Below are 57,671 nucleotides of genomic sequence, written 5' to 3' on the forward strand. Positions count from 1 at the left end.
CTAATCCACCCCGAAAGGCTTCATCGTTCGACTTGCATGTGTTAAGCACGCCGCCAGCGTTCGTCCTGAGCCAGGATCAAACTCTCCGTGAATGTCTGCTCGTAATCGAGCCACACGCACGGGAGCCGGAACCACCGGTCGGAATAAGACCCGTGGTTCACAGCGTCCTCGCTGTGTTTTTTCTTCAAAGGAACCTCAACCCGCCGGAGATCCGGCAGGTCGGGGTATCAACATATCTGGCGTTGACTTTTGGCACGCTGTTGAGTTCTCAAGGAACGGACGCTTCCTTTGTACTCACCCTCGCGGGCTTTCCTCCGGGCGCTTCCCTTCGGTGTTTCTTTGTTTTGTTTCCGTCTTGCGTTTCCGACTCTATCAGACTCTTTCGTGTCCGATTCCCCGTCGGAGCGGGGTTCGCTTTCCAGTTCTTCGCTCTCGCGTTTCCCTTTCCGGCGGTTCCGACTCTACCAGATCCTTTCGGGCCTGATTCCCAGTCAGAGTGGGCTGTCGTCCGGGCTGTTGGGCCCTTCCGACGTCCCAAACACTAGCGGATTCCGCAGGCGACTCATAATCGAGTCTTCGAAATGAATTCCGGCATGCCGAAATTCTTCCCGGCTGGGAGATCTTGCTTGGTTTGAGTGCCGCCGACGCGGCTGGAGTGGCTGCCACAGATCCGTGTCGGCTCCGTGACAACTCGAAGAACCTTACGGATCGCCCAGGGGCCTGTCAAACGCGGTCCTGGTCACTCGCTCCGGTGCGCTCAGGCCGCTCTGGAGCGCTCCGGAGCGCTCCAGAGACCGTCCCGGGTCACTCCAGGCCCGTCAGGCGTCCGCCGGCATCCGGCTGCGCGTGCTCCACGCGGCGCAGCAGGCGGATGAGCATCTCGCCGAGCACTCCGCGCTCGTCGCCGGAGAGGTCCTGGAGCAGTTCCTCCTCGAAGTCCGAGGCCATCCGCATCGCCGCCAGCCACTTCGTACGGCCCTCGTCCGTCAGCTCGACGATGACCCGCACCCGGTTGTTCTCGTCGCGGTCGCGCGTCACCAGGCCCTCGCCCGCCATGCGGTCGATGCGGTGGGTCATCGCGGCCGGGGTGAGGCCCAGGCGCTTGGCGAGTTCGCCGGGGCCCAGGCGGTAGGGGGCGCCGGCGAGTACGAGGGTCTTGAGGACCTCCCACTCCGCGTTGCTGATGCCCAGGTCGGAGACCTGTCTGCCGTACGCGACGTTCATCCTGCGGTTCAGTCGGCCGAGCGCGGAGACGACCTTTTCGACCTGGGGGTCGAGATCGCGGAACTCGCGCTGATAGGCGGCGATCTGCTCGTCGAGGCTCGGCTCCTGGAGATCCGGTGCGCCGGGCTTCTCGGGGGTGGTCTCTGGCATCGGGGCAGTATGCCACGCACCTCTCCTGGCGTTGAAGTCCTTCGATGTGTACAGTTCACCTTCTAAGTTTAGCTTTGAAGTGTTGAGGGGTGAGTGTGACCAGGGCGATGGGCGCAGCGATGCGCCGGATCCAGGCGGGGAACGCGCTGAGCGCGTTCGGGCTGGGATTCACGGTTCCGTATCTCTATGTGTATGTGGCTCAGGTACGGGACCTGGGCGCGAGTACGGCGGGGGCCGTACTGGCGGTCTTCGCCATGGCCGCGCTGGTCGTGCTGCCTTTCACCGGCCGGGTGATCGACCGGAAGGGCCCGGTGCCGGTGGTGGTCGGGGGCGCGGTGCTGGCGGCCGTGGGGGCGCTCGCCATGGGGTTGTCGGGCAGCGTGCCGGCCGCCGTCGTCTCCGCCGGGCTGCTGGGCGCCGGGACCGCCGTCATGCAGCCTGCGCTCGCCACGATGATCGTCTGGTGCTCGACACCGGCGACGCGGACCAGGGCGTTCGCGACCCAGTTCTTCCTCGCGAACCTCGGGCTGGGGGTCGGTGGTCTGATCGGCGGGCAGCTCGTCGACGAGAGCCGGCCGGGCAGTTTCCTGCTGCTGTTCTCCGTCGAGGCGGCGATGTTCCTGGTGCTGGCCGCCGTGGCCGGTACGGTCCGGATGCCGCGCCCCGTCGCCGATGTGGCGCCCGCTGACGTGCTCGCGGAGGAAGGCCCCCGCCCCGGGCTGCGGGCGATGCTCCGGCACCGGGCCATGGTGCAGCTGTGTGTGCTGGGCTTCGTGGTGTTCTTCGCCTGCTACGGGCAGTTCGAGTCGGGCCTGGCCGCGTACGGCACCGAGGCGGCCGGGATCGATCCGTCGACGCTGGGCATCGCGCTGGCCGCCAACACGGCGGTGATCGTGATCGCGCAGTTCGTGGTGTTGCGGCTGGTCGAGCCGCTGCGGCGCAGTCGGGTGATCGCCGCTGTGGGGCTGATCTGGGCCTTCGCCTGGATCATCGCCGGATACGCCGGGCTCGGGGACGGCAGCCGGACGATGGCGACGGCCGCGTTCATCTCCACGTACGCCCTGTTCGGGCTCGGTGAGGCGATGCTGTCGCCGACCGTGGCCCCGCTGGTGGCGGATCTCGCGCCGCCGTCGATGATCGGGCAGTACAACTCGGGGTTCGCGCTGGTCAAGCAGCTCGCGCTGGCGGTCGGCCCGGCTGTGGGCGGGCCGATGGGGGCCGCGCTGCACGGCCCGTACATCCTGACGTTCGTGTTGTTCTCGCTGGGCATCACCGTGCTGGCGCTGCGGCTGGGGCGGCGGCTCACGCCCGTACAGGACCGGCCGGCGCTCATCTCCGCTTCGCGGGTGGTGGCGCGGCACGCGCCGGAGGCCGGGACGGAGAGCGCGGGCGAGCTGGCTTCCGCTCGCTGAGCCCCGGCGCCGCGCCGTCAGTGCGGCAGGGCGAACTCGCACCAGACGGCCTTGCCGCCTCCCGGTGTACGGCGGGTTCCCCAGGACGAGGCGATCGTCGCGACGATCGAGATGCCCCGGCCCGCCTCGTCGGCCGGCTCGGCGCGGCGGCGGCGCGGCAGATGGTCGTCGCCGTCCGTCACCTCGATGATCAGCCGGCGGTCCGTGCGGCGCAGCCGCAGGCGCATGGGCGGGGTGCCGTGCTGGAGGGAGTTCGCCACCAGCTCGCTGGTGGCGAGGACGCCCAGATCGCGCAGTTCCACGGGGAAGCGCCAGGAGGCCAGGACCCCTGTCGCGAAGGCGCGGGCGCGCGGGGCCGCCTCGATGCCGCCGAGCAGGTCGAGCGCCGCGTTGTGGAACAGCTCCGCTTCCGCTCCCGTACGGGCGGGGTGCTGGAGGACGAGCACCGCGACGTCGTCGTCGTGGTCGTCGGTGATGCCCAGGGAGCGGATCAGCCGGTCGCACATGACCTGGGGTGATCCCTGCGCGCCGGACAGGGCGCGGGCGAGGGAGGCGACGCCCTCGTCGATGTCCTCTCCTCGACGCTCGACAAGGCCGTCTGTATAGAGGACGGCGGTGGAGCCGGGCGGGAGGGGGATCGTGCCCGAGGTGTGGAGCCAGCCGCCGGTGCCCAGGGGCGGGCCCGTCGGGTCCTCGGCGCGTCGGACCGAGCCGTCGTGCGCGCGCACCAGGATCGGGAGATGGCCGGCCGAGGCGTATTCGAGCAGGCCCTCGTTGGGGTCGTGGACGGCGTAGACGCAGGTCGCGATCTGGCTGGCGTCGATCTCGGCGGCGAGTCCGTCGAGGAGCTGGAGGACTTCGTGCGGCGGCAGATCGAGCCGGGCGTAGGCGCGGACGGCCGTGCGCAGCTGGCCCATGACGGCGGCGGCCCGGACGCCCCGGCCCATGACGTCGCCGATGACCAGGGCCGTACGGCCGGCGCCGAGCGTGATCACGTCGTACCAGTCGCCCCCGACGGCGGCGTCCTCGCCGCCGGGTCGGTAGGTGGCGGCGACGCGCAGGTCGTCGGGCTGCTCCAGCTCCTGCGGGAGCAGGGAGCGCTGGAGGGTGACGACGGTGCTGCGGTGGCGGCGCTCGCTGGCGCGCAGCCGCTCGGCGGCTTCCGCGTGGTCGGTGACATCGGCCGCGTAGATGAGGATGCCGTCCGTGCCCCGGCAGTCGACCGGGGTGCAGGTGACCGTGTAGGAGCGGTCCGCGCGCGGGCCGGGCCCGGCGGCGGCGGGCGGCGCGGGGTCGCGGACCGGCTGCTCGGCGGAAACGGGAGCGGGAGTGGGAGCGGACGCTGGAGCGGGAGCGGCCGGTGGCGGCGACGCGGGTGCCTGGGCCTGTGTCTGGGCCTGCGGCTGCGCTTGGGCCTTGCGCGACTTGACGGTGCGGGGCTTGCCGCTGCGGAGCACCTGGTCGAGCAGCGGGAGCAGGCCCAGCTCCGCCAGCTCGGGGCAGCTCTCGGCCGCGGCGGCTCCGGGCGGGCGCGGGCCGAAGGCGGTCGCGTAGGCGTCGTTCACGTACGCGACGCGGTGTTCGGGTCCGTACACCAGGGCGACCAGGGCGGGCAGCTCACCGAGGAGGTCGCGCACGGACAGGTCGTCCAGCCGGGGAATGTCCGTCGCGGACGTGGACCGCCGCTCGCGCTCACCACCCGTACCCCGGGGCCGGTCCCTGTCCTCGTGCTCACCGCGCTCGTACTCGCCACGGGCCGCCGGCACGGAACCCCGGTCCGTCCGCGCGGCGGCGGCGCGCCACGTACCGGGGAGGCGGGCGCTCCAACGCGTGAAGTTCACGGATTCTCATGCCTCATGGTGTCGGGATGGTGTCGTGTCGCCGTACGTCGCCGCCGCCGGTTGAGCGCGCCGCGCCTGGATGAATCACTCTGTGCAGATGTGAACCCACCTATGGTCACACGTCCAGTGTGACCGACCGTACTGACAGTCGCCTCTCGCCCTGTTCGGATCGCTGCCTCCGGTTGTCGCTCGGACGGCTGACCTCACCTGTCCCGCCGGGGCTCGCGGCCTGCGGCCAGTTCGAATTCGGCACGCGGGTGCTCCAGTGAGCCGAGGGAGACGATCTCTCTTTTGAAGAGGCCGGAAAGCGTCCACTCCGCGAGTACGCGGGCCTTCCGGTTGAAGGTGGGGACGCGGCTGAGGTGGTAGACGCGGTGCATGAGCCAGGCCGGATAGCCCTTGATCTTACGGCCGTGGACATGCGCGACCCCTTTGTGGAGGCCGAGGGAGGCCACCGAACCGGCGTACGCGTGACGGTAGTCCCGCAGAGGTTCGCCGCGCAGGGAAGCGACGATGTTCCCGGCGAGAACTTTGGCCTGCCGTACGGCGTGCTGGGCGTTGGGCGCGCATTCCTTGGCGGTCCCGTCGGACGTCAGGTCCGGTACGGCGGCGGCGTCGCCGGCCGCCCAGGCGTGTTCGGTGTCCTCGACGGAGAGGGCGGCCGTGCAGCGGAGCCGGCCGCGGCCGTCCAGCGGCAGATCGCCGGCGGCGAGGACGGGATGCGGCCGGACGCCCGCCGTCCACACGACCGTACGGGCGGGGAAGCGGGCGCCGTCGCTCAGCACGGCCACCCGGTCCTCGCAGGACTCCAGGCGGGTGTCGAGCCGTACGTCGATATTGCGGGCCCGCAGCTCGCGCACGGCGTACTTGCCCATCTCCTCGCCGACTTCGGGGAGTATCCGGCCGGTGGCCTCGACGAGGATCCACTTCATGTCCTCGGCCTTGATGTTGTGGTAATAACGCGAGGCGTAGCGGGCCATGTCCTCCAGCTCCGCGAGGGCTTCGACGCCCGCGTAGCCGCCGCCGACGAAGACGAAGGTCAGCGCGGCGTCGCGGATCGCGGGGTCGCGGGTGGAGGAGGCGATGTCCATCTGCTCGATGACGTGGTTGCGCAGGCCGATGGCCTCTTCGACGGTCTTGAAGCCGACGGCGTGCTCCGCCAGCCCGGGGATCGGGAGGGTGCGGGCGACGGAGCCGGGCGCGAGGACGAGTTCGTCGTAGCCGAGGTCGACGGTGCCGGTGCCCTCCGCCTCGGTGCCGAGGGTTTTGAGCGTGACGGTGCGGTCGGCGTGGCGGATGGCGGTGGCCTCGCCGATGACGATGCGGCAGCCGGGCAGCACGCGTCGGAGCGGCACCACGACATGGCGGGGCGAGATGTTCCCGGCGGCCGCTTCCGGGAGGAAAGGCTGATAGGTCATATAGGGGTCGGGCGTCACCACGGTGATCTCGGCTTCGCCGCTCTTGAGTTTCCGCTGGAGGCGCAGCGCGGTGTACATCCCGACGTAGCCGCCGCCGATCACCACAACGCGCGCCGCGGGCGGGGGTGCGGGGGTCTTCCCCCGAGAGATCTCAGCCTTCACCTTCCCATAACGCATCGGGCCCGGGTGTTTGTCCACAGGCGTGACACATTGTGTGACCGGAGGCCGTCGGGGACGACGTCCCGTCAGCGGACCGGGCCTCGCGGCAGGAACGCAGGTCAGCGGTGGCGTGGGGGGTGCCGGGAGACGGGCGAATCAGGCATCTTCCGGTCCTTGCTCCGATCGGGGGGCGCTCTGTGCGGAACCACCCTCTTCTGAATTGCCCCGGGCTCAACTATGTTCGTATCTCGACGGGGTGACGGGCATGTGACTGGACCGCACGCCCCGGCTGTCAGGGCGGGGAGTCTCCGGGGGGAGACATCATTACCGGGGGAACGCTTATGCATATTCAAGGTGCTCGTTGGCAAGCCGCTGTCGTCGAGAGCGGCGAGGGACGAGTGGGTGACGAGGGACGGTCAAGTACGGGTACGGGTACGGGCACTGGTGCGTCGGTCGCCGGGGGCGCGGGCGGGGCGGGCCCGGTGAGCCCGGCGGTTCCGGCCGGCTCGGCGGGCCCGGCGGCGCGTTCGGCGCCGCTGCGGGTGGACGCGCAGCGCAATCTGGAGCATGTACTGCGGGCGGCCCGTGAGGTGTTCGGGGAGCTGGGGTACGGGGCGCCGATGGAGGATGTGGCGCGTCGCGCGCGGGTCGGGGTCGGCACGGTCTACCGGCGCTTCCCCAGCAAGGACGTGCTGGTGCGGCGCATAGCGGCGGAGGAGACGTCCCGGCTGACCGACCAGGCACGGACGGCGCTCGGCCAGGAGGACGAGCCCTGGTCCGCGCTCTCCCGCTTCCTGCGCACCTCGGTGGCGTCCGGCGCGGGGCGGCTGCTGCCTCCGCAGGTCCTGCGGGTGAGCGTGGACGGGGACGAGTTGACGCTGCCGCGCACCGCTTCGGACGAGACACGGGTGCCGCACCAACGGCAGTCGGGTCACCCCGATTTACGAGTGGTCGGACCGCGCATCTCGGCTTCGGCGGAGGGGCTGGACGCGCCGGGAGCGGTCGAGTTGCTCGATGTCGTGGGCCAGTTGGTGGACCGGGCGCGGGGAGCGGGTGAGCTGCGCGGCGATGTGACCGTGGCGGACGTCCTGTTGGTGATAGCCACGGCCGCCCCCTCGCTGCCGGACGCGGCACAGCAGGCGGCGGCCTCGGCGCGGTTGCTCGACATCCTTCTGGAGGGGCTGCGGTCGCGGCCCGCGTGAGGGGAGCGGGAGCGCGGCCGGTGCGCGTACCCGCCGGGCCGCGCACCGCCGGGCCGCGCACCGCCGGTCCTCGTGTCGCCGGTCTTCGTGCGCGGCTGGTCCGCGTGCCGTCGGTCCTCGTACCGCCGGTCTTCGTCGGCCGGTCTTCATCGGGGGGTCTTCGTCGGCCGGTCCGGCTCTGCTCCTCGAACAGCCCTACCGAATAGGGCCGTTGATCCTTCCCCGAATGGGTGAAGGTTAATGACCTGATCAGGGAATCCGCCCCGGACGAGTGGTTGACGGTCTCGAACCCTCCGGGCCGCATGGCGCGCTGTGGCACTCTGGCCCGGTGTTTGGGTCGGAGCGGTGCGTACGGGAGCTTCCGCGATGAGCGGTGACGGGCGGAACGAGCCACTCGGTGGCGGCGGTCGCGGCGGCAGCGGTCGCGGCGGCAGCGGTCGCGGTCATGGCGTCGAGCCCGGTGGGACGTGTGCCGAGTCCGGCGGGGTGCCCCCGTCCGAGCAGGTGCCGAGCCAGGGTGGCCCCAAGGGGGGCTCCGGGCCGGGTGGCCGCGATGCCCGCGCCGGTCAGGGCGAGGCGGAGGGCGGTGTGCCGCCGCAGCGGGGGCGGACCGATGTGCCCCCGCCCGCCGACCCGCCGACGCTCGAACTGACCGCCGTCCGGGCCACGGGCGGCACGGCGGGCCCCGAGACGCCCCCGGCGGACGCCGAGCTGGTCCAGCGGATGCGGGACGGCGACGACAGCGCGTACGCGGAGCTGTTCCGCAGGCACGCGGGGCCGGTGCGGCGTTACGCCCGCACCTGCTGCCGTGACGCGGACACCGCCGACGATCTGACCGCCGAGGTGTTCGCCCGTACGTTGCAGGCCGTACGCGGCGGAGCCGGGCCCCGGCAGGCGGTGCGGGCCTACCTGCTGACGACCGTACGACGGGTGGCGGCGACCTGGACGAAGTCCGCCCGCCGCGAGCAACTGGTCGAGGACTTCGCGGTGTTCGCGGCGCAGGCCACGGACTCCTCGGAGATGCCGGAGGCGGAGACCCTGGAGCTGGGGGCGGACGTCCTGGCGATGCACGAGGCCGAGCGGTCGATGGCCGTGCAGGCGTTCCGCAGCCTGCCGGAGCGCTGGCAGGCGGTGCTCTGGCACACCACGGTGGAGGAGGAGTCGCCGAGCCAGATCGCGCCGCTGTTCGGGCTCTCCGCCAACGCCACGGCGGTGCTGGCCAGTCGGGCGCGCGAAGGGCTCAAGCAGGCATATCTCCAGGCTCATGTGAGCGCCTCGCTCACCTCGGCCGGCGACTGCTCCCGGTACGCCGACCGGCTCGGGGCGTACGCGCGGGGCGGGCTGCGCATGCGCGCCGAGCGCGGGCTGCGCAAGCATCTGGAGGAGTGCGCGCGGTGCCGTCTCGCCGCCGGAGAGCTGGCGCACGTCAACTCCGGGATTCCGGCGCTGCTGCCGGTCGCGGTGATCGGTTGGTTCGCGGCGGGCTACTCGCTCAAGGCGGCGGGGATCGTGGCGGGCGGCGCGGTGGGCGCCGCGGGCGCCGGAGCGGCGGCCGCCGCGACCGGCGGGTCCTCGGCTCCCGGCGCAGCCTCGGCCACCGGTGAAGCCGCCGGGAAGGCCGCTGGGAAGGCCGCTGGGAAGGCCGCTGGGAAGGCCGGCGGCAAAGCGGCTGCTAAAGCCGCCGGTAAAGCCAGGTCCGAGGCGCTGGGGGCCCCGGCGAAGGCCGGGATCGCGGCGCTCGTCGCCGCGGCGGTGGCGGGCGGTCTGCTGTGGGCGCTGTCCGGCGGCGACCACAAGCCCGCGCCGAAGCCGGAGGCGAAGCCGCCGGTGGTGCAGCCCGTCGTACCCCAGGAGCCGCCGCCCTTCCCCGAGCCGTCCCCGCCGGAGCCGACCCCGCCGTCGCCCACACCGGCCCCGGCCTCGAAGCCGCCCGTACCCGCGGCGCCCCCGGCGAAGCCCACACCCACACCCACGCCCACCCCCGAGCCGAAACCCACGCCCACGCCGACGCCCCGGCCCAGCGCCCCCGCGCCCCCGTCCGCGCCTTCCAAGCCGGCTCCCCCGCCCGCCGAGTCCACCCCGAAGCCCCCGTCGCCGACGCCCGCTCCGGCCGTCTACCAGGTGAACCAGCTGTCGTACAGCCTCACCGGGGACGGCTCGAAGCCCGAGGTCCGGCTCGGGGAGAGCAGCTGGCTCTGGCAGCGCTCCGCCGTCTCCATCGGCGGCACCCGCTACGGCCACGGCGTGACCACGCAGGGCACGGCCTCGGTCACCATCGACCTGAACCGGAGCTGTTCCGCCTACGCCGCGCTCGTCGGTGTCGACGACCTGACACTGGGCCGTGGCTCCCTGCGCTTCTCCGTGTACGGCGACACGGAACGCCTCTGGCGCTCCCCGGTCCTCAGCGGCGGTGACGCGGCCGTCCCGGTCGAGGTCGGCATCTCGGGCCGGCGCACCCTCCGGCTGGTCGTCGAGCCGAGCACCGCGTTCGACGTGGTCGCGCTCGCGGACTGGGCGCACTCCCGGATCAGTTGTCGCTGAGACGGATTCCGCTGAAGGGGTCTTGCTGAGACGGACCCCGCTGAGACAGTCGCTCCGGCACCGGCCGCGCGCGAACGATTCCGCACGGCTGCGTCCGGCCCCCCGACCCGGCGCCCCGCGTCCCACCAGTCCCACACATTCCACCCGCCCCACGCGACCCACACGCCCCACGCGTCCCCGCCGGGCGGGCGGGACACGGGCCGCGCGCGAACGATTCCGCACGGCTGCGTCCGGCCCCCCGACCCGGCGCCCCGCGTCCCACCGGTCCCACATATCCCACCCGCCCCACGCGACCCACACGCCCCACGCGTCCCCTGCGTCCCCGCCGGGCAGACGGGACACGGGCGGGCAGCGTACGGGCCGGGCAGGACACAGGACGGACGGGACACGGGCCGGGCAGGCGTCGAGGATCGGGCCTACGACCGCAGCGTCGGGCGCGCGGTCACGCCGCCCGCCACCGCGCGCTGGCGCGGCGCCGCCGTCCCTGTCCAGCAGGTGCCGCGGCGGGAGAGCAGGCGGCGGAGCCAGAGTTCGGTGGAGACGAGGTCGGCGAGTCCGTCGAGCGGGACCGGTTCGCCCTCGGCCGCCGCCCGGAGCGCCTTGCGGACGACGCGCGCCTCGACGAGTCCGGCGTCGGCGAGGAGCGGCGCGTCGAAGAGGGTGATCAGCTCGCCCACGGCGGCGCGCAGGCCGGTACGGGTCGCCGCGGCGGAACCGGCGCGCGAGGTGGCGCCCCAGCCGGGGGGCAGGTCGTGGATGCCGGTGTCGGCGAGGACCGTACGGAGGACCTCCGCGCGGGCGCCGGGCTGGACGCGGAGGGCCTCGGGGAGTTCGCGGCAGGCGCGTACCACCTGGTTGTCGAGGAAGGGCGCGTGCAGCCGCTGGCTGCGGATCTCGGCGGCCTGTTCGAAGACGCGGTGATCGGCCGCGAGCCGGGTGAGGGCGGCGCGGGCGCGGGATTCGCCGGGGCGCTGGACGGAGGTGGGGCGGGTCGCCGCGGTCAACAGGCGAACCGATACTTCCGCCAGTGCCTCCCCGGTGAGCCAGCGCGCCGCCGGCCCGGGTCTGGACCAGGTGAGGGCGGCCAGCGACGCGTTCAGGGGGCTGTCGGAGACCGGGGAACGGCGGGATCTGTTGGCCTCGGGGAGGCGGGCGGCGGCCTCTTCGAGACCGGTGCGGTACGGGGTACGGGCGAGTCTTCGCGCCGCGCGGTACACGGTGAGCGGGAGCAACAGCGAGGCGGGCGAGGGGCCTTCGGCCTTGGCGAGCGCGCTGACCGGTTGCAGCAGATGGCGTCTGCGCCGGTCCAGCAGCAGGTCGGCCATGCGCGCCGGATGCGCGTCGAGCACCTCGCGGGCGCCCGCCCCGGTGAAGTGGTCGGCGCTGCCCGCCGCGAGCCGGCGGCGGTGCCGCTCGGCGGTGACCAGGGAGGGGCCGGGCTCGTCGGTGAGCGGCCCCTCCAGCTCCGCGTACGGCAGGGCCTCCTCGCCCGCCGCGACGACGACGTGGTGCAGCCGGGGGTTGGCGGCGATAGCCCTGGCCCGTTCGAGTTCGGCCTCGTCACGGCCCGCGCTGGACAGGTCGTTGAAGGTGACGGCGAGCAGCCGCTCCCCCGCGCCGGTGCCGTGTCCCAGGACCGTGCCCGGCGCGCCCGGCAGCCCGGCGGCGAGCAGCGCGAGCGTGCCGGACGCGCTGCCGCCCGACAGGTCGGCGCCGATGCCGGGCACCGGGCCGCCGCGGGCGGCGCGCCGTTCGGCGGGGCCCATGCCGGGGACGGGGCCCGGGTCGGGCGGCAGGGTCTCGGGCGCGTGACGCGGAGCCAGCAGCCTGGCCCGTACGGCTTCGACGAGCGCGTCCCGTACGCCCTCGACGGCGCGGTCGGCGTCCTTCTCCGGTCCGGCGACCGCGAGCGAGGCGACCGGCTCGTACCCGGTGATCTCGCGCGAGCCCTCGCGCAGCACCAGCGCGTGCCCCGGCGGGATGCGCTTGACGCCGTCGTACGGGGTGGAGTCGCGCAGCGCCTCCGGGGTCTCCGGGCAGGCGAGGAGGGCGGCCAGATGCCCGATGTCGAGCTGGGCCTCGATGAGGTCGGCGAGGGGCAGGGCGGCCGTGGCGTACGCCGTGCCGTTCGCCCAGGGGGTGTAGAAGACGGGCCGCGCCCCCGCCAGGTCCCCGGCGACGGTGATCCGGCGCCCGATCTGCGCGACGGCGGTGTAGCTGCCCGGCCAGGCGGTGAGATGGCGCAGCGCACCGCCGCGCGCGGCGAACAGACCGACGCGCAGCTCCTCGTCCGTGGCCCCGCAGCAGCCGAGCACGGCCAGCCGGGTGAAGGGGTCGACGGTGACGACCCTGACCTCGTCGGGCCGCCAGTCGCCCACGGCCCACAGCGGATCGGGGTCGCCCCACAGGAGTTGGGAGCCGACGGGATGCACGCTGCCGCTGTCGGAGTCACCGACCGGGCCGACGGCCCCTGCCGTGCCGAAGCGCGCGGCGATACTGCTCCATCCCACCAACCAGCGCATCGCCGCCTCCACAGCCTGTGGACAAGTCCCTTCCCGGGCCGCAGGATCGAGACCGGGAGACGGGTCGGACCAGCTCCGGTCGCACCCGTTCGGGAACATGCTGCCACGACAACGGCGCGCGGGAGGGCCCGCGGAGGGCCTACGGGAGCGGGTCCGGGTGGGGGCAAGCGCCCCTGGCATTGGCCATGTGGCGGAGAAACAGTCCTCGGCCCATAGGCAGCATTCAGCCAATCTCCGTGCCCAGTACGGCGCTTGAGCGCCGTCATATGTTCAGTCCGGGAGGCGAATCCCGCCTCCCGGACTGATCCACCGCCCGCGGGGATTGGGGCGGCGGGATCCCCCAGCCCACTCGTTCCAGTACGCAGTGGGCCGACCCACGCAGGTCTCATGGAAGCCCGGACGCTCCTTCCCGGCCAAGAGCGCACGGCCGGGCGCACGGCCACACGCCGGGAGCACGGGGCACCGTCCGGACGCCTGTGCCGCGATCCGCGTACGGACAACAATCCCGCCATCCGGAAGTCCGCCCCTTAACGGCCCGGATGTGGCGAACTACGCTGGGTTTACGAATGCCGCGCGCCTATGCCGCGACGCGGCGGCCGTCTGTGTCGAGGGGTGGCGCATGTCCAGAGAGCAACGAGGGCCGAACGAAAAACTCGGAACCGTTCTCGCCCTCGCGGGAATCAGCAACGCCGGCCTCGCCCGGCGGGTCAACGACCTCGGGGCCCAGCGAGGTCTGACCCTTCGCTACGACAAGACCTCCGTGGCGAGATGGGTGTCGAAGGGGATGGTTCCGCAGGGTGCGGCGCCCCATCTCATCGCCGCCGCCATAGGAGCCAAACTGGGACGCCCCGTCCCGCTCCACGAGATAGGTCTCGCGGACGCGGATCCGGCCCCCGAGGTCGGACTGGCCTTCCCGCGCGACGTGCGGGAAGCGGTGCGCACCGCCACGGAGTTGTACCGGCTGGACCTCGCGGGACGGCGGGCGGGCAGCGGCGGCATCTGGCAGTCGCTGGCCGGATCTTTCTCAGTGAGCGCTTACGCGACGCCGGCCTCCCGGTGGCTGATAACGCCCGCCGACTCCTCCGTCGCACGTGACGCGGCGGAGGCGGAGGCGGCGCGGGGGGCGCACGGCGCGGGAAACGGCGGACCGGCCCAGCACAACGGGCAGGCCGCGCAGAACGGGCACGGTGGTGCGGAGGCGAGGGCCGCGGACGCCAAGAACGCCGAGGCCAAAGGGGCCGAGGCCGCGGGCGAGATCCTACGGGTCGGCCACAGCGATGTCGCCAAGCTGCGGGAGGCCGCGTCGGACGCCCGGCGCTGGGACTCCAAGTACGGCGGCGGGGACTGGCGTTCGTCGATGGTCCCCGAGTGTCTGCGGGTCGACGCGGCACCGCTGCTGCTCGGCGCGTACAGCGACGAGGTGGGCCGGGGCCTCTTCGGGGCCACCGCCGAGCTGACCCGGCTGGCCGGCTGGATGGCCTTCGACACCGGGCAGCAGGAGGCGGCGCAGCGCTACTACATCCAGGCGCTGCGGCTCGCGCGCGCGGCGGCCGACGTCCCGCTGGGCGGCTATGTCCTGGCCTCCATGTCGCTCCAGGCGACCTACCGCGGCTTCGCCGACGAGGGCGTCGATCTCGCCCAGGCGGCCCTGGAGCGCAACCGGGGCCTGGCCACCGCCCGCACCATGAGCTTCTTCCGGCTGGTGGAGGCGCGGGCGCACGCCAAGGCGGGCGACGCGGCGGCGGCCGGGGCGTCGCTCAAGGCGGCGGAGGGCTGGCTGGAGCGCTCCCGCGAGGGCGACTCCGACCCGTCCTGGCTGGGGTTCTACTCGTACGACCGGTTCGCCGCCGACGCCGCCGAGTGCTACCGGGACCTGAAGGCACCACGTCAGGTACGCCGGTTCACGGAGACGGCGCTGTCCCGGCCGACGGAGGAGTTCGTGCGCTCGCACGGCCTGCGGCTCGTCGTCAGCGCGGTCGCCGAGCTGGAGTCGGGCAACCTCGACGCGGCATGTGCGGCCGGCACACGCGCCGTGGAGGTGGCGGGCCGGATCTCCTCCGCGCGCACCAATGAGTACGTACGGGATCTGCTGCACCGGCTGGAGCCGTACGGCGACGAGCCCCGGGTCGTCGAGTTGCGGGAGCGGGCCAGACCGCTCCTGATGGCGCCGGCCTGACCGCCCGGCGGAACGGGCGTACCGGCAGGTACGACATATGCCTCCGGTCGTACCCGCCGGTATGCCCCACCTGCCGCGGGCCGGGGCGGGAGCGGGGCCGGCGGCCGAGGTGCGGAGGGGGCTCCGCCCTGTGCACGCTCGTGGTTTAAGCAGGTCGTCCGCGGGCCAGTGCACATAGCGGGGTGGGAGGTGACGCGGGGTGGGAGGTGACGCGTGACGGGCGGAGACGCGGAGGTGGGGGGCGCCGAGGTCGCGCGACCGGGCTTCCGGCGCGCGGGGTTCGACTGCGATGTCCTGGTGATCGGCGGCGGCATCGTCGGATTGTCGACGGCGTACGCGCTCACCCGCGCCGCACCCGGCACCCGCGTGGTCGTCCTGGAGAAGGAGCGGGGCCCGGCCCGCCACCAGACCGGCCACAACAGCGGAGTGATCCACAGCGGCGTCTACTACCGCCCCGGCTCGCTCAAGGCGCGGTACGCGGTGCGCGGCTCCGCCGAGCTGATCGCCTTCTGCGAGCGCCACGGCATCGCGCACGAGATCACCGGCAAGCTGATCGTCGCGACCCGGCGGGACGAGCTGCCCCGGCTGCACGCCCTGGCCCAGCGCGGCCGGGAGAACGGCATTCCGGTGCGCGAGCTGGGCCCGGCGCAGATCGTGGAGTACGAGCCGCAGGTGCGGGGCCTCGCGGCGATCCGGGTCGGTACGACCGGGGTGTGCGACTTCACGGCCGTCGCCGAGCGGCTCGCCGCCTCGGCGCTGGAGTCCGGCGCGTCCGTGCGGTACGGCGCGCGGGTCACGGCCGTCGACCGCCGCGCCTGGGGCGTCGCGGTCCGCACGGACGCCGGGGAGACCGTCAGGGCGCGCGCCCTGGTGAACTGCGCGGGGCTCCAGTCCGACACCGTCGCCCGGCTGGCGGGCGACGACCCCGGCGCCCGGATCATCCCCTTCCGGGGCGAGTACTACGAGCTGGCCCGGCCGGAGCTGGTACGGGGGCTGGTCTACCCGGTGCCCGACCCGGCGTTCCCGTTCCTCGGCGTGCATCTGACCCGGTCCGTCGACGGCACCGTCCATGTCGGACCCAACGCCGTCCCCGCCCTCGCCCGCGAGGGTTACACGTGGTCCGCCGTACGCCCCGCTGAGCTGGCCGCCACCCTCGGCTGGCCCGGCACCTGGCGTACGGCGCGCGAACACTGGCGGTACGGCGCGGGCGAGCTGCGCCGCTCGCTGTCGAAGCGCGCCTTCGCGACGGCCGTGCGCCGGCTGCTCCCGGCGGTCACGGACGCGGACCTGCGGCCGGCGGCGGCCGGGGTACGCGCCCAGGCCGTGCTGCGCGACGGCACCCTGGCGGACGACTTCGTGATCCGGCGCGCGCCCCGTACGGTCCATGTGCTGAACGCGCCGTCCCCGGCGGCGACGGCGTCGCTGCCGATCGGGCGCGAGGTGGCGGCGCTGGCGCTGGCGGCGCTGGCGGAGGGATGAGCGGGGGGGCGGCCCCCCTGGCGGGCGGGGCGCCGGGGGCACTCGGCGGGCTCCGTAGAATTGGGGCACCGCGGCCGGGCACGCGCGGAGCACCGGACCACCGAGTCACCGGAGCACCGGAGCACCGGGCCGCCTCTGGTGAACCAGCCGGCGCACCGGCCGGCGCACCGGCGTATCGGGGCAGCCGACCGGCCGAACAGACCTGACGCGCCGAACACACCGAACAGACCCAGCAGACCGAGCAGACCCAGCAGACCGAGACGGATGAACGACATGGCCGAGGCGCCCGAGATCAGCGACGTGACCGGCGCGGCCGGCGCCCACCCCATGAGCCGGCTGTTCCCCGACGGCACGGGCCCGGCCGCCGACCCCGCCGGCTCCCACTTCGAGCGGCGTATCCGCAGCTTCCAGCCGCGCCGGAGCCGGGTGACCACCGGCCAGGCCGAGGCGCTGCGCCGGCTGTGGGGCGCGTGGGGCACGGATATCGACGGGCAGCGCGTCCTCGACCTGGACGAGATGTTCGGCGGCCTGCCGGTCGTCCTGGAGATCGGCTTCGGCATGGGCGAGGCGACGGCGCGGATGGCCGCCGCCGACCCCGGCACCGGCATCCTCGCCGTCGACGTGCACACCCCGGGTCAGGGCAATCTGCTCCGGCTGGCGGAGGAGAACGGGCTCTCCAACGTCCGGGTCGCCAACGGCGACGCGATCATCCTGCTCAGGGAGATGCTGCCGGCCGCCTCGCTCGCCGGACTGCGCGTCTACTTCCCCGATCCGTGGCCCAAGAAGCGGCACCACAAGCGGCGGCTGATCCAGCCGGAGTTCCTCACGCTGGCGGCCGGCCCGCTCAAGCCCGGCGCCGTGGTGCACTGCGCGACCGACTGGGAGCCGTACGCCGAACAGATGCTGGCGGAGCTGACGGCCCACCCCGGCTACGAGAACACCGAGCCGGGCGGCGGATACGCGCCACGGCCCGCGTTCCGGCCGCTGACCCGGTTCGAGGGCCAGGGGCTGGACAAGGGGCATGTGGTGCACGACCTGCTGTTCCGCCGCGCGGGCGGCTGACGCCGGGCCGGCGCCCGGTGGGCGTACGCGGGGCCCCGCACGCGGCCCGCGTCTCACCCCCCACTCCGTCGACCGCTGTCAGTGCCCCTCGTTAGGGTCATCGGGTGTCAGAACCGTCCTCGCAGCGCCTCGGCCACCGTCCGGCGATCCCTGTCTACGAGCAGCAGGAGCGTCTCGGCGAGCTGTGGAGCGCCGTGCCCGAGCCCGCCCGCAGGCGCTACCGGCCGCGCGGCGCGTTCTGGCGGCGTCGGGCGGTGCGGACGGGGGGCGTGATCGTGGCGCTCGCCCTGTGCGCCCTCGTGATCCTCGCGCTGGTCCGCGACGAGACCGGGACGCAGGGCTTCCTGGTCGGCCTCGGTCTGGCCGTCCTGCCCGTACCCCTGCTCGTGGCCGCCTTCCGCTGGCTGGACCGGGTGGAGCCGGAGCCGTGGCGGAATCTGCTGTTCGCCTTCTCCTGGGGCGCGTTCGCCGCCGCTCTCGTCGCGATCATCGCGAACTCCTTCGCGACGGAGTGGATAGCCACCGCCACCGCGGACCCGGCGGGCGCGGAGTCACTGGGCGCCACGGTGATCGCCCCGGTCGTCGAGGAGAGCGTCAAGGCGGCGGCGATCCTGCTGATCTTCCTCTTCCGCGGACGGTCCTTCACGGGTCTGGTCGACGGCGTCGTGATCGCGGGCCTCAGCGCCACCGGCTTCGCGTTCACCGAGAACATCCTCTACCTCGGCAGCGCCTTCGGCGAGGACCAGCACACCGGCGACTCGGGTCTCGCGTCCGTCACCGCCGCGACCTTCTTCGTACGGATCGTCATGTCGCCGTTCGCGCATCCGCTGTTCACCGTGTTCACGGGCCTCGGCTTCGGACTGGCGGCGGCGGCCGACCGGCGCCGCAAGGTCCGCCGGGTCGCGTTCCCGCTGCTCGGTCTGGTGCTCGCGATGGGGATGCACGCGCTGTGGAACGGCTCGGTGGACCTCTTCGGCCCGCTCGGCTTCTACGCGGTCTACGCGGCGTTCATGGTGCCGGCCTTCGCCCTGCTGACGTGGCTGGCGATCTGGAGCCGCCAGCGCGAGCTGCGCACGATAGCCGGGGAGTTGCCCGCGTACGCCAGGGCCGGCTGGATCAACCCGGCGGCGCCCCACGCGCTCTCCTCGATGCGGGCGCGGCGGATGGCGCGGGACTTCGCGGGGCGTACGTTCGGGCCGAGGGCGGCCGACTCGGTCGGGGAGTACGAGGCGTTCGCGACGTCTCTGGCTTTTCTGCGCCACCGCGCCCGGCGGGGCGCGGTGGGACCGGACTTCGCCGAACGGGAACGGGAGCTGCTGCACCATCTGTGGCAGCGCGGAGAGATAGCCGGGCCCGCGCTGACCCATGCGGCGCGGGCCACCGGCCGGGTGTGGGCACCGCCGCCGTACATCGACTACGACGGCTACAACCCGTACCGCCAGTACTGATACCCGGCGCGGAAGGGTACCCGCGTACGTACCCCGCCGCGCCGCGGACGGCCATGCTCCGGCGGGGTCGGGCGGGCTACTCGGACGCGGCCGTCAGCTCGGCCAGCTCATCCTCCGTCAGCTTCAGCTCCGCCGCCGCGAGCAGCGCGGGCAGCTGGTCCGTCGAGCGGGCGGAGGCGATCGGCGCGACGACGGTCGGCCGGGACGCGAGCCAGGCCAGGGCGACGGTCGCGAGTTCCGCGCCGTGCGCCTGCGCGACGCGGTCGAGCGCGCCGAGGACCTTCACGCCCCGGTCGCTCTCCAGATACTTCGCCGCGCCGCCGGCCCGCGCGCTGTCGACGGTCGTGCCCGGCCGGTACTTCCCGGTGAGGAAGCCTGCGGCGAGCCCGTAGTACGGGACCGCCGAGAGCCCGTGTGCGGCCACGGTGTCCTGGAGTTCGCCCTCGTAGGTGTCGCGGGAGACCAGGTTGTAGTGCGGCTGGAGCGCCACATAGCGCGCCAGCCCGGCGCGCTCGGAGAAGGCGAGTGAGGCGTTGAGCCGCTCGGCGCTGATGTTGGAGGCGCCGATCGCGCGGACCTTGCCCTCCCGCACCAGCTGGTCGAGAGCGGTGATGATCTCCTCGACGGGCACGGACTCGTCGTCGTAGTGCGTGTAGTAGAGATCGATGTAGTCCGTGCCCAGGCGGGTCAGCGACGCCTCGGCGGCGGCCTTGATGTTGGCCGCCGACAGCCCCTTGTACCGGGGGTGCGCGCCGACCTTGGTGGCGAGGACCACGTCGGAGCGGTTACCGCGCGCGGCGAACCACTTCGCGAGGACGGACTCCGACTCACCGCCCTGGTGCCCCGGAATCCAGGACGTGTACGTGTCGGCGGTGTCGATGAAGTTGCCGCCGACTGCCGTGTACCCGTCGAGTACGGCGAACGACTCCTTCTCGTCGGCGGTCCAGCCGAAGACATTGCCGCCGAGGTTGAGCGGGTAGACCTGGAGGTCGGACTTTCCGAGCGTACGCAGTTCAGTCATGCGTTGTTCCAACGCGGAACGCGGCCGTCCCATTCCCCGGCCCGACGTCCTGAAGACCGGCATCGGCCCGGGGCGGGAGGGGGCCGGGTCCGGGGAGCGGACCCGGAACCGGCCGGGGTTGTCAGGGGTTGATGCCCTTGCCGTGCAGCCAGGCCATCGGGTCGACACCGGCGCCGCCGGCCGTGTGGACCTCCAGGTGCAGATGGGGCCCGGTCACATTGCCCGTGGCGCCGACCCGGCCGATGACGTCGCCGGTGGAGACCTTCTGGCCCGCCGTGACGGTCATCGAGGACTGGTGGGCGTACCAGATCTCCGTACCGTCATCCAGCTCCAGGACGGTGCGGTAGCCGTACGAACCCGACCAGCCCGCCGACTTGACGGTGCCGCTGTGCACGGCCTTGACGGGCGTGCCCGTGGGGGCGGCGAAGTCCAGGCCGGTGTGCTGGCCGGAGGACCAGAGCGAGCCGGCCTGACCGAAGGTGGAGGTGATCGTGTACGACGAGGTGGGAAGGGCGTAGCTGGCGGCCAGCTTGGCGAGGCGCTCCGCCTCCGCCTTGGCCTCGGCTTCCGCCTTGGCCTTCGCCTTCGCCTCCGCGGCTTCCTTCTCGGCCGCGGTCTGCTGCTTCTTGGCCTGCGAGGCGGCCTCGACCGCTGCGGCGGTCTCGGTGGCCGCCTTCTGGGTGGCGTCGGCCTCGGCCTGCTGCTGCTCGGCCTGCTGGAGGATACGGGCGCGGAGCGCCTCGCCGGCGGTGGTGCCCTGCTCGCTGTCCGCGGCCGTCAGACCGGCGGAGGTGAGGGGCGCCTGCGCCAGAACCTCCGACGCGGTGTCCCGCTCGGCGGTGGAGGAGGACCCCATGCCCGGAAGGGATGTGGCGTCCGGGAGATTGTCCGCGATGACATCGGGCAGGGATATGGAGACGGCGGGCTTGTCCTGGGCCGTGGCGATGCCTCCGGCGCCGACGGCGGCGATGACACCCACGCCGAGGACCGTGGAGCTGCGGGCGAGTCCGCGCTGCTTGGCGACGCGGTGCCGGCCGCGTACGGGGCGGACGGTCTCCTCGGTGGGGTTCCACTCACCCCAGGACCTCTCCGCCTCGCCGCTCTCGCCCAGGCCATGGCCGTAGGGGAGATTGTCAGCCGGTGCGACGGTTGCTACGGGCCCTTCGAGGGCAGGCTTGTTGGACGCCACTGGGGCGCACTCCTTTCCTTCCTTCTCGCCTACCGGGTTAGCTGACGGGTTCGGAGCAGGAAGGTCTCCTACGAGGGTTCACGCTGCCCGCGCAAGGCAGCGAAAGCTCCCGATTCACCCCAATTGATGGTTCCCCGGTTCCCTCGCGGGATTCGGCGCGTGCGGCACGGTGCCATCTCTGGCGACGGCTGGGACAACCGCGCTGCGTTATCGAACGTTAATAGAGACCAGGGCGTTATTCCAAGCTGTTCCCGATGATCGTTAACAACTTCGCAACGGACACACCGGGACACAAGAGCGCTCAAACGGGCGAGTTGACCGGCCGTCCGGCACTTTCACGTTTCTGATGGTGTGTCATCTGTTATGCGGAGGGGCATCCGGCGATCACACAGCGTGGTGATCGCGCGACGGGGCCCGTCCGCTCACGGAACGGCCACGCCGGTGCCGCTCGCCCGCTCACGGAAGGACCACGCGGGGGCGGCGCGCTCACGGAACGATCGGCATCGTCCTGCGCCGCTCCGGCTGCGTCGGCGAGGGTCTGCTGACCGCGAGCAGCGCCATGTCGTCCTGGCTCCCGCCGCCGGTGTGCAGCCGTACGTCGTCGATCAGCGCCTGGAGCAGTTCGTCGGGCCCCGGGAAGATCCGCCCGTCCAGCCGGTCGCGCGGGGCGTAGAAGACGCCCTCGCGGTCGCGCGCCTCGGTGAGCCCGTCCGTGTAGAAGAGCAGCGTCGCACCGTCGGGGTACGGCTTCTGCTCGGCGCGGTCCGGCCACGAGCCCAGCTCGCTCATCCCGAGGGGCAGCGCGGGATCGCTCGGGACCAGAATCCGTACGCCCCCGTCCCCGAGCATGATCAGCGGTTCGGGGTGCCCCCGGTTGAGCAGCCGCACCACGGCCTCACCGTGCGGGATCTCGGCGAGCACGGCCGTGGTGAACCCCTCGAAGACATCGACCCCGGCCCGCCGTGTCCCCTCGCGCAGCAGCGCGCGCTCCAGCCGCCGCGCCACCCCCTCCAGCGACGCCTCCTGCTCGGCGGCCTCGCGGAAGGCGCCGATGAGCACGGCGACCGCCTCGACCGCCTCCAGCCCCTTCCCCCGTACGTCTCCGACCACCAGCCGCACCCCGTAGGGCGTGTCCTGTACGGCGAACAGGTCACCGCCGATGAAGGCGCCCTCCTGCGCCGCCTCGTACCGCGCGGCTATCCGCAGCCCGCCGATCCGCTCGGCGGGTCTGGGCAGTACGGCGCGCTGGGCGGTCTCGGCGATGATGCGGGCGGAGGCGAGCCGCTCACCGCTGCGTCTGACGACGCCGGTGATGTACAGGGCGAGCAGGGAGACGACCAGCACGGTCAGCAGCTGGCTCAGCGACTCCAGGGTCATCAGCGAATTCGCCCGGATGTGGAGCACGATCTCGGCGACCAGGGAGATGACGGAGACCAGGAACGTGCCGAGCAGCGGATAGAACGGCGCGGCGACCAGCGGCGCGGCGGCGAAGAGGGGCGCGGCGGTCACCCGGGTCGGGGTGGAGATGTCGAGGACGATGCCGCCGATGATCACGAGGGCCGGGAGGAACGTCACGATCCGGCGCCCGGCCCGACCGCGCGCACCGGGCCGCCGCCACGAGTCGCGACCGCGGCGGGTGTGCTTCGCGTGCTCCTCGCCGAGGTCGCCCGGCCCCCAGAAGCCCGCGCCGTCGGCCGCCCAGAACGCACCGCCGCCACCGGCCCGCCGGCCGTGGCCGCCGATGCTCGCGTAGAGCTTGCTCAGCTTCCCCACCAGTCGTCTCCTGCCCGGTCCGCTCGCGGCTGCGGACGGTACCGCGTCCACCCAGGCTGGCCGTCACCGCCGGGGGCGGCGACTCACCGTCGGCCGAGTGGGCTACGGTCCGGGCCCGGTGCCGGGTGCCGGTCGCCCGGCCCGCGTCCCGGCGAGGTCCCGGTGACGTCCCGTACAGCACAGCCGTACTTTTCACGGTACTTGTCAGGGCTTGTCATGGCTTGTCGTGCCCTCCCGCGCCCGAACCGCCGCCGGGGGAAGCCGCCGGAATCGCGTCGCACGCACGACGAAGGCCCGGATTCACCAGGAATCCGGGCCTTCGTTTTCTTCCAGTAGCGGGGACAGGATTTGAACCTGCGACCTCTGGGTTATGAGCCCAGCGAGCTACCGAGCTGCTCCACCCCGCGCCGTTGAAGACAACTCTACGGCATCCGGAGGACGGTCATGACCACCCCCTGCCGGAGCGGGTCAGGCGGCCTCCAGCACATCGGCCCGCACCGCGGCGGCCCACTCGACCAGCAGTCGCTGATAACGCTCCTGGTCAGCGGGGAGGAGCACGCCACCGGACCGCGTCCACAAGGCGCGGATCTCCTCATTGACCACAGCGGCGGACCTGATGGGCCGGGCCACGCGGGCACCACGTAAGGCGCCCCGGGCACCGGAAGAAGAAATGGATGAGGAAGCGAACATAGGAACAAGGCTACGGCCAGCCACTGACAATCGGCAGAGCGTATCCCCGTACATCCGTCCGAGTGACCCGACTCACCTTCCTCCGCCCGTCCTCCGCGCAGTCGCCAGGCCCCCTCCGCGCCTGACCCGGCTCATCCCTCGGCGCCGTACTCGTGTGCGGGTCCGCCCTGCCACTCCACCCAGGCGGGGTCGTCCAGCAACTCCCAGGCATCGGGCAGCCCGGCCTGCCGGAGGAACTCGATCAGGTGGTCGTCGGAGTGGGCCAGCCCCATGATCCGCCCCCGCACGGTCACCCGCCGGCCCCCCGTCCCGGACGCTCGGTGTACGACGATCGGCACTTCGTTCATATGCTCACACCACTCATACGGCCAAGGGTGCGACGTTCTCGCGCCGACCGCAGCATCTGGCCGCCGCACTTTCCGGAGCGGGGGCCCGGCAGCGCCGGTCAGCAGCCGGCCGGGGCGCCGCGTCCGCCGGTGAGCCGGTCCCCTCTCGGCTACGGGTCCGGGGGTGTCATTCCGCCTCGGCCCGGCCGCTTCCCGCGCTCGTCAGAATCGCGGTGGCGACCACCTCGAAGAGGTGGTCGGCGCGCGGCGCGAGCGAGGGTTGGTCGCCCAGCCAGGCGAGCGCCGCCACCAGCGCGAACAGATCGGCGCCATCGATGTCGGTCCGCGCCGCGCCCGCGGCCTGGGCACGGGCGAGGAGCCGTGCGCCGGCCGCGCGCAGGGTGACGCACGAAGCGTGCAGCGCGGATTCGGTGTCGTCGATGGCGGCTGCCATGAGGACGGTCACACCCCGGTACTCGGTTGTCCACGCGACGCAGTCGCGCAGCCACGAGACGAGAGCGTCTTCGGGCGGCCTCGACGTCGCGAACTCGTCGGCCTTCGCCGTCAGTGCGTCGAAGCTCGTGCGAAGCAGGGCATCGAGCAGCGCCTCGCGCGTCGGGAAGTGACGCAGCAGCGTCGCGAGCCCGACATTGGCCCTGCGCGCGATGTCACGCAGGGACACCTCGACGCCTTGCTCGCCGATGGCGGTGCCCGCTACTGCGAGCAGGTGGTCGCGGTTCTTCCTGGCGTCGGCCCGCATCTGCCCCTCTTGACTATCCGGATCAGTGGTCCATATATTCGGATCAGTGGTCCATTTATATGGATCGCTGATCCGGATAAGCGTATCCCGCAGCACGGGCAGGAGAAAACGATGCCGACACCCACGATGAGAGCGGTCCGGCTCCATGAGCACGGCGGCCCCGAGGTTCTGCGGTACGAAGAGGTGCCGGTTCCCGAGCCGGGGCCGGGCGAGGTGCTCGTACGCGTCCACGCGGTCGGCGTCAATCCCCCCGACTGGTACCTGCGCGACGGCATGTCCAACCTGCCTCCGGAGACGAGGCCGGCGTTCGACCTGCCGGTGATCCCGGGGACGGACCTGTCGGGCGTCGTCGAGGCCGTCGCCTCGGATGTGGCCGGCTTCGCCGTCGGCGACGAAGTCTTCGGCCTCCTCCGCTTCCCCAGCTTCGACGGCAGCACCTACGCCGAGTACGTGGCCGCTCCCGCGTCGGACCTCGCGCTCAAGCCGGCCGGCATCGATCACGTGCACGCCGCCGGGGCGCCCATGGCCGGGCTCACCGCGTGGCAGTTCCTGATCGACCTCGGGCACGATCACCCCTCGCCCTTCCAGGCGGCGCGGCATCGCCCGGTACCGCTGGACGCCGACGTGACGGTGCTCGTCAACGGCGCGGCGGGCGGGGTGGGGCACTTCGCGCTACAGCTGGCGAAGTGGAAGGGCGCACGGGTCATCGCGGTGGCGTCGGGCGCGCACGAAGCGTTCCTGCGCGAGCTGGGCGCCGACCGGTTCATCGACTACACCAAGAGCCGCCCCGAGGAACTCGTACACGACGCCGACGTCGTTCTCGACACCGTCGGCGGCCCCGGCAGCAAGCGTTTCCTGCGCACGCTCAAGCGCGGCGGCTCCCACTTCCCCGTCTTCTTCGGCGAATTCGACGAGGAAGAGACCGCCGGGCTGGGTGTCACGGTCACGGGCACGCAGGTCCGCTCGAACGGCGCGCAGCTGGCCGAACTGGGACGCCTGCTCGACGCGGGCACGGTCCGCACCGCGATCGACAGCACGTTCACGCTCGCGGACGCCCGAGCAGCGCACGAACGCGCCGCCCGGGGGCACATCCAGGGCAAGATCGTCCTCGCGGTCGCTTAGGAACGAGTCGTTTCACCGACGCGTCCGGCGCTCGCCCCCGGGGGACCTGTGGCCTTCGAGGCAGGACCCCGGAACCACGCCGGGAACGCCGACGGCCCCCGGTCGGATGCTCTCCGACCGTAGCCCCCGCGCGAGCGGGGGTGGTCCCCGCTCCGCGAACCGGCAGGCCCCCGGCTGACGGTAGTCCCCGCGCGAGCGGGGGGCCCGGGCCGCGAGTTTTCGCCCGCCACGTCCGCGTGCCCACCTGCTCCGCCGTGCCCCTCCGTCCCAGCATGCAGGCTCGGGCGGAGGGCACTCTTTCGTTCTTCCCCAGGGCCGCACGTGGGTGGGAACCTGGCGACGACCGCGAGAGTTTACGCAGATGATGCCGACGGGTCTTTGTGCGGCTCGTAGCCTGGCATCCCGAACACACGTACTGGGGGCAACAGCCATGGCAGCACGTCACATCGGGAAGAACATTCGTGAGGTGCGCAAGGTCCGGCAGCTGACCGTGCGCCAACTCGCCGGGAAAATCGCGGTCAGCGTGAGCACGCTGGAGAAGTACGAATCCGGCGACCGGAACCCCCCGCCCGGCGTCATCGCCCAGTTGGCGCGCCACCTCCACGTCGGGCCCGACCGGCTGACCGGGCAGCCCTACCTGGGCGGCGCCGAGACCGACGACCAGGTCCAGGCGGTCATCCCCGAGCTGCGTCGCGTACTCCTCACCTACGACAACCCGGACGATTTGATCACCGCTCCACGCCCACTCGCGGTGCTGGCCGCCGAGATGGATCACGTGGCGCGGATGCGGCAGGACGGCCAGTACGTACCGATGGGCCCGCTTCTGCCCGGCCTGCTCTCAGAGCTGACTCACGTGGCCCTCGCCGCCCGTGGTGACGAGCAGCGCCGTGCGTTCTGGTGGCTCGCACGCGGGTACCGGGCAACGAACTCACTCGCGCACAAGCTCGGGTACCACGACCTCAGCCTGACGGCGGTGGAGCGCGTGCACTGGGCGGCCGACCGCTCCGGCGACGCGCTCATGCAGGTCACGGCTGCGTACCTCAAGGCCGGCGCGATGGTCCGCATGGCCGCGTTCGGATCGGCCCGGCGGCTCCTCGAGGGCTTGGAGCAGGAAGTGGAGCGTCTGGCTCCCGAGGCTGCTCTGTCGGAAGCGCAGACAGCGATACAGGGCGCGATCTTGCTGAAGCTGGCGATCCTGGAAGCACGGGACGGAGCGCCAGAGCGGTCTGCGCAGCGACTGGCGGAGGCAGCTGCCGCTGCCGGCATGGTGCAGCGGGACACAACGCACTACGAGATGTCGTTCGGGCCCACGAACGTGCGGATCCACGAGGTGGCGGCTCTGATCGACTCGGGGGATACGGAGCAGGCCCTGGCCCGACTGCGGGAGTGGGGAGCCGAGCAGGACCGTACCGAGTGGGAGCTGCCCGATGGCATCGCCGCGGAGCGGGCGTCGCACCACCACATCGACGTCGCGGCGGCACGCCTGGCAGAAGGAAACCGCAGCGGAGCGTTCGCCGATCTGGTACGGGCGCGGGCCACCAGCCCGGCACACACCCGGTTCCATCCGACGGTGCGGCATACGGCCGCAACGCTTGTCCGTCTGGACCGTCACCAAAGCAACGCAGTCGCCGCGTTCGCTCGATGGACGGGCGTGTGACCCTCCGTCAAGTTTCGTGACAGAAAATCATCCGCACACTTTGTGAGGAACCCCCACACTTGTACGCGGGAGGATCCCGTCACTCATCCGTCGAGTGAGGGGATCCGCGCGTGTCCGACATTTCGATCAGGGCAGCCGAGGATGGGCTAGCATCTGCTGACATGAATTCCGACCGGACGCGGCGGTGGTTCAGCAGCGCACGAATCGCACTGCTACCGCTCGGGAAGCGGTGGTCAGCCGCCGAGGCGCCGGAGCGCGAGGGCCTCACAGCCGCTGCCGAGGTGCCCGGCCCGGTCATCCACGATCCTGCCGGCCGGAGCCTCTACTTCCTCGTCCCTGTGGGCATCGACTGGGACGCCATCGGCGAGACCGAACGGCTCGAGAACACCTATTACCTCGCCGTACCCCGGCCTACGGTCACCGGGCGCCCTGGGCCCTACAGGCTCTCGGCGCCCACCGGCGACGGCCGTTTCGTCAATCCCAGCCAGCTCCGCGCCGCGCTGCTCGCGGAGACTGCCTGATGAGCCGGGCTCAGCCGCCCCCGCCAGGGTTCCTCGCGGGCTGCACGCTGTCATCGTGGCTGGACCTGACCCAGGCCGGGCCCACGGCGTGGCCGCTGATCGGCCACAGCCGCCCGCGGCGGGCGCGTGAAACGGCAGCAAGCATCGAGGCTGGCCCGCAGGCGCTCGCCGACAGCATGGGACTGCGGCCGGCCACATCACGCATTCCGCGCGTCAGCGCGCGGTTGCGTATCCGCGCGCTGACCGTGGCCCTCGACTACGGCCACGACGACTACCTGCTGAGGGTGCGGTTTGTCGAGTGCGCGAACTGACTGATGGTGACTCATGGATCGCGGCCCGGCGACAGGCCATAGGCGGTCGCGTGCGCGCCGCGCGCCTCGCGCAGAACGCGACCCAGGAGCAGCTGCACCTCGCGGCTGGGATCGACCGAGTGACGCTCCAGCGAGTCGAGGCTGGCGAGGACACCCTCGTCTCCACTCTGCTGCGCATCGCCCCAGCGCTCGAAGTGCCGCTCTCCGAACTGGTGGTGGAGGAGGCGGACCGGCCGGGGCGGTAGACAGGCCGCGATCAGGGTCTGACCGCGGCGACGGTCACCACGACGGCGACGGCCGCCGCAGCCGCCAAGCAGGCGAGGAACGTGAGCCCAGCGGCGATCACCGCGACCATCACGCATCTCTGGCCAGGCTCCTCGTCCCTCATCCGGTACGGGCCGCCAGGACCAGCCCGAGCGCGATGAGGCCGCAGCACACCGTCACCCCGAGCCCCCAGCCGATATCGGCGACCGCACGCCGCGTGGTCCTCTTCATAGCTGCTCCTGGTCGGTCGGGAAGCCCCGGCCGGTGTCCACGGGGGACGACGGCCAACCGGAGCGGTAGGGGACCCCTGGGGTGTGTCAGCGGCGAGGTGAGAACGGCGCCCGGTTGGGCTCGGCCCACGGATCCCGTCGGCAGTCACGGTGCCGGGTGACCTCCGGCGCGGCCCCGGATCCGGTCTCGACGGGGGCGGTCACGACTGCCTGGCCGGGAAGGATCGGTTCGTTGCAGTAGGCACAGAACATGCGGTCCTCCTGTGTCGCGTCCGGTCCGTAGTGCTCCAGCAGCCACTCGCACCAGCGGCGTAGCAGCTCCAGCCGGACGTACCCGGACATCCGTGTGAGCGGCTTGGCTGGCTGCTCGGTCTCGGCCCGGATGCCGTCCAGGGTGGATCTGATGCCGTACCACTCGTGGCCGCCGCGCCACAGGGTGGCCGCGTGCGCCTCGGCGGCGGGAATCATGGCCTCGATGTGCTGCCGCAGGGCGACGGTGACGGTCGCGAGTTCCGAGGGGCTCGCCCGGAGCCCGGCGAGTCCGGCGGCCTCGGCGAGGGTGGCCTCGATGGCCGGGCGGGCAGGGGTGGAGACGCAAGCGGGGGCATGCGATGGATCGACCACGGGGCGCTCCAGTGACGGGCGGTCAGGTGATGTTCCGACCGTAGGAGCCCACCGTGGCCACAGGGGGCACAGTTTGTGCCCCCTCGTCAGGCAGCGAGAAGTCCGAGCTTCACCGCGAGGGCGGACGCCCTCTGTCGCCGGCCCGGGTGCCTCGACTCGGACTCTTCGAGGACGATGCGCTTCGCGTACCCGTTGTACTTGATCGTCTCGGGGGCCGACTCGTGGGCGCGGGCCAGCGTGTCGAGCGCGACATCCGGCTGTCCGTCCAGCTGGTAGGCCCGCGCCTCTTCGATCCGGTGCCGGGCCCGGCGCGGCCGGGAGGGAATCGGCATAGCGTCGGCGGCGGCGGCCTGGCGCACGGACTCCCCACCGGAGTGCAACTCGACAGCGACGGTGACGGCGTGCGCGCCCATGATTGCTCGGCCGAAGCTCGTCACCGGGTGGAAGTAGCCGGCCGGCAGTCGCGCGGCCATGTCCCGAGCCTGGTCCCAGTAGCGCCAGGCTGTGCCCGTCTCCGCTCGCCTCGCGGCCGTGTACCCGGCCTCGAAGGTGAGCGCCCCGGCGATGGCACGTACCTCGTCAGAGGTGTCAGGCAACAGCGGCGTGAGGTACGCCAGCGCCTCGGCTGTGACGTCGTCCGCCGCGTCGAAGTGGCCGGAGTCCCGGTGGGCCTGCGCGGCGAGCCACGCGGCGACACCGATCGTGTGTGGATCCTCGGACTCCTGCGCGGCGATCATGCCCCGCTCGGCCACGCGCCACAGCAGCGCGGCGTCCGGCTGGTACGCCACGAAGAACTGCGCCAGCGAGTAGACCTCGGACAGCGCGGCCTGCGCCGCGCGCCTGTCGGTCGCCCGGTCCGATTGCCGTACGGCCCGCTGGGCATCCCGGATGAGATCGGGCAGCAGCGCCCCGATGACGTCCCGGTGGTTCGGTGCTTCGTGGCGGGCCTGCCAGGCGCGTGCCAGCCGTGCCCGGATGTGCCGGGCCGAAGGCGCCTGGGCGGAGTCAGACAAGGGGAAGCGGTTGATCGCGGCCTGGACCGCAGGAAGCCGAGAGTGGCCGGGACCGACGAACAGGTCGACGTGCACCGATTGGTCTCCCGTGAGTTCGGACAGGTCACGCACCCGCAGCAGCTCGGCGAACTGCAGGACCAGGTGCAGCTTCGGCGTCTTCAGCCGGCCGGTCTCGACGGCCTTCACCCATGACCCGGTGCGCCCCATGAGGCCACCGAGCTGTTCGCGTGTCATCCCGCGACGCGTTCGCAGAAGTTGAAGTCTCTGCCCGAAGGCGAGGGGATCGGTGTACGGGTCCGGGGTAGCATCAGCAGGCATGGCCTTGCCCCTCTCTGTCCAGCTCGTCACTGCCAGGGTATGGGGCACGGCTCTTTCTGTGTGAGGTACGTCATGAAGAAGCGCCCCGCCCTCCCGGAGGAGAGCGGGGCGCGGTCATGCCCAGGGGCTGAGGCCCAGCTCGGGCGGAGGCTCGGGAACCGGATCGCCATCAGGGGCGACCCGCCGGCCCCACTTCACCAGGGCCACCAGAGGACCACCCCCGCTCGCGCGGGGACTACACATCTCCGCTCACGCACCGCTCACGCAGCAGCCCGAGAAATCAGGATGGCCCCAGGCCAGACAGTGTCTGACCTGGGGCCGAGGTGTAGGCCATGTCGGACTCGAACCGACAACCAACGGATTAAAAGTCCGCTGCTCTGCCAATTGAGCTAATGGCCCTTGGCACAACACCCATGAGCATAACTCGCCGGGGGCGGTGTGCCGATCGGGTATCCCCCCATGGGGATGTCGCCGGTCAACGGGCAGGGCCCGTGGCCACCTTGAGGGTGAACACGGGCCCTGCCACGTGGACGGCGGACGGATCAGCCGTTGCGCTTCCAGCGCGGCTTGTCGTCACGGCGGCCGAAGGAGCCGGTGCCGGTGCCGGTGCTGCCGCCACGGTGGTCGTCGCGGCGCGTGGCCGGGCGGTCGTGGCCGCTCGTGCGGGCGCCGGCGGCCGGACGGTCGTCGCGGCGGTCGCGGTTGACCGGGCGGTCGCTGCTGCGGTGGTCACGGCGCTCGAAGGGGCGCCCGCCACGGTCGTCACGGCGCTCCGGACGGTCCCCGCGGTCGCGGTTGAAGCCGCCGCCCGTGCCGCCGCCACGGCGGTCGTCCCGGCGGTCGTCACGACGCTGGAAGCCGCCACGGTCGTCACGGCGGTCGCCGCCGCGGTCGCGGTTGAAGCCACCGCGGTCGTCGCGCCGGTCGTCACGGTTGAAGCCGCCCCGGTCACCGCGGTCGTCGCGGTTGAAGCCGCCCCGGTCGTCCCGGCGGTCGTCGCGGCGGAAGCCGCCACGGTCGCCGCCCCGGTCGTCACGCGGCGTGTAGCCACGCGCGCCGCCCCGGCCGCTGCGCTCGCCTCGGTCGTCACGGCGGCCGAAGTTGCCGCGGTCGTCGCGCTGCGGCGACTGCTGCGGTACGGCGGCAGCGGCGGCGGCCGCCACCTCGCGCTCGGCCTCGGCGATGACCTCGGCCACCGCCACCTCCGGGTCGTCGCCCCGCTCGCGCGCGGCGCGGGCGACCAGACGGCCGGCCTCCTCGCGCAGCTCGACGGCGCGGCGCTGGGCGCGCTCCAGCTGCTTGGTCAGGTCGGCGGCCTCGCGCTCGGCCTGCTTGGCCGCGTTGTTCGCGGAGTCGGCCTGGACCTCGGTGAGCGAACGGGCGCCGGTGATCTCGGCGACCTCCGGGTCGAACGCGCCGGCCCCGCCGACCATGTGGCGCGTGGCGTCGACGCCCGCGTCCTCCATCAGCCGGAAGATCTGCCGGCGCTGGTGCGGCAGCGACAGCGAGACGACGACGCCGGACTTGCCGGCGCGCGCCGTACGGCCCGAGCGGTGCAGGTAGTCCTTGTGGTCGCCGGCCGGGTCCACGTTCAGCACCAGGTCGATGCCGTCCACGTGGATGCCGCGCGCGGCGACGTCGGTGGCGACGAGCGCGTTGACGTGGCCGTCCTTGAAGTCCGCCAGCGTCCGGGTACGGGCGCCCTGCGTCATGCCGCCGTGCAGCGCGTCGGCCTTCACACCGGACTCGCGCAGCTGCTCGGCGATACGGTCGGCGCCCAGCTGGGTCCGTACGAAGATGATCGTGCGGCCCTTGCGGGCGGCGATGGCCGCCGTGACCGGGGCCTTGTCCTTCGGCTTCACGACGAGGACGTGGTGCGTCATGGTCGTGACATTGCCCTGGGCGCTGTCGACCTCGTGGCTGACCGGGTCGGTCAGGTAGCGCTTGACCAGCGTGCTGATCTCGTTCTCCATGGTGGCGGAGAAGAGCATGCGCTGGCCGCCGGCCGGCACCAGGTCGAGCAGCTCGGTGACCTCGGGCATGAAGCCCAGGTCCGACATCTGGTCGGCCTCGTCGAGGATCGCGATCTGGACCTGCTGGAGCGAGCAGGCGCCGCGGTTGATGATGTCGCGCAGCCGGCCCGGGGTGGCGACGAGGATGTCGACACCGCGCTCCAGGGCGTACATCTGGTTGCTCATCGACGTACCGCCGCAGACGACCTTCATCTTCAGGCCGAGCACGTCGCCGTACGGCTGGAGCGCGTCCGCGACCTGCATCGCCAGCTCACGGGTCGGGGTGAGGATGATGCCGCGCGGCTTCTTCTTCTCCGTGTGGCCGCCGGAGAGCGTCGCCAGCAGCGGCAGACCGAAGGAGAGGGTCTTGCCGGAGCCGGTACGGCCACGGCCCAGGATGTCCTTGCCGGCCAGGGCGTCCGGGATGGTCGCGGCCTGGATCGGGAAGGGGGCGGTGACGCCGTTCTGGGCGAGCTTGCGGACGATGCCCTCGGGCAGGCCCAGGTCGGCGAAGGTGAGGCCCGGCGCCTCGGCGGGCTCAGCGGCCCCATCGGTCTCGGCGGAGACGGCGGTCTCGGCCGTCTCGTCGGCGGGAGCGGCGGAAACTGAGGGGCCGTCAGTCACAGGGGCCTCGGGGGTCTCGGGGGACTCAGCAACCGTCTCGGGGGCCGCTACGGCCTCTTCCGGGCTCGCGACGACAGCGACCGCTTCGGTGGTGTCGTTCTCGGGCATGACGGCGTGGTCAGTACTGGAAATGGACATGCGAAATGCGAAACCTTCCGGAGTCTCGGCACGCGCCCAAACTCCGTGAGAATTCGCAAATCGACCGCCTCAATGCGGTCAGCCACGGCAAGGGAGAGTACGCGCCACGCGGCGCTCTTCTGTGTCGGCGCCGGGCAATGATCAAACGATCTACTACCATACGCACTCTCCCCCCTCCCTGGCAAGCCGATGGGCGAATCCGTCGGCGAATCCATCCATGACCCCCGGCGCGAGCCCCCGGCGCGAACCCCCCGGCGGCCCGGACGGCGGGTCAGCTCCGGACCGCCCGGCTCACGCCACACCCCCGGGCCCGCGCCGGTCCTCGCCAGCCGCTCCCGGTCCACGCCGGCCGCTCCCGCCCTCACCGGCCCGCGCCGGCCGTTCCCGCCCGCGCCAGCCGCACCCGCCCGCTTCCGGCCCGCTCAGACCGGGCCGGTCTGCGGCGACGCCCTCGGCTCCTTCCACGCCCACACCCCGTCCGGCGCCGCGCCCGTCCGCACCTCCGCCGCCGGGGACGCCGTCGGCGGATCCGGCGTCTTCGTCTCCGGCTCGGGTTCCGGCTCCGGGTCCTGGGTCTGCGGCGGCTGCTGGGTCGGGGGCGGCGCGGTGCGCGTGGGCTCCTTGGTGGGTACGGGGTCCTCGCGCGGCGGGGTCGGCCTGCCCGGGTGCGGTCTGCTGCCGCGCGAGGGCTCCGGCGAGGCGGTGGCCGGCGAACTGGCCTCCGGCGACGCGTCCTTGCCGCCCTTCCCGTCCTCACCGCCCTTCCCGGCGGCGCGCTCGCTCCCGCCGCCCGCCTCCGCGTACGCGCCGGAGTGCTCCGCCGCGCCGCCCGGTCCCGTACGGCCCTGCCCGAAGTGCGGCACCCCGGTTCCGACCCCGGCGGCCGTCTCACCGTCGGGTTCGGCGGCGGCCCCGCCCCGGTCCGGGGAGCGCGAGGGCGCCGGCTCTCCCCCGCCCTCACCGACGCTCATACAGCCCGCGGAGGCCGCGACCGCCAGTGAGCTGGCGATCCAGACGGCGAGACGGCGGCCTGGGGCGGACAACTGGCGCACGAGCGGCACCTCCGGGGAAGGGAACGGGGAACACGGGCGGCCACCCCGCCGACGGCGAGGGAAGGTTGCACTGCACAACTTCCTTTTCCCCGCCGGGGACACGCCCGGAGCCGTCCCGGACGCGGAACAATGGCCGAGTGCTGGAGATGACACGCGAGACCTTCGAAGAACTGGTGAGCCAGGCCCTCGACCAGATCCCCCAGGAGCTGACCCGGGTCATGGACAACGTCGCCGTCTTCGTCGAGGACGAGCCCTCCCCCGACGACCCGGAACTGCTGGGGCTGTACGAAGGGACGCCGCTCACCGACCGGGGCGAGTGGTACGCCGGGGTCCTGCCCGACCGCATCTCGATCTACATGGGCCCGACCCTGCGCTACTGCGAGAGCCCCGAGGACGTGGTGCACGAGGTCTCGGTGACCGTCGTCCACGAGATCGCCCACCACTTCGGCATCGGGGACGACCGGCTGCACGAGCTGGGCTGGGGCTGAACCGGAGGCCCGGGGCCGGACCCGGTGGGCGCCGGGCCGAGCGCGGGGCTCCCCCGCCGGACTCCCGGACGCCGGACTCACGAACGCCGGACTCGCAGACGCCGGACTCGTGGACGCCGGACTCACGAACGCCGGACTCACGAACGCCGGACTCCCGGACGGCTGATTCGCGGATGTGCGCGAGGGCGTCCGCCACGCATGCCCGGCCGCCCTCCCGGGCATAGGGGACCAATGGTCCGCGCCCGCGCCGTACAGCGGCTGAAACGCCTCGCCCTCCGTACCCCGCTCGCCCGGGTCCTGGCGCCCCGCGCCGCCCCCGCCGGCACGCTCGTCCCCACCCCGCACCCCTGGGCCCGCGCCCTCGGGATGACCGCCGTCGTGGTGCTCGGCGCCTGGCTCGGGCTGCTGACCGTCGGCAGCGTGCTGACCCCGGTCGGCCCGATGGACACCCGGATGACCCTGCGGCCGTCCCTCACCGGCGGTACGAAGATCAATGTGTCGCCGCTGGGCGCGCTGGAGCTGGACACCCACACCGCGCCGCTGCGCCTGGACGTGGACGTGGACCGGCTGGACCCGGTCCGCTCCCAGGCGCTCGTCGAGCACCCCGAACGGTTCTCCGGCCTCCAGGACGAGGTCGGCGGCGATGTCAGGGACGGCACCACCGAACTGGCCGTACGCTCCGTCGTCGCCGTCGTGTCCGGCGCCACCGCCCTCGGCCTGGTCGTCTACCGGCGCCCCCGCCGCGCCCTCGCCGCCGGCGGGCTGGCGCTCACGCTGCTGGCCGCTTCCGGCGTCGGCGCCTACGCCACCTGGAACCCCGAGTCGGTGCTGGAGCCGAGGTTCTCGGGGCTGCTCTCCTCCGCCCCGCAGGTCGTCGGCAGCGCCCGCTCGATCGTCACCGACTTCGACGTCTACCAGAAGGAGCTGGCGCGGCTGGTCACCAACGTGACCAAGCTGTACGACGCGACGTCCACGCTCCCCACGTACCAGCCGGACCCCGGCACCCTCCGGGTGCTGCACGTGTCCGACATCCACCTCAACCCGGCGGCCTGGCACATCATCGGCTCGCTCGTGGAGCAGTACGGGATCGACGCCATCATCGACTCGGGCGACACCATGGACCACGGCGCCGCGGCCGAGAACTCCTTCCTCGACCCGATCGCCGACCTGGACGTCCCGTACGTATGGGTGCGCGGCAACCACGACTCGCGGACCACCCAGAAGTACCTCGGGCGCCTGAAGAACGTACGGGTGCTGGACGACGGCCGGGCCGTCACCGTGGCCGGGGTACGGGTGGCGGGCATCGGTGACCCGCAGTTCACCCCCGACCGCTCGGTGGTGGCCGAGGGCGACCCGGCGGAACGTCTGGCGGGCATCCGGCTCGCCTCGGCGCTGCGCGACCAGGAGCAGGCCGGTACGCCCGTGGACATCGCCGTCGCCCACGAGCCGGAGGCGGCGCGGCAGACCGACGGGCTGGTGCCGCTCGTGCTCGCGGGCCATGTCCACCACCGCGCGACGGAGGTCATGCGGCACGGCACCCGGCTGAAGATCGAGGGCTCGACGGGCGGCGGCGGACTGCGCGCCCTCCAGAACGACAAGCCGGAGAAGGTGCGCGCCTCCGTGCTCTACCTGGACCGCACGACGAAGCGGCTCCAGGCGTGGGACGAGATCACGCTCGGCGGGCTGGGGCTGACGACGGCCGAGGTCAGCCGCCATCTGCCGCGTGAGGCGGGAAAGCCGGGCACCGGGCCGTCCGTCACCCCCTCCGCCGGTCCGGCCACCGGCCCGACCGGCGAACCGTCCGGCAGTCCCTCCGCCGGGACGGGCGGGCGTACGGAAGACCCCGGCGCACCGCCCACCGGCTCCGCGTCCCGCTCGGCGCGGTCCTCCGGGGCCTCCACGCCCGTGCTCTCAACCGTTTTGGCGATAGCTCCACCCATCCCATATGCTTCGGACGTCCCCGACGCGCTGCGAAGCGCCCAGGCGGGCCTTTAGCCCTCATCGTCTAGTGGCCCAGGACGCCGCCCTTTCAAGGCGGTAGCACGGGTTCGAATCCCGTTGGGGGCACGCATCACCGTGTGCGAGACTGGTGCTCGCACATTGCTTGGTCCTGTGGAGCAGTTTGGAGTGCTCGCCACCCTGTCAAGGTGGAGGCCGCGGGTTCAAATCCCGTCAGGACCGCTTGCAGCCGCGAGGCTGCGTGGCTGGGTAGCTCAGTTGGTACGAGCGATCGCCTGAAAAGCGATAGGTCGCCGGTTCGATCCCGGCCCCAGCCACCACGGCCCGCGAGGGCGAGAGCCCCCACCGAGCATCTCGGCGGGGGCATTTCTCATGCGCCCGGCTTCACCGTCCCGGACCGCTCGTCGTCCGCCGCCGGACCGCCGTCCACCGCCGGACCGTTCTCAGCCGCCACCGGCCCGTCCTCAGCCGCCACCGCGACGGGTGCCGACGCCCTCCGCACCCTCCGCGGTGTCCGCCACAGCGTGACCGCGACCGCCACCAGCGCCACCCCGCCCAGCAGCGCCCAGTCGGGCACGGCGGCTCCGATCCCGCGCGCCCACTGCTCCACCGCGAACGACGCGTCGACCGAGAGCGGCCCCGGCAGCGCCGTCGTCCCGTCGAAGACGAGGAAGAGGGTGCCCAGGGCGATGAAGAAGAGGCCCGAGAGCAGGGAATTCGTGTGCAGTTGGAAGCGGCCGACACCGAAGGCGCGGCCTCGCAGCCAGCGGCGTCCGCCGAGGTCGAAGCGCTCCCAGAGCAGCGCCAGCACGAACAGCGGGACGGCCATGCCCAGCCCGTACACCGCGAGCAGCAGCCCGCCGTAGAGCGGGCTGCCGCTGAGCGCGGCCACCGTCAGCACGCTGCCCAGGATCGGCCCCGCGCAGAACCCGGCGAGTCCGTAGACCAGCCCGAGCGCGTACACGGACACCGCCGTCGTGGGCCTGATCCGGCCGGACAGTTCGGCCATCCGGCGCGACGCGAAGCCCATGCCGAGCAGCTGGGCGGCTCCGAGCGCGATGATCAGCCAGCCGCCGGTGGCGACCAGCAGATCGCGGTGGCCGTAGAACAGCCGCCCGGCGAACGACCCGGCGGCGCCCAGCGGGACGAGCGTGGTCGCCAGGCCGAGATAGAAGACGCCGGTGCGGGCGAGGAGCCGGCCGGCCGAGTCGATGGAGTACGCGAAGAACGCGGGCAGCAGCAGGGCGCTGCACGGGCTGAGCAGGGCGAGCAGACCGCCGAGCAGGGCGACCGGATAGCCGACGCCGGTCACCGGTCGCCCTCGCTGTCGCCCTTGTCGCTGCCGTCGCCCTTGCCGCTGTCCTTGCCGCTGTCCTTGCCGCTGTCCTTTTCGGCGCCGCCGTCCCCCGTACCGCCCTGCTCCGCCCCGCCGTCCGCCCGCGCCGCCGCGTGCGCCGCCTCGATGGCCCGGGTGAAGGTCTCCTTCGGCTGGGCTCCCGCGATGGGGCGGCCGTTGACGAGGAAGGACGGGGTGGAGGTGGCGCCCAGCCCGTACCCCTCCTCCTGGTCCCCGCGGACGGCTGCCGCCGCCTCCTCGCCGCCCCGGTCGCGCTCGAACCGTTCGAGATCCTGCACGCCCGCCGCGCGGGCGAGCGCGGTGAGCCGGTCGGCGCCGAAGCCCTTCTCCTTCGCGCCGTCGGCGTAGGCGGCGGAGTGGAACTGCCAGAAGCGGCCCTGCTGTCCGGCGGCCCAGGCGGCGTGTGCGGCGGCCTCGGACTCCTTGCCGAAGATCGGGAAGTTGCGCCACTCGATGCGCAGCGTGCCGTCCTCGACGTACTTCTCGATGAGCGCGGGCTCGGTGTCACGGGCGAACTTCCCGCAGTAGCCGCACTGGAAGTCGGCGTACTCGACCATCACGACCGGCGCGTCCGCGCGGCCGACCGAGAGCGGGTCGGCGCTCTCGCGCCGGGCGAGCTTCGCCAGCTCCGGGTAGACATCGGCCCCCGGTTCGGCGGAGACCCCGGCGGCCGGGCCGTCCACCGACTCGGCCGACTCGACCCGGCCGGGCGCGTCCGGCTTGGTCGCGGTGTACGAGACGACGCCGAGCAGCGCGGCGGCGGCCACCACGCCCCCGCCGATGGCGACCCGGCGCCAGGTGGAGGCGGTGGCGGAAGAGCGGGAGGAGGGCGAGGAAGAAGAGGAAGCGGGCATGACGGTACGGCTCTCCGTGAAAGGTGACGAAAGGGACGGGTCCGGGAGGGAGCCGTCCTCCTACACGCGCAGTACGGAGAGACCGACCGGTGACGGGCCCGGCAGCGGCGGCCGGCCGCGCTCGGGCGCCACGGCGGCGACCACCTGGTCGCCGGTGCCGTACGGCCCGCCCGCGCCGTGCGCGTCGTACAGCGCGGGCAGCAGCTCGGGCCCCGAGCCGCCGCGCGGCGGGACGACGGGCCGGCTGCCCACGTCGTCCTGGCCACCGCGGCCACAGCCGGGGACCGGCCGGTCGGGGCCGTCGGCCGTGGCGGCCACGACCTCGCCGGTGCCGCCGCCCGCCGCCACCGTCACCGGCCCGGCGGGCGTCGCGGGCGCGGGTGCGTGGACGCAGAACAGCAGCACCGCCAGCACCCCGAGCAACACCGCGCCGACGCCCGCGAAGCGACCGCGCGCACTGCGGGGGTGGCTCATCCGCGGGCCTCTCGGGTGGGGCGGCGACCGGCCGGGCCGGTCAGGACGTGCCTCGCATCGTAAGGGCTGCTCGGCCCGATCGGGCAATACGCCCGCCGCCACGCCGCGAGCGCGTCCGCCCGACCGACCGGGGCCGGTCCGGCCCGCCCCGGAGCGCGCCGGAGCGCACCGCCCGGCGGATCGCCGAAACTGGTTCGCCACTCCTGAGCCCCGGGTGAGATCCTGGGCTCGGTATGTCTACTTCCTTCGCCGACCTCCAGACCCTGCTGGCCGACGTCTCGCTGCGCGACGCGCGGCGACTCGGCCGCCGTCTCGAAGGCGCACGGCGCATCCGTAAACCCGACGCGCGGCAGGCCGTGCTGGACGAGATCGCCGGTGAGGCCGGGAAGGCCGCCGAGCGCATCCGAGGGCGACGGGAGCGGGCGCCGTCGGTCTCGTACCCGGAACAGCTGCCCGTCAGCCAGAAGAAGGACACGATCCTGGAGGCGATACGCGACCACCAGGTCGTGATCGTCGCCGGTGAGACGGGGTCCGGCAAGACGACCCAGATCCCCAAGATCTGCCTGGAGCTGGGCCGTGGCGTGCGCGGCATGATCGGGCACACCCAGCCGCGCCGGATCGCCGCCCGTACGGTCGCCGAGCGGGTCGCGCAGGAGCTGGACACCCCGCTGGGCGAGGCGGTCGGCTGGAAGGTCCGCTTCACCGACCAGGTGGACCAGGACGCGACGTACGTGAAGCTGATGACCGACGGCATCCTGCTCGCCGAGATCCAGACGGACCGCGAACTGCTCGCGTACGACACGATCATCATCGACGAGGCCCACGAGCGCAGCCTCAACATCGACTTCCTGCTCGGCTACCTCGCCCAGCTGCTCCCCCGCCGCCCCGACCTCAAGGTCGTCATCACCTCGGCGACCATCGACCCGGAGCGCTTCGCAAGGCACTTCGGACGCCTCGCACCCGTGGGCACGGTCGGCGGCGAAGGCGGAGCGGAGCGGAGCGCGCCCATCGTCGAGGTGTCCGGCCGTACGTATCCGGTGGACGTCCGCTACCGCCCTCTTCTGGAGGAGGACGGCGAGGAGGGCGACCGCGACCAGATCACCGCGATCGCCGAGGCCGTGGACGAACTCCAGTCGGAGGGCCCCGGCGACATCCTCGTCTTCCTCTCCGGCGAGCGGGAGATCCGCGACACGGCGGACGCCCTGGAGAAGCGCAAGCTGCGCTCCACCGAGATCCTCCCCCTCTACGCGCGCCTCTCGCACGCCGAGCAGAACCGCGTCTTCCAGCGCCACGCCGGCCGCCGGGTCGTGCTGGCGACGAATGTCGCGGAGACCTCGCTGACGGTCCCCGGCATCAAGTACGTGATCGACCCCGGCACCGCCCGGATCTCCCGCTACAGCCACCGCACCAAGGTCCAGCGGCTGCCGATCGAGCGCATCTCGCAGGCCAGCGCCAACCAGCGCAAGGGCCGCTGCGGCCGTACCTCGGACGGCATCTGTATCCGGCTGTACTCGGAGGACGACTTCACCTCCCGGCCGGAGTTCACCGACGCGGAGATCCTTCGGACGAACCTCGCCTCCGTCATCCTCCAGATGACCGCCGCCGGGCTCGGCGAGATCGAGAAGTTCCCCTTCATCGACCCGCCGGACCACCGCAACATCCGCGACGGCGTGCAGCTGCTCCAGGAGCTGGGCGCGTTCGACGCGGCGCAGAAGGACCCGAAGAAGAAGCTCACCCCGCTCGGCCGCAAGCTCTCCCAGCTCCCCGTGGACCCGCGGCTGGCCCGGATGGTCATCGAGGCGGACCGCAACGGCTGTGTCCGGGAGGTGATGGTGATCGCCGCCGCGCTCTCCATCCAGGACCCGCGCGAGCGCCCCGCCGAGAAGCAGACCCAGGCCGACCAGCACCACGCCCGGTTCAAGGACGAGACGTCCGACTTCCTGGCCTTCCTCACCATGTGGCGTTACGTACGGGAGCAGCAGAAGACGCTGTCGTCGTCCGCGTTCCGGCGCATGTGCAAGTCGGAGTATCTGAACTTCCTGCGGATCAGGGAGTGGCAGGACATCTACTCCCAGCTGCGCACGGTCGCCAAGCAGATGGGCATCCACCTCAACGAGGAGGACGCGGCGGATCAGGCCGTACACGTCTCGCTGCTCGCCGGACTGCTGTCGCACATCGGCGTGAAGGATGTGAAGGACGGCGCGAAGAACGAGTATCTGGGTGCCAGGAGCGCGAAGTTCGCGGTCTTCCCCGGCTCGGCCCTCTTCAAGAAGCCGCCGCGCTTCATCATGTCCGCCGAGCTGGTCGAGACCTCCCGGCTCTGGGCGCGCGTCAACGCGAAGGTGGAGCCGGAGTGGATCGAGCCGCTGGCCGGCCATCTCCTGAAGCGCACCTACAGCGAGCCGCACTGGGAGAAGGACATGGCGGCCGTGATGGCGTACGAGAAGGTGACGCTGTACGGCGTGCCGATCGTCGCGCAGCGCAAGGTCAACTTCGGGCGGATCGACGCGGAGGCGTCCCGGGAGCTGTTCATCCGGCACGCGCTCGTGGAGGGCGACTGGCGGACGCACCATCAGTTCTTCCATGACAATCGCAAACTTCTGGGCGAGGTCGAGGAGCTGGAGCACCGCGCGCGGCGCCGCGACATCCTCGTGGACGACGAGACGCTGTACGACTTCTACGACCGGCGGGTGCCCGAGGACGTGGTGTCCGGGGCGCACTTCGACGCCTGGTGGAAGGCGAGACGGCGGGACGAGCCGGAGCTGCTCGACTTCGAGCGGTCGATGCTCATCAACGAGAAGGCCGGTTCGGTCACCAAGGACGACTATCCGGACTCCTGGCGGCAGGGCCCGCTGAAGTTCCGGGTGACGTACCAGTTCGAGCCGGGTACGGACGCGGACGGCGTGACCGTCCACGTACCGCTCCAGGTGCTCAACCAGGTCACAGCCGAGGGCTTCGACTGGCAGATCCCGGGGCTGCGCGAGCAGGTGGTCGTGGAGCTGATCCGCTCGCTGCCCAAGCCGGTGCGCCGGCACTACGTGCCCGCGCCGAACTACGCCGCCGCCTTCCTGGACCGCGCGGTGCCCCTCCAGGAGCCGCTGCCGGTGACGCTGGCGCGTGAGCTCCGGCGGATGGTGGGGGTGCCCGTCACGGCGGACGACTTCGATCTCGCCCGGGTCCCGGACCACTTGAAGATCACCTTCCGGATCGTCGACGAGCGGCGCCGCCGGGTCGCCGAGGACAAGGACCTGGAGGCGCTCAAGGTCCAGCTGCGCCCCAAGGCCCGCCAGGCCCTCTCCCAGGCCGCCGCGGCCACCGCCGAGCGGTCGGGCGGGGAGACGATCGAGCGCACGGGGCTGACGGACTGGACGATCGGCGAGCTGGTACGGGTCTTCGAGACGCGGCGGGCCGGCCAGCCCGTCAAGGCGTACCCGGCCCTGGTCGACCAGGGCGCGAGTGTGGCCGTGCGCCTCTTCGACACGGAGGCCGAGCAGCAGCAGGCGATGTGGGCGGGGACCCGGCGGCTGATCATGCTGAACATCCCGGTGAACCCGGCGAAGTTCGCCTCGGACAAGCTCACCAACCAGCACAAGCTGGCGCTCTCCCGCAATCCGCACGGCTCGGTCCAGGCGCTGTTCGAGGACTGCGCCACGGCCGCCGCCGACAAGCTGATCGCGGACCACGGCGGTCCCGCGTGGGACGAGGAGTCGTTCCGGAAGCTGTACGAGAAGGTGCGCGCCGACCTGGTCGACGTGACCGTGCGGACCGTCGGACAGGTCCAGCAGATCCTGGCCGCCTGGCAGGCGTGTGAGCGCCGTCTGAAGGCCACGAACAGCCTGGTGCTGGTGAACAACGTCCAGGACGTCAGGGACCAGCTGGCGGCGCTCGTCCCGGCCGGTTTCGTCACCCGGACGGGGCTGCGCCGGCTGCCGGACCTGATGCGCTATCTCGTGGCCGTGGACCGGCGGTTGCAGCAGATGCCGACGGCCGTCCAGCGCGACACGACGCGCATGGAGAAGGTGCACGAGATGCAGGACGAGTACGCGTGGCTGCTGGAGCAGCTGCCCAAGGGGCGGCCGGTGCCGCGTGAGGTCCTGGACATCCGCTGGATGATCGAGGAGCTGCGGGTGAGCTACTTCGCGCACGCCCTGGGGACGGCCCGGCCGGTGTCGGACAAGCGCATCGTGAAGGCGATCGACGCGGCGGCGCCGTAGGGACCGGGGCTCGCAGCCGTCAGTTCGACCGCACCCTCCGGGCTGCTGTACAGTCTGTCTTCGCAGCCCACGGAAACAAGGGCCGCGAAACCTGGTCCTGTGGAGCAGTTTGGAGTGCTCGCCACCCTGTCAAGGTGGAGGCCGCGGGTTCAAATCCCGTCAGGACCGCAAGACAAGAACCCGCATCCTTCCGGATGCGGGTTCTTTCGTTGCCCGGGGCCTCCGGGCCGCCGCTCCGGGCCGCGCTCGCGGCCACCGCCCCCGGCCCGCCCCCGGCCCGCTCGCGGTACTTCCTCGGGTACGGCAAGCGCCGTCGACGCCGTGGTCACGCGGCGGTAATGGCGGGTCCAAATCGCGCGCCGCGGCGCCCTGTCGTCTTGACTGCGTCATCGCCCCGGGGGTACCTAAACAGGAGAGCCCCTTGTCCGTTTCAGTCGGGGGCCGCACCGGGGGTGGTGTGCGTGACCGCATCGACGACGAAGCCACTGAGGCACGAGACCCGCGCGCTGCTGCGCGCCCATCTGGCGGCCGCCTCCGGGCACCCGCACCGCACCGGGCACTGCCCGATCTGCCATCGCCTCCAGAAGCTCGCCATGGAGTCCCTGCCGGGCGACGACCTCTTCATCGGCACCCGGGGCACCGGGGAACTCTTCGCGTACGTCACGAGGGAGGCCACCGGCGGGGAGCCGGCCGGCTTACCGGAGGGCCAAAGCCCCCCGGCCGTCTGAGGTTTGGCTCCGGGTCAGGTCGCGGGGAGGGGATTCACCGAGCTGCGCGCGCCTCGTTGACAAGCCTCAGCGGGTGTGACGGGTGTCACTCGAACAGTTTTGAGAAGGGGCAGACTTACACCCTTCCTACAACGTACCAATTTAATATGTGCAATTGCACTGCCCGTCCAGCGCTTCCCCGCCACTCCCCCACACCCTCCGCACAGCCTCTCAACAGGGGCGCGACAGGGTTCCCGCACCGCACAAAAAAGATCGCGCTGGACTCGGCGGAGTCCAGCGCGATCGACGACTTACCCGTGTTGCGAGGGCATGGGACCTGTTGGGGCAGGTGCCCGTCGTATGGAGCTATGCACGGGGAAGGACCGAGTTGGGGGAAACCCGGCCATCACCCTGATCGTTGACCCCCAGGGGCCTGGTGGACCCCATGGGGCTCGGGTTGAGCCCTGTTGAGCGTTGCTGAGCCTTGCTGAGAGATCAGGCTTCGCTGCGCTGCTGCGGAATACCCGCAAGCAGTGCGCGAACCTCTGCCTCGCGATACCGGCGATGCCCACCGAGCGTGCGGATGGACGTGAGCTTGCCGGCCTTTGCCCAGCGCGTGACCGTCTTCGGGTCCACACGGAACATCGTGGCAACCTCAGCCGGGGTCAGCAGCGGCTCGGCATCAGGGGTGCGAGCGGTCATGAGCGGCCTCCTCGGGAGAACCGAACCTTCTCGGTTCTTTCCTCTAAATTCTGCACCTTGACCCGCGTTGCCCGAAATGGCGGACGCGGGCCGAGTCGGTTATAGGACGAACGGCTTGTCCTCGGCACTACAACTACACCATCCGTCCAGCCACGTCGGCCAAACCGATGGAATTGCCCTCTGAGGTGTTCATCAGCGGCGGAAGCCGATGGACCATGCCATAGCGGACAGTTACGTCGCAGATACGATCAGTCACAGAGCGATCAGGGGTCACCAGATCCCCCGCATAGCGTGCAATGCTGAGTAATCCGCCCAGACTTGGGCGGAAGGAGACCTCCCCGGACTCCTTGTCCTATTTTGGCACGAGGAGGGGTGATGGGCGCAAGAGCCCCGTTAGTGCGGTCCGTCACGCTTGAGGCAAAGGCCCGGATCGGGACTTCCGCCCCGGAGCCCGGTTCAAGTCTGGTTCAAGCCTTCCCCATGCCCGCTTCACGCCCGTTTCCCCTGCGGCGGGCAGCAGGCGGGCAGCCGCCCGGAAATCATCCGACAGTCACCCGTTCGCGTGACGGCGCGGGCACGCTCAGTTCGCGAACTGACGGTCCCGGACCGCTCGCCAGCGCTCGCCGAGCCGTCCGTACGCCTCGCCCGCCAGCTCCCCGTCGCCCTCGCGCAGCGCGGCGATCGCGGCGGACAGGTCGGCCGCCGAGCGGTCCTCGGCCAACTGCGCGCCGGACAGGACGTGGACCAGCCCCCCGTAGTCCAGTTCGACCAGTGAACGCGGGTGGAACTCCTCCAGCCACCGCCCCACGTCGACCAGCCCCTCGGTCATCGGCCCGTCGTCCACCGCGTCCCGCAGGGTCTTCAGCGACCGGGCCAGCCGGCGCCTGGCCTGCACCATCGGGGTCCGGTAGCGCAGCGAGGGGCCCTGCGGGGCGCCCGGCTCGTAGGCGCGCTCCTCGTCGGAGAAGAGCGCGAACCAGCGCACCGGCACCTGCCACACCGCCGTCCTGATCCAGGGCCGGGCGTCCGGATTGCGCTCGCGCCAGCGCGCGTAGTCCGCCTCGGCCTGCCCGCGCACCACCTCGGGCAGCACCGCGTCCAGCAGCTTCGGCGGGAGCGTCCGGGACAGCTCCTCCAGCGCCAGCCAGCCGCGCAGCCGGGTGCGCCACGGACAGACGCACACCACCCCGTCCACCTCGGTGACGAACGCGTCCCCGCTCTCGTGCACGGGAACGGCCATCGGCGGGGTGGGCAGCAAGTCGGCCAGGGAGCGGCGCAGTTCGTCCTGCGCGCTCGGCGTGCGGTCCCGGGCGGCGTAGCGCCGCCAATGGTCCCTCTCGGGTTCGGGAAAGGCCGCCAGCGGCTCGTAGACCCGCAGGTAGGACGCGTAGGGCACAGGAACAGAAGACACCGCCGGCATGGAGCGCATCGTCCCACGCCCGTCACTCTCCGGGGGGTGATCCTGGGTACTGAGGCCGAACCACGCGCGTGGAGGACTTAACCTCGTGCATGCCCCACCGGTCCCTCCCCCACCCACCGGAGGGACTACCCACCGCCGCTCCGTACTTGGGAGTCACCACAGTGACCGATGTTTCCGGCGCATCCGCTGACGTACTGCACACCCTGTTCCGCTCCGAGCAGGGAGGCCACGAACAGGTCGTGCTCTGCCAGGACCGGGCCAGCGGCCTCAAGGCCGTGATCGCCCTCCACTCGACCGCCCTGGGCCCCGGCCTCGGCGGCACCCGCTTCTACCCGTACGCGTCCGAGGAAGAGGCCGTCGCCGACGCGCTGAACCTCTCCCGGGGCATGTCGTACAAGAACGCCCTGGCCGGTCTGGACCACGGCGGCGGCAAGGCCGTGATCATCGGCGATCCCGAGCAGATCAAGACGGAGGAACTGCTGCTGGCGTACGGCCGGTTCGTGGCCTCGCTCGGCGGCCGGTACGTCACCGCGTGCGATGTCGGCACCTATGTCGCGGACATGGACGTCGTGGCGCGCGAGTGCCGCTGGACCACCGGGCGCTCCCCCGAGAACGGCGGCGCGGGCGACTCCTCCGTACTGACCGCGTTCGGCGTCTTCCAGGGCATGCGGGCCAGCGCCCAGCACCAGTGGGGCGACCCCTCGCTGCGCGGTCGCCGGGTCGGGATCGCGGGCGTCGGCAAGGTCGGGCACCACCTGGTGGAGCACCTGCTCAAGGACGGCGCCGAGGTCGTGGTCACGGACGTACGGGAAGAATCGGTTACCCGGATCACCGACCGGCACCCCCGGGTCTCCGTCGTCGCCGACACCGAGGCGCTGATCCGCACGGAGGGGCTGGACGTCTACGCCCCGTGCGCGCTCGGCGGCGCGCTGAACGACGAGACCGTGCCCGTGCTCACCGCTTCGATCGTCTGCGGGGCGGCCAACAACCAGCTGGCCCACCCGGGCGTCGAGAAGGATCTCGCGGACCGCCGGATCCTCTACGCACCGGACTACGTGGTGAACGCGGGCGGGGTGATCCAGGTCGCTGACGAGCTGCACGGCTTCGACTTCGAGCGGTGCCGTACGAAGGCCGCGAAGATCTTCGACACCACTCTGCAAATCTTCGCACGCGCAAAGATCGATGGGATTCCGCCGGCCGCGGCGGCCGACAGGATCGCCGAGCACCGGATGGCTCAGGGCCGCCGGGGCTGATCGCCTGGCCGCCGCCGGAGGAACGACCGGGGGCGGCCGGCAAGGCCGTGGAAAGGCCGCGAAAAGGACGCGGGGAAGCCCCGGAGGAGGCAGCCGGGAGGCCCCTCGCCCGGCTGCCGGACCACTCCTGGGAGCCCTCGGAGCGCCCGGGGGTCGCCGGGGAGACCAGACTCACCCCGGTCGGCGGGTCGGCTCCTCAGAAGAGGCTAAAATCGCAGCTGACCAGGGAGGACGGGGCGCCTCACTGGCCCTGCGCCGGGGCGCGTCATGCGGGCGGCGTACCGTATGGCCGCGAGAGCAGGTACCGTTGAAGCCCTACGGACGGGTCTCTCCGCGGAGAGCTCGTTCTGATTCATGAACGCGTGTCAAGACTCTGGGGCCGTCGAGCCCCGTCACCGAGGGGGTCGAGCCATGGGGCGCGGCCGGGCCAAGGCCAAGCAGACGAAGGTCGCCCGCCAGCTGAAGTACAACAGCGGCGGGACCGACCTGTCGCGTCTGGCCAACGAGCTGGGCGCATCGCCTTCGAGTCAGCCACCGAACGCAGAGCCGTTCGAGGATGACGAAGAGGAAGATGACCCGTACGCACAGTACGCGGATCGATACAACGACGACGAGGACGAGGACGACCAGTCCGGGCCCTCGGCGCGGCGCCGCGGCGCTTGACGTCCGTATCCCCCGAGCGTCAGCTCATCAACCCGGTCCGGGGCAGCAGTCCTGGACCGGGTTCTGTGCTGTCCGGCCGGGGTCGGCGGCGGCGTGGAGTCCGGGCGGGTGCAGCTCCGCGCGGGCGGCCGGGAGTGCGAGGCGTATGCCCCGCGCCTCCCGGTTTTCCGGTGGCCGCACCGGATCTTTCCGAGGGGGCGGCACCGGACCGGCGCGGTCGTCACCGGCACCGGCACCGCACGGTCGGTCCTGACCTCGCTCAGCCGTTGCTCGCGTAGTCGCCGGTCAGCGCCGCTCCCGTGGTGTGCGCGCCACGCTCGGTGATCTCTCCGGCGATCCAGGCGTCCACGCCCCGGTCGGCGAGGGTGGTGAGCGCGGAGTCGACCGCTTCCGCCGGGACGACGGCCATCATGCCGACGCCCATGTTCAGCGTCTTCTCCAGCTCCAGCCGCTCCACCTGTCCGGCCTTGCCGACGACGTCGAACACCGCGCCGGGCGTCCAGGTCGAGCGGTCCACCGTGGCGTGCAGCCCGTCCGGGATCACCCGCGCCAGGTTGGCGGCGAGGCCACCGCCGGTGATGTGGCTGAACGCGTGCACGTCGGTGGTCCTGGTGAGCGCCAGGCAGTCCAGGGAGTAGATCTTCGTGGGCTCCAGCAGCTCCTCGCCCAGGGTGCGGCCGAACTCCGCGACCTCCCGGTCCAGCGCCCAGCCGGCCCGGTCGAAGACCACGTGCCGGACCAGCGAGTACCCGTTGGAGTGAAGCCCGGAGGACGCCATCGCGATCACCGCGTCACCCGTACGGATACGATCCGCGCCGAGCAGCCGGTCCGCCTCGACCACGCCCGTACCGGCGCCGGCGACGTCGAAGTCGTCCTCGCCCAGCAGTCCGGGGTGTTCGGCGGTCTCGCCGCCGACCAGGGCGCAGCCGGCCAGGACGCAGCCCTCGGCGATGCCCTTGACGATGGCGGCGACGCGCTCGGGGTGGACCTTGCCGACGCAGATGTAGTCGGTCATGAAGAGGGGTTCGGCGCCGCAGACGACCAGGTCGTCCACGACCATGCCGACGAGGTCGTGGCCGATCGTGTCGTACACGCCCATCTTGCGGGCGAGGTCGACCTTCGTGCCGACGCCGTCGGTGGCGGAGGCGAGCAGCGGGCGTTCGTAGCGCTTGAGGGCGGAGGCGTCGAAGAGGCCGGCGAAGCCGCCGAGGCCGCCGAGGACCTCGGGGCGGCGGGTCTTCTTCACCCACTCCTTCATCAGCTCGACCGCGCGGTCACCGGCTTCGATGTCGACGCCCGCGGCGGCATAGCTGGCACCAGTAGTCGTTTCGGACATGGCTGGATACTTTCCTGTCGTCATTGGGGTCATCGAGGTGATCATCAGGTCGGTGATCGTCGAGGTCGGTGGTCGTCGACCGGCGCGGCCGGGCCGCCCACGGCGACGTGGGCGGGCCGGACGACGGATGGTGACCGGTCAGGGGCGCCGCAGCGCGTCGTTGGCGGCCGTATCGGCGGGTCCCGCCGCCAGCTCGGTCTCCAGCAGCCGCTTGCCGAGCAGCTCGGGATCGGGCAGCTCCATCGGGTACTCCCCGTCGAAGCAGGCACGGCAGAGGTTCGGCTTGGCGATCGTGGTCGCCTCGATCATGCCGTCGATGGAGATGTACGAGAGCGAGTCGGCGCCCATGGAGACGCCGATCTCCTCGACCGACATGCCGTTGGCGATCAGCTCGGCGCGGGTGGCGAAGTCGATGCCGAAGAAGCAGGGCCACTTCACCGGCGGCGACGAGATCCGGATGTGGACCTCGGCGGCGCCCGCCTCGCGGAGCATCTTGACCAGGGCCCGCTGGGTGTTGCCGCGGACGATCGAGTCGTCCACGACCACCAGGCGCTTGCCCCGGATGACTTCCTTGAGCGGATTCAGCTTGAGGCGAATGCCCAGCTGGCGGATGGTCTGGGACGGCTGGATGAAGGTCCGGCCGACGTAGGCGTTCTTGACGAGACCCGATCCGTACGGAATGCCACTGGCTTCCGCGTAACCGATCGCGGCGGGCGTGCCGGACTCCGGGGTCGCTATGACCAGGTCCGCATCGACCGGCGCTTCTTTGGCGAGTTTCCGCCCCATCTCGACTCGGGACAGATAGACGTTCCGCCCGGCGATATCCGTGTCGGGACGCGCCAGATAGACGTACTCGAACACACACCCCTTGGGCTTCGCTTCCGCGAATCGCTGGGTGCGCAGACCGTTCTCGTCGATGGCGATCAGCTCGCCCGGCTCGATCTCCCGGACGAACGAGGCGCCGCAGATGTCCAGGGCGGCGCCCTCGGAGGCGACCACCCAGCCGCGCTCCAGCCGGCCGAGGACCAGCGGGCGGATGCCCTGCGGGTCGCGGGCCGCGTACAGGGTGTGCTCGTCCATGAAGACGAACGAGAAGGCGCCCTTCACGTCGGGCAGGATCTTGGCGGCGGCTTCCTCGACGGTGAGGGGCTTGCCGTCGTCACCGGTCTGGCTGGCCAGCAGGGCCGTCACCAGGTCGGTGTCGTTGGTGGCGGCGACACGTGTCGTCCGGCCGTTCTCCTTGGGCAGGTCGGCGACCATCTCCGCGAGCTGCGCGGTATTGACCAGATTGCCGTTGTGACCGAGCGCGATGGAGCCGTGGGCCGTGGCCCTGAAGGTCGGCTGCGCGTTCTCCCACACCGAGGCACCGGTGGTGGAGTAGCGGGCGTGACCCACCGCGATATGGCCCTGCAGAGAGCTGAGGGATGTTTCGTCGAAGACCTGTGAGACGAGGCCCATGTCCTTGAACACAAGGATCTTGGACCCGTTGCTCACTGCGATGCCCGCGGACTCCTGTCCGCGGTGCTGAAGGGCATACAGTCCGAAATAGGTGAGCTTGGCGACCTCTTCGCCCGGGGCCCAGACTCCGAAGACGCCGCAAGCGTCCTGGGGGCCCTTCTCTCCGGGGAGCAGGTCGTGGTTGAGTCGTCCATCACCACGAGGCACGCCACCGAGTGTAGGCGAGATCGACCACTGGTCCGAATTGGGGAGGGGGGTCAGTGGTCCGGATCACCTCCGGTGGATCACTTCCGGGCGGCTCCACGGGCGCCCAGACCCACTCCGTTCTCGGCCAGCAGAGTCAGACGATTGTGGCTCAGCTCATAGCCGACCTCGCCCTTCAGGACCTTCGCGAAACGCTTTTCCAGTGCCGTTTCGGGCTTCGGGCACGCCATCCGGGTGGTGCGCATCGGACCGAAGGTGATCTTGTGCGTGTCCTCGGAGATCTTCGCGGAGCCGCGGAAGCGGTTGCAGCCGTCGTCGCCCTCCACGGTGCCGTCGCCCCCGACCGCGTCCTTACTGAACGTGAGGTGCGCCTTGCCCTCGGTTCCCTCCGGCAGGGAGCCCTCGGTGTCGCCGGGTTCGCTGCCGGAGTCGATGACCTCGTCCACGGTCCAGGTCGTCTCCGTGAGGGGCTCGGGCGGGTTCAGGGTGAGGGCGATCGTGTCGCCGCCGGCGGCGGTGAGGGTGAGGCGCTTGGTGTCGGCGGCGCCGCCGGTCCGCTCGTCCGCCTCGCCGGGGACGGTCCGCACCGCGGCCGTGAGCTTTCCGCGGAACACCTGGTCGAACGCCTGCTTGAAGTCCTCCTCCTTCTTCTCGCAGAGCATGAGCGTGCCCGCCCAGTTGACGGGCACGTCCAGGGTCGCGCCGTCGACCGGGACCTTCCTGGCGGTGCGGGCGTTGCAGTCGGGGGAAGGGGCGAACTTGCCGTCGGCGTCGACCCGTATGGTGGCCGGCCCGGTCGGGGTGGTCTTCTCGCCGCCGACCGTCACGCTGTCGATGTCCCAGACGGTGCCCTTGACGCCGTTGGTGCCCCGGGGGTTGCGGAGGGTCTCGGAGAGCGAGGGGGCTTCGTCGCCGGTCCCGGACACGGAACGGGCGTCCCCGCCCGCGCCGGAACCCGGCTCCGACTCGGTGCCGCAGGCGGACAGGAGGAGCAGGGAGAGCGCCGTGACCGCCGTGACGGCGACGGGGATGGTGGTGGTCTGCTGCTGCTTCGTCATGCCGTTGGGACGGAGGTCGCGGGGATACGGTTCCGCCCCGCCCGTGGCCGCGGGGTCCGGCGGGCCGTCAGGACATCAGCGGGAGCAGTCCGGAGAGGTCGGCGCGCTCCCCGCCGGCGCTCACCCGCGCCGTGCCGAGCGCCTCGGCCCAGGACGTACGGCCGGTGGCGAGCCTGATCCAGGTGAGCGGATCGGTCTCCACGACGTTGGGCGGCGTACCGCGCGTGTGCCGGGGGCCCGGTACGCACTGCACCACCGCGTACGGCGGCACCCGCACCTCGGTCGAAGCGCCGGGCGCCCTGACGGCGAGCGCGTCGGCCAGCAGCCGGGTGCACGCGGCGAGCGCCTGCCGGTCGTACGGGATGCTCAGCCCGGCGGCCCGGTTCAGGTCGTCGGTGTGCACGATCAGCTCGACGGTCCGCGTCACCAGATAGTCCCCGAGCCGCATCGCGCCGACGCGTGTCGCGAGCCACCGCCCATCGGACGCTGCCGGCAGCAGCTCGCCCAGCCGGCCGGCCGCGCGCCCGAGCAGCTCGCCGGGCGGCGCCGTCGCGGCGAGCGCCGTGACGTCCTCGTCGATCGAGGCGGCGTGCCGGGCGGTGACGAGCGGCCACTCGGACAGCGCGACGACGGGCCCGGCCTCGGCGACCACGGCCGCCTCGGACCGTAGCGGCTGCTCCAGGCAGAGGTTCACCGACTCGACCACCATGCTCAGATGCGCCGCCAGCTCCCGTACGGTCCACGCGCCGAGCCCGGTCGGCCGTGCCAGTCGCTCGGGCGTCAGCTCCTCGACCGCCGCCCGCACCTGCCCGAACTGGGCCGATACGGCGGCACGGATCTTGGCGGGGTCGTAGCTGCGCTGGCGTTGCTTGGCGGGTGACATGACGGCGAGCGTATGCGGTGCCGGCGGGGCGCGGCAGCCCGTTTACGGGGCACGCGGGAACCGGCGGGCTACGCGGCACGCGGGAACCGGCGCGCGGGCGCGGGACGGGGCGCTCCCGCCCGAGGCGTCCCGGAGCGGCGGCCTCTCCGCACGGCTTCCCCGGGCACTTTCTTCTCCCGACCGGTCGACTCACAACACCCCCTGGGGCCAAGGGGGTTGCTGAGGCGGCCGACGGTCGCAACCGGACGCCCAGAGTCACCTTTCGTGCACGGAAAGTAAAACTCGCGTCACAGGGAAGGTCTGTCCCTATGAACCACGACGGTGAACAGCGCGACCAGTACGACCAGTACGACCAGAGCCACCGGCACGACCACTGTGTGACCTTCCGGCTGCCCGGCCATCCCAAGAGCGTGGCGCGGGCCAGGGAGATCCTCCACCGGGACTTCGGCCTCCTGGGGGAGTCGGGCGATACGGCCGCCCTCCTCCTTTCCGAGCTCGTCACCAACGCGCTGCGCCACGGGAGTCCGCCCGGCCGGGAGGTCGCCGTCACGCTCCACCACAGCGACGGGCTGTTCAGGCTGGAGGTGGAGGACGCGGGCGATCATCTGCCGCGTCCGCGTATCCCGGAGCTGGACGACGAGTGCGGGCGGGGGCTCGCGCTCGTCGCGGCGCTGGCCGACGACTGGGGTGTGGCGCCGCGCCGCGGGCCCGGCAAGCGGGTCTGGGTGATGATCAAAGTGACGGGCCCTGCCGGTCCTCTCGGTTCCGGTGGTCCCGGCGGCCCCGGCGACCGGAGCGGTCCGGCCGGCCCGGCTCCGGTCGGTCCGGTCACTCCTTCCGGTCCTGTCCGCCCCGCTGACCGCGCCGATCAGGGGTGTCTGGCTCATCCTCCCGAGCGGCCCGAGCGGCCCGAGCGGTCCGAGCCGCCCGACGTGCTCGAACGGGCGCTGCGGCAGGGTCGTTGAGACCGGCCCGGCGGCCCGGGGACACGATCGCGCGCGCCGCTCGTACCTCATGACGCAGCGGCGCGAGCAGTCCCCGCTCGTCGGCCGGCCCCGTCGTCCAGGTCCGCGCGTCCGGGGACGTATCGGCTTCGGCCTCCCCTTCCGCCGCCGTGGCCGGTGACTCGTTCGCCCGCATGCCGTCCGCCAGTTCCCGCAGGGCGCGCTCGATCCCGGCCGTCTCGGCGGGATCGGGCGGCGCGGCGCCGTGGTTGACCCGGACGCGGGCGGCCGTCGCCGCGTCCACGATGCGTTCCAGCGCGACGACGAGCGGCCACCAGGCCATGGCTCGCGTGCCGGTGGGCGGGGGTTCGGTCAGGGCGCGCTGGAATTCGGAGCGTACGGCCGAGAGGTCGCGGTAGATACGGCGGCGCTGACGCAGCCGTTCCGTCTGGTCGGCGCCGGGCGCGAACGAGCACCGTACGTAGCGGGCCGTGTCCTCGACCGTGTCCGCGAGCCGGGTCCCGACGCGGGTGTGCCAACTCTCCGGCCAGAGCAGATAGCCCGCGACGAGGGCGATGGCGCAGCCGATCATGCTGTCCACGAAGCGCGGGAGGACCAGGTCGAAGCCCTGGTGGTTGAGGATGTCGGAGATCAGCAGGATCACCGGGGTGATGGCTGCCGTCTGGAACGCGTACCCCTTCGCTGACACCGCCGGGACGATCCCCGCGAGCACCAGCATCACCGCCACGTCCCACCAGCCGCGCGGTGTCGCCGACAGGACGGCCGCCGCGACGACGAGCCCGGCCACCGTGCCCAGCGCGCGCAGCACCGCCCGGGAGAAGACCGAGCCGAAGTCCGGTTTGAGGATGAAGGTGACGGTGAGCGCCACCCAGTACGAGCGCGGCACCGCGATGAGCGAGACCAGCGCCTGGGCGAGGCCGATGCAGAGCGCGAGGCGCAGCCCGTAGCGCCAGGACGCCCCGGACAGCAGCGCCTCGCGCGAGGCGCGGCGGGCCCGGACGCGCAGCGCGGCGGGGCGGCCGAGCCGGTCGTCCTCGGGGCCGCCGGGGACGGGAGCGGCGCCGTCCTCCTCCGCCGCGTCGGTCCGGTGGACCACCGCCGCGGCGTGCCGCAGCGCGGTGTCGACGGCGCGTTCGGCGGGGGTGGCGGGCGCGGGCAGCTCCGGGGGCGGGCCGCCGGTACGGCCGGTGGCGACCGCGTCGGCCAGTTCCCGTACGGCCGCCGGGACCGCGGCGGGCAGCGGTCGGCCCCCGCCGGTCAGATGGGCGGCGGGGGTGGCCTCGACCAGCGGAATGATCACGTTGAGCTGGGCGAGCAGCCGTACGAGCGCGGCGGACCTGCCGTGCTCGCGGGCGCGGCGGGCGAGCACGAGGTCGTACGCCTGATTGAGCGACTCGGTGACCGCCTGGCGTCTCGTGTCGTATGTGCCGGTGGGGTGGGGATACGGGTCGCGCGTGCCGTTCGCTTCGCCCGTGTCGCTCATGGCCCTCGTACCGTCCGTGCCGTGCCCGGCCCGCCCGCCGGACGCGCCGCCCGCGGCCTCCAGCAGGTCCGCCACCGCGCGATACGTCCGGGCGACGGCGGCCCGCTCGGGGCGCCGGCCGCGCAGGGGCCAGGCGAGCAGCGTCAGGGCGAGCACGAACAGCCCGCCCAGCGAGAGCAGCAGCGGGGCCGTCCACCACGGCTCGGGCATCGGCAGGCCGGAACCCACCACCGCGTTGATCAGCAGCAGCAGCCCGGCGACCGAGGCCACCGCGCCGATCGAGGAGATCATCCCCGAGAGGAGCGCGATCAGCGTCAGCACTCCGACGGCGAGCCAGCCCCGGCCGAGGACCAGCATGCCGACCGTGACGCCGACCGCGCCGAAGACCTGCGGAAGCGCGATGTTGAAGATCCGCATCCGGTAGGCGTCGGCGGTGTCGCCCAGGAGTGCGAACAGCGCGCCCATCGACACGAGAGCGCCGTAGGCCGTCCGGTCCGTGGCGAGGCCGACGGCCAGCGGTGTGGCCATGGCGACCGAGGCGCGGGCGACGGCGGCCCACGGGACGGGGGCCGGCTGGGGGCGCACGGCCGCGAGGAGCCATGCGGGCGGGGCGAGCCGTTGCGACCTCAGCCCTGGTACCCCTCGACCTCGCCCGCCGGCCGTACCGCCGCCTCGTCCGGGTTCTCCCCGAACTCGGACTTGGCGCGGCGCTGGCGCAGCAGGTCCCAGCACTGGTCGAGCTGGACCTCGACGGAGCGCAGCCGCTGCTGCTCGGCGTCGGCGAGGCCGAGGTGCTGGGTGGCGCGGGAGCGCAGGGTGCGCTCCTCGGTGACCAGCTCGTCGATGGTGCGGAGGATCTTCTCGTCGGGGCTGCCGGTGCGAGGACTGCCCGTGCGAGGACTGGCCGGCTTTCCGTTGTCGGGGCTTCCCCCGGGCTCGCCCTTGCCGGGCTTTCCCGCTCCCGGCGGCGGGTCGGTGGCTTCCATGGTTCGATCCTCGCGCCGTACTACGGCACCCGCATTTCGGTGCCGCGCAGTTCCAGCCCGACGAGCAGCGACCGGTGGTCCGTGTCCGCGAGGTCGATGAAGCGGGCGTCCCGTACGGCGAAGTCGTCACTGACCAGCACATGGTCGATCTGCGCCCCCAGCGGTCTGGGCAACCGCGACGGCCAGGACGGCGTGTGGCCCGCGCCCGCCGACAGCGCGCTGTCGCGCAGCCCGCCGTCCTTCAGCAGCGCCCGGAAGAGGGCGTGGTCACGGGTGGCGTTGAAGTCGCCCGCCACGATGACCGGGCCGCCCCGCCTGTGCGCCGCGGCGGCGTACGTACGGATGCCGCCCAGCTCGGTGCGCCAGTCGTCCACCATGCCGGGGATGGGCGGCAGTGGGTGGGCGAGCTGGAGGTGGACCGTACGGTCGCCGATCCGGGCGGTGGAACCGGGCATGGCGAGGACTCCCTCGACGCCCGCCGCGTCGGTGAGCGGGAAGACGGAGAGGATCGCGGAGCCCTCGGCCCGGCTGGCCTTGACGACGTTGCGGTACGGGTAGTCCGCGCTCGGGACGCGGTCGGCGAGGAGGCCGGCGCAGACGAACTCGCACTCCTGGACGAACACCAGGTCGGGCTTCTCGCGGCGGATGGTGTCGATGAGTCCGAGCGTCCCCTGCCCGAACTCGACGTTTGAGGTCAGCACCCGGACACGGGTCGGGGCGCCGCTGCCCGAAGTGCCGGTGGTGCCGGTGGTGCCGGTGGTGCCGGTGGTGCCGGTGGTGCCGGTGGTGCCGGTGGTGCCCGAAGCGGCGTACGTGTCGGATGCGCCGTCGTCGGTGTCGTACGCGTCGTACGTACGTGACGTCCACCCCGTCACGGCGAGCAGCACCAGCGCCCAGACCGTTCCCGTACGCCAGCGCAGCAGAGCGG

The 57,671-nt window shown here is 72.2% G+C and carries 44 protein-coding genes, 6 tRNA genes, 1 rRNA gene, 1 pseudogene and 1 riboswitch (1 of these 53 running past the window's edge); of the genes and pseudogenes, 23 read left to right on the forward strand and 29 right to left on the reverse strand.

The genetic code is table 11. The features are described 5' to 3' along the window. Both ACFY6S_RS21405 and ACFY6S_RS21410 read right to left on the reverse strand, forming a co-directional pair. Window positions 1-92: ribosomal RNA gene (locus tag ACFY6S_RS21405) — 16S ribosomal RNA — on the reverse strand; the annotation flags it as partial. 712 nt (window positions 93-804) lie between these two features. Beyond that, on the reverse strand, window positions 805-1,374 hold the full coding sequence (locus tag ACFY6S_RS21410; RefSeq protein WP_388823912.1) for a MarR family winged helix-turn-helix transcriptional regulator: 570 nt from the start codon (window positions 1,372-1,374) through the stop codon (window positions 805-807). Between the two features lie 95 nt (window positions 1,375-1,469). Here ACFY6S_RS21410 and ACFY6S_RS21415 point away from each other — a divergent pair, with 95 nt between their 5' ends. Then, entirely contained in the window at window positions 1,470-2,786 is a 1,317-nt protein-coding gene (locus ACFY6S_RS21415; RefSeq protein ID WP_388824811.1) for an MFS transporter, read from the forward strand. A gap of 17 nt (window positions 2,787-2,803) precedes the next feature. On the opposite strand, the gene ACFY6S_RS21420 is transcribed toward ACFY6S_RS21415, so the two are convergent. Then, a complete protein-coding gene (locus ACFY6S_RS21420; protein ID WP_388823914.1) occupies window positions 2,804-4,627 on the reverse strand; it encodes a SpoIIE family protein phosphatase in 1,824 nt (607 codons plus the stop codon). 203 nt (window positions 4,628-4,830) lie between these two features. Further along, entirely contained in the window at window positions 4,831-6,222 is a 1,392-nt protein-coding gene (locus ACFY6S_RS21425; RefSeq protein WP_388823916.1) for an NAD(P)/FAD-dependent oxidoreductase, read from the reverse strand. Between the two features lie 323 nt (window positions 6,223-6,545). On the opposite strand from ACFY6S_RS21425, the gene ACFY6S_RS21430 reads away from it, so the two are divergent. Next, window positions 6,546-7,406, forward strand: coding sequence for a TetR/AcrR family transcriptional regulator (locus ACFY6S_RS21430; protein ID WP_388823918.1), 861 nt, complete (start codon window positions 6,546-6,548; stop codon window positions 7,404-7,406). A 366-nt stretch (window positions 7,407-7,772) separates the two neighbouring features. Then, a complete protein-coding gene (locus ACFY6S_RS21435) occupies window positions 7,773-9,947 on the forward strand; it encodes a sigma-70 family RNA polymerase sigma factor (protein ID WP_388823920.1) in 2,175 nt (724 codons plus the stop codon). Window positions 9,948-10,363: 416 nt separating this feature from the next. Here the strand turns inward: ACFY6S_RS21435 and ACFY6S_RS21440 are convergent, their stop codons facing one another. After that, window positions 10,364-12,469, reverse strand: a complete 2,106-nt coding sequence (locus ACFY6S_RS21440) for an asparagine synthase-related protein (RefSeq protein WP_388823922.1) — start codon at window positions 12,467-12,469, stop codon at window positions 10,364-10,366. A gap of 619 nt (window positions 12,470-13,088) precedes the next feature. Between ACFY6S_RS21440 and ACFY6S_RS21445 the strand changes: the two genes are divergently transcribed. The 4 genes from ACFY6S_RS21445 (at window position 13,089) to ACFY6S_RS21460 (ending at window position 18,634) form a co-directional block, all read left to right on the forward strand. Beyond that, complete coding sequence (locus ACFY6S_RS21445; protein WP_388823924.1) at window positions 13,089-14,645, forward strand: MFS transporter; 1,557 nt, start codon at window positions 13,089-13,091, stop codon at window positions 14,643-14,645. Window positions 14,646-14,879: 234 nt separating this feature from the next. After that, entirely contained in the window at window positions 14,880-16,124 is a 1,245-nt protein-coding gene (lhgO, locus tag ACFY6S_RS21450) for an L-2-hydroxyglutarate oxidase (protein ID WP_388824814.1), read from the forward strand. 327 nt (window positions 16,125-16,451) lie between these two features. After that, entirely contained in the window at window positions 16,452-17,186 is a 735-nt protein-coding gene (gene trmB / locus ACFY6S_RS21455; protein ID WP_388824817.1) for a tRNA (guanosine(46)-N7)-methyltransferase TrmB, read from the forward strand. Between the two features lie 104 nt (window positions 17,187-17,290). Next, window positions 17,291-18,634, forward strand: a complete 1,344-nt coding sequence (locus ACFY6S_RS21460) for a PrsW family intramembrane metalloprotease (protein WP_388823926.1) — start codon at window positions 17,291-17,293, stop codon at window positions 18,632-18,634. Between the two features lie 76 nt (window positions 18,635-18,710). Here the strand turns inward: ACFY6S_RS21460 and ACFY6S_RS21465 are convergent, their stop codons facing one another. The 7 genes from ACFY6S_RS21465 to ACFY6S_RS21495 all read right to left on the reverse strand — a co-directional run bounded on the left by ACFY6S_RS21465 (window position 18,711) and on the right by ACFY6S_RS21495 (window position 24,393). Next, entirely contained in the window at window positions 18,711-19,655 is a 945-nt protein-coding gene (locus ACFY6S_RS21465; protein WP_388823928.1) for an aldo/keto reductase, read from the reverse strand. A gap of 121 nt (window positions 19,656-19,776) precedes the next feature. Further along, window positions 19,777-20,844, reverse strand: a complete 1,068-nt coding sequence (locus ACFY6S_RS21470) for a M23 family metallopeptidase (RefSeq protein WP_388823930.1) — start codon at window positions 20,842-20,844, stop codon at window positions 19,777-19,779. An 11-nt stretch (window positions 20,845-20,855) separates the two neighbouring features. Next, window positions 20,856-21,012, reverse strand: a riboswitch (cyclic di-AMP (ydaO/yuaA leader). Window positions 21,013-21,330: 318 nt separating this feature from the next. Beyond that, complete coding sequence (locus tag ACFY6S_RS21475; RefSeq protein WP_388824820.1) at window positions 21,331-22,422, reverse strand: PP2C family protein-serine/threonine phosphatase; 1,092 nt, start codon at window positions 22,420-22,422, stop codon at window positions 21,331-21,333. Between the two features lie 528 nt (window positions 22,423-22,950). Then, window positions 22,951-23,024, reverse strand: a tRNA-Met gene (locus tag ACFY6S_RS21480). Window positions 23,025-23,085: 61 nt separating this feature from the next. Then, window positions 23,086-23,247: a hypothetical protein gene (locus ACFY6S_RS21485; RefSeq protein WP_388823932.1), complete on the reverse strand. Its 162-nt coding sequence runs from the start codon at window positions 23,245-23,247 to the stop codon at window positions 23,086-23,088. Between the two features lie 191 nt (window positions 23,248-23,438). Then, a complete protein-coding gene (locus ACFY6S_RS21490; protein ID WP_388823934.1) occupies window positions 23,439-23,654 on the reverse strand; it encodes a hypothetical protein in 216 nt (71 codons plus the stop codon). Window positions 23,655-23,820: 166 nt separating this feature from the next. Then, complete coding sequence (locus tag ACFY6S_RS21495; RefSeq protein WP_388824823.1) at window positions 23,821-24,393, reverse strand: TetR/AcrR family transcriptional regulator; 573 nt, start codon at window positions 24,391-24,393, stop codon at window positions 23,821-23,823. A 111-nt stretch (window positions 24,394-24,504) separates the two neighbouring features. Between ACFY6S_RS21495 and ACFY6S_RS21500 the strand changes: the two genes are divergently transcribed. The 5 genes from ACFY6S_RS21500 (at window position 24,505) to ACFY6S_RS21520 (ending at window position 28,249) form a co-directional block, all read left to right on the forward strand. Beyond that, window positions 24,505-25,515: an NADP-dependent oxidoreductase gene (locus tag ACFY6S_RS21500; protein ID WP_388823936.1), complete on the forward strand. Its 1,011-nt coding sequence runs from the start codon at window positions 24,505-24,507 to the stop codon at window positions 25,513-25,515. Window positions 25,516-25,945: 430 nt separating this feature from the next. After that, entirely contained in the window at window positions 25,946-27,172 is a 1,227-nt protein-coding gene (locus ACFY6S_RS21505; protein ID WP_388823938.1) for a helix-turn-helix domain-containing protein, read from the forward strand. 161 nt (window positions 27,173-27,333) lie between these two features. Beyond that, window positions 27,334-27,693 carry a hypothetical protein gene (locus tag ACFY6S_RS21510; RefSeq protein WP_388823940.1) on the forward strand — a complete coding sequence of 120 codons (360 nt, stop codon included), beginning with the start codon at window positions 27,334-27,336 and terminating at the stop codon, window positions 27,691-27,693. Beyond that, window positions 27,693-28,004, forward strand: coding sequence for a hypothetical protein (locus tag ACFY6S_RS21515; protein ID WP_388823942.1), 312 nt, complete (start codon window positions 27,693-27,695; stop codon window positions 28,002-28,004). The genes ACFY6S_RS21510 and ACFY6S_RS21515 overlap by 1 nt, the downstream gene beginning before the upstream one ends. Before the next feature lie 50 nt (window positions 28,005-28,054). Then, window positions 28,055-28,249, forward strand: a complete 195-nt coding sequence (locus ACFY6S_RS21520) for a helix-turn-helix domain-containing protein (protein ID WP_388824826.1) — start codon at window positions 28,055-28,057, stop codon at window positions 28,247-28,249. Between the two features lie 336 nt (window positions 28,250-28,585). On the opposite strand, the gene ACFY6S_RS21525 is transcribed toward ACFY6S_RS21520, so the two are convergent. The 5 genes from ACFY6S_RS21525 to ACFY6S_RS21545 form a co-directional block, all read right to left on the reverse strand. Continuing rightward, window positions 28,586-29,122 carry a DUF6415 family natural product biosynthesis protein gene (locus ACFY6S_RS21525; RefSeq protein WP_388823944.1) on the reverse strand — a complete coding sequence of 179 codons (537 nt, stop codon included), beginning with the start codon at window positions 29,120-29,122 and terminating at the stop codon, window positions 28,586-28,588. Window positions 29,123-29,208: 86 nt separating this feature from the next. After that, window positions 29,209-30,453, reverse strand: coding sequence for a helix-turn-helix domain-containing protein (locus ACFY6S_RS21530; RefSeq protein ID WP_388823946.1), 1,245 nt, complete (start codon window positions 30,451-30,453; stop codon window positions 29,209-29,211). Window positions 30,454-30,779: 326 nt separating this feature from the next. Then, window positions 30,780-30,852, reverse strand: a tRNA-Lys gene (locus tag ACFY6S_RS21535). Between the two features lie 143 nt (window positions 30,853-30,995). Beyond that, entirely contained in the window at window positions 30,996-33,227 is a 2,232-nt protein-coding gene (locus tag ACFY6S_RS21540) for a DEAD/DEAH box helicase (protein WP_388823948.1), read from the reverse strand. A 422-nt stretch (window positions 33,228-33,649) separates the two neighbouring features. Then, window positions 33,650-34,279 carry a hypothetical protein gene (locus ACFY6S_RS21545; RefSeq protein ID WP_388823950.1) on the reverse strand — a complete coding sequence of 210 codons (630 nt, stop codon included), beginning with the start codon at window positions 34,277-34,279 and terminating at the stop codon, window positions 33,650-33,652. A 137-nt stretch (window positions 34,280-34,416) separates the two neighbouring features. Here ACFY6S_RS21545 and ACFY6S_RS21550 point away from each other — a divergent pair, with 137 nt between their 5' ends. The 5 genes from ACFY6S_RS21550 (at window position 34,417) to ACFY6S_RS21570 (ending at window position 37,046) form a co-directional block, all read left to right on the forward strand. Next, on the forward strand, window positions 34,417-34,767 hold the full coding sequence (locus tag ACFY6S_RS21550) for a metallopeptidase family protein (protein WP_388823952.1): 351 nt from the start codon (window positions 34,417-34,419) through the stop codon (window positions 34,765-34,767). A 231-nt stretch (window positions 34,768-34,998) separates the two neighbouring features. After that, window positions 34,999-36,762, forward strand: coding sequence for a metallophosphoesterase (locus ACFY6S_RS21555; RefSeq protein ID WP_388823954.1), 1,764 nt, complete (start codon window positions 34,999-35,001; stop codon window positions 36,760-36,762). Continuing rightward, window positions 36,762-36,834, forward strand: a tRNA-Glu gene (locus tag ACFY6S_RS21560). The genes ACFY6S_RS21555 and ACFY6S_RS21560 overlap by 1 nt, the downstream gene beginning before the upstream one ends. 39 nt (window positions 36,835-36,873) lie before the next feature. Continuing rightward, a tRNA-Asp gene (locus ACFY6S_RS21565) sits at window positions 36,874-36,948 on the forward strand. A gap of 21 nt (window positions 36,949-36,969) precedes the next feature. Continuing rightward, window positions 36,970-37,046 (forward strand) — tRNA-Phe (locus ACFY6S_RS21570). A gap of 50 nt (window positions 37,047-37,096) precedes the next feature. On the opposite strand, the gene ACFY6S_RS21575 is transcribed toward ACFY6S_RS21570, so the two are convergent. From ACFY6S_RS21575 to ACFY6S_RS21585, 3 genes are read right to left on the reverse strand one after another with little or no spacing between them, the layout of a single operon-like run. Beyond that, entirely contained in the window at window positions 37,097-38,038 is a 942-nt protein-coding gene (locus ACFY6S_RS21575) for a cytochrome c biogenesis CcdA family protein (RefSeq protein WP_388823956.1), read from the reverse strand. Continuing rightward, a complete protein-coding gene (locus tag ACFY6S_RS21580) occupies window positions 38,035-38,937 on the reverse strand; it encodes a DsbA family protein (protein ID WP_388823958.1) in 903 nt (300 codons plus the stop codon). Before ACFY6S_RS21580 ends, ACFY6S_RS21575 begins: the two co-directional genes overlap by 4 nt. Before the next feature lie 60 nt (window positions 38,938-38,997). Then, a complete protein-coding gene (locus ACFY6S_RS21585; RefSeq protein WP_388823960.1) occupies window positions 38,998-39,411 on the reverse strand; it encodes a hypothetical protein in 414 nt (137 codons plus the stop codon). Between the two features lie 233 nt (window positions 39,412-39,644). Between ACFY6S_RS21585 and hrpA the strand changes: the two genes are divergently transcribed. The 3 genes from hrpA to ACFY6S_RS21600 all read left to right on the forward strand — a co-directional run bounded on the left by hrpA (window position 39,645) and on the right by ACFY6S_RS21600 (window position 44,353). Further along, window positions 39,645-43,625 (forward strand): ATP-dependent RNA helicase HrpA, encoded by a 3,981-nt coding sequence (hrpA, locus tag ACFY6S_RS21590; RefSeq protein ID WP_388823962.1) that lies wholly within the window; start codon window positions 39,645-39,647, stop codon window positions 43,623-43,625. A 93-nt stretch (window positions 43,626-43,718) separates the two neighbouring features. Then, window positions 43,719-43,793, forward strand: a tRNA-Asp gene (locus ACFY6S_RS21595). A gap of 293 nt (window positions 43,794-44,086) precedes the next feature. Further along, complete coding sequence (locus tag ACFY6S_RS21600) at window positions 44,087-44,353, forward strand: DUF6274 family protein (RefSeq protein WP_388823964.1); 267 nt, start codon at window positions 44,087-44,089, stop codon at window positions 44,351-44,353. A gap of 474 nt (window positions 44,354-44,827) precedes the next feature. Here ACFY6S_RS21600 and bldC read toward each other — a convergent pair whose 3' ends face one another. Beyond that, window positions 44,828-45,034 (reverse strand): developmental transcriptional regulator BldC, encoded by a 207-nt coding sequence (bldC, locus tag ACFY6S_RS21605; protein ID WP_003949541.1) that lies wholly within the window; start codon window positions 45,032-45,034, stop codon window positions 44,828-44,830. Window positions 45,035-45,614: 580 nt separating this feature from the next. Then, the gene (locus tag ACFY6S_RS21610; RefSeq protein ID WP_388823966.1) at window positions 45,615-46,454 is read right to left on the reverse strand and encodes a hypothetical protein; all 840 of its coding nucleotides are present in this window, start codon (window positions 46,452-46,454) and stop codon (window positions 45,615-45,617) included. Between the two features lie 161 nt (window positions 46,455-46,615). Between ACFY6S_RS21610 and ACFY6S_RS21615 the strand changes: the two genes are divergently transcribed. Both ACFY6S_RS21615 and ACFY6S_RS21620 read left to right on the forward strand, forming a co-directional pair. Beyond that, on the forward strand, window positions 46,616-47,707 hold the full coding sequence (locus ACFY6S_RS21615) for a Leu/Phe/Val dehydrogenase (RefSeq protein ID WP_388823968.1): 1,092 nt from the start codon (window positions 46,616-46,618) through the stop codon (window positions 47,705-47,707). A 411-nt stretch (window positions 47,708-48,118) separates the two neighbouring features. Next, entirely contained in the window at window positions 48,119-48,370 is a 252-nt protein-coding gene (locus ACFY6S_RS21620; RefSeq protein WP_329066508.1) for a DUF3073 domain-containing protein, read from the forward strand. Window positions 48,371-48,629: 259 nt separating this feature from the next. Here ACFY6S_RS21620 and purM read toward each other — a convergent pair whose 3' ends face one another. The 4 genes from purM to ACFY6S_RS21640 form a co-directional block, all read right to left on the reverse strand. Continuing rightward, window positions 48,630-49,706: a phosphoribosylformylglycinamidine cyclo-ligase gene (gene purM, locus ACFY6S_RS21625; protein ID WP_388823970.1), complete on the reverse strand. Its 1,077-nt coding sequence runs from the start codon at window positions 49,704-49,706 to the stop codon at window positions 48,630-48,632. A 138-nt stretch (window positions 49,707-49,844) separates the two neighbouring features. Then, complete coding sequence (gene purF / locus ACFY6S_RS21630) at window positions 49,845-51,371, reverse strand: amidophosphoribosyltransferase (RefSeq protein ID WP_388823972.1); 1,527 nt, start codon at window positions 51,369-51,371, stop codon at window positions 49,845-49,847. Between the two features lie 77 nt (window positions 51,372-51,448). Beyond that, the gene (locus ACFY6S_RS21635) at window positions 51,449-52,426 is read right to left on the reverse strand and encodes an META domain-containing protein (RefSeq protein ID WP_388823974.1); all 978 of its coding nucleotides are present in this window, start codon (window positions 52,424-52,426) and stop codon (window positions 51,449-51,451) included. A 67-nt stretch (window positions 52,427-52,493) separates the two neighbouring features. Continuing rightward, window positions 52,494-53,309, reverse strand: coding sequence for a sterol carrier family protein (locus tag ACFY6S_RS21640; RefSeq protein WP_388823976.1), 816 nt, complete (start codon window positions 53,307-53,309; stop codon window positions 52,494-52,496). A 308-nt stretch (window positions 53,310-53,617) separates the two neighbouring features. Between ACFY6S_RS21640 and ACFY6S_RS21645 the strand changes: the two are divergent. Next, a pseudogene (locus ACFY6S_RS21645) lies at window positions 53,618-54,037 on the forward strand (ATP-binding protein); the annotation flags it as partial. Between the two features lie 100 nt (window positions 54,038-54,137). Here the strand turns inward: ACFY6S_RS21645 and ACFY6S_RS21650 are convergent. The 3 genes from ACFY6S_RS21650 to ACFY6S_RS21660 form a co-directional block, all read right to left on the reverse strand. Beyond that, window positions 54,138-56,342: an FUSC family protein gene (locus ACFY6S_RS21650; protein WP_388823978.1), complete on the reverse strand. Its 2,205-nt coding sequence runs from the start codon at window positions 56,340-56,342 to the stop codon at window positions 54,138-54,140. Between the two features lie 41 nt (window positions 56,343-56,383). Beyond that, window positions 56,384-56,614 carry a DUF2630 family protein gene (locus ACFY6S_RS21655; protein ID WP_388824829.1) on the reverse strand — a complete coding sequence of 77 codons (231 nt, stop codon included), beginning with the start codon at window positions 56,612-56,614 and terminating at the stop codon, window positions 56,384-56,386. Window positions 56,615-56,763: 149 nt separating this feature from the next. After that, window positions 56,764-57,671, reverse strand: the 3' portion of a protein-coding gene (locus ACFY6S_RS21660; protein WP_388823980.1) for an endonuclease/exonuclease/phosphatase family protein. Its footprint extends 277 nt past the window's final position; only the last 908 of its 1,185 coding nucleotides appear in the window; its start codon lies off the right edge, out of view; it ends in the stop codon at window positions 56,764-56,766.

This window comes from Streptomyces sp. NPDC012835 (genome assembly GCF_042900885.1).
Taxonomy (GTDB): Bacteria; Actinomycetota; Actinomycetes; order Streptomycetales; family Streptomycetaceae; genus Streptomyces.

Coding starts and splice junctions, on each gene's coding strand:
- ACFY6S_RS21410 (WP_388823912.1), bottom strand. CDS start 1,374: ATGCCAGAGACCACCCCCGAGAAGCCCGGCGCACCGGATCTCCAGGAG.
- ACFY6S_RS21425 (WP_388823916.1), bottom strand. CDS start 6,222: ATGCGTTATGGGAAGGTGAAGGCTGAGATCTCTCGGGGGAAGACCCCC.
- ACFY6S_RS21430 (WP_388823918.1), top strand. CDS start 6,546: ATGCATATTCAAGGTGCTCGTTGGCAAGCCGCTGTCGTCGAGAGCGGC.
- ACFY6S_RS21435 (WP_388823920.1), top strand. CDS start 7,773: ATGAGCGGTGACGGGCGGAACGAGCCACTCGGTGGCGGCGGTCGCGGC.
- ACFY6S_RS21440 (WP_388823922.1), bottom strand. CDS start 12,469: ATGCGCTGGTTGGTGGGATGGAGCAGTATCGCCGCGCGCTTCGGCACG.
- ACFY6S_RS21445 (WP_388823924.1), top strand. CDS start 13,089: ATGTCCAGAGAGCAACGAGGGCCGAACGAAAAACTCGGAACCGTTCTC.
- trmB (WP_388824817.1), top strand. CDS start 16,452: ATGAGCCGGCTGTTCCCCGACGGCACGGGCCCGGCCGCCGACCCCGCC.
- ACFY6S_RS21465 (WP_388823928.1), bottom strand. CDS start 19,655: ATGACTGAACTGCGTACGCTCGGAAAGTCCGACCTCCAGGTCTACCCG.
- ACFY6S_RS21490 (WP_388823934.1), bottom strand. CDS start 23,654: ATGAACGAAGTGCCGATCGTCGTACACCGAGCGTCCGGGACGGGGGGC.
- ACFY6S_RS21495 (WP_388824823.1), bottom strand. CDS start 24,393: ATGCGGGCCGACGCCAGGAAGAACCGCGACCACCTGCTCGCAGTAGCG.
- ACFY6S_RS21500 (WP_388823936.1), top strand. CDS start 24,505: ATGCCGACACCCACGATGAGAGCGGTCCGGCTCCATGAGCACGGCGGC.
- ACFY6S_RS21505 (WP_388823938.1), top strand. CDS start 25,946: ATGGCAGCACGTCACATCGGGAAGAACATTCGTGAGGTGCGCAAGGTC.
- ACFY6S_RS21510 (WP_388823940.1), top strand. CDS start 27,334: ATGAATTCCGACCGGACGCGGCGGTGGTTCAGCAGCGCACGAATCGCA.
- ACFY6S_RS21515 (WP_388823942.1), top strand. CDS start 27,693: ATGAGCCGGGCTCAGCCGCCCCCGCCAGGGTTCCTCGCGGGCTGCACG.
- ACFY6S_RS21530 (WP_388823946.1), bottom strand. CDS start 30,453: ATGCCTGCTGATGCTACCCCGGACCCGTACACCGATCCCCTCGCCTTC.
- ACFY6S_RS21540 (WP_388823948.1), bottom strand. CDS start 33,227: ATGTCCATTTCCAGTACTGACCACGCCGTCATGCCCGAGAACGACACC.
- ACFY6S_RS21555 (WP_388823954.1), top strand. CDS start 34,999: ATGGTCCGCGCCCGCGCCGTACAGCGGCTGAAACGCCTCGCCCTCCGT.
- ACFY6S_RS21580 (WP_388823958.1), bottom strand. CDS start 38,937: ATGCCCGCTTCCTCTTCTTCCTCGCCCTCCTCCCGCTCTTCCGCCACC.
- ACFY6S_RS21585 (WP_388823960.1), bottom strand. CDS start 39,411: ATGAGCCACCCCCGCAGTGCGCGCGGTCGCTTCGCGGGCGTCGGCGCG.
- hrpA (WP_388823962.1), top strand. CDS start 39,645: ATGTCTACTTCCTTCGCCGACCTCCAGACCCTGCTGGCCGACGTCTCG.
- bldC (WP_003949541.1), bottom strand. CDS start 45,034: ATGACCGCTCGCACCCCTGATGCCGAGCCGCTGCTGACCCCGGCTGAG.
- ACFY6S_RS21610 (WP_388823966.1), bottom strand. CDS start 46,454: ATGCCGGCGGTGTCTTCTGTTCCTGTGCCCTACGCGTCCTACCTGCGG.
- ACFY6S_RS21620 (WP_329066508.1), top strand. CDS start 48,119: ATGGGGCGCGGCCGGGCCAAGGCCAAGCAGACGAAGGTCGCCCGCCAG.
- purM (WP_388823970.1), bottom strand. CDS start 49,706: ATGTCCGAAACGACTACTGGTGCCAGCTATGCCGCCGCGGGCGTCGAC.
- ACFY6S_RS21635 (WP_388823974.1), bottom strand. CDS start 52,426: ATGACGAAGCAGCAGCAGACCACCACCATCCCCGTCGCCGTCACGGCG.
- ACFY6S_RS21640 (WP_388823976.1), bottom strand. CDS start 53,309: ATGTCACCCGCCAAGCAACGCCAGCGCAGCTACGACCCCGCCAAGATC.